The following is a 57,671-nucleotide window of genomic DNA, read 5'->3' as shown; positions in this document are numbered from 1 at the left end:
TTACGAAATGGTAAAGGAAAAAGTAATCTCGTATCTAGCAGCACTTTCGTTAGAAGAGCGATCTATTGCGTTCAATCATTTGTATCCAAAAAACAAAGACTATTCTCCTTTTTTATTAGATGAGACAGTGCCTTTTTCGTATTACGCGACGATTTCCAATGATCTAGTCACGATTACTTCTTTAGCGACACAAGAAGATGCTTGGACCTTGCCACATTATTTTCAATCACACCTTAAATCAGCGGCTAATTCGCTCTTTGAACCGATGGAGTCGCTGATTGGCGATGTCGATCCTCATTATTATCTAGATCAAGTTTGGACGATTCTCGATAAAATCCAGCAGCAGCGGCGAAGAATTCGTGAAAATATCTTTTTAACATCGTTACAGCAATTTCAACTGATTGACTACCAGGATCGATGGGTCGTCACTGTCCCTATTCAAACGTCACTGACAACATTTGGATTAAACCATGAGTTGGAAGAGGAGTTCTCATGCTTATCGTTTGCAGAACAATGCATGCTCCTTGGTGAATGCTTGCAATACTTTGGGCTTAGTCAGCTAACCGTCATTACGATGTTAAAATAGGGAAAAACCTTCTGATTCAATATTATATTTGGAAACCACGGAAAAATATTTCGGTGGTTTTTTAAGTTGTGCGAAGTTTGGTCATCTGGAATTTTTAAAGAGAACTGATTTTCGAAGAGGAATGATACATACCGGCAATCATTGCACAAAAATAAAAAGTACGATGATTGATTAAGGAATAAGCTGGATTAAACTATTGACAAAGTGAAATAATAATGATAAATTCTATTAAATCATTAATCTAATTCTAATAATGCGAACTTAAAAACGATGAAGAGAAGAGTAACTGACGAAAGCGATAAAAGAGAACCCGGATGGTGAGAAAGGGGATGGCGGCAATCGGTGAAGATGAGCTCGGAGTATTTAAGTAGTTTACGCTACTTAAACGGAAGCAACCGTTATCTTGCCAGGTTTCACTTAAAGAAGTCGAACTGTTGAGGTGGTAGGTTATCCCTATCATGAATAAGGGTGGTAACACGGAAAATATCCGTCCCTTTGTTTATCAATCATTGATAAACAAAGGGATGGGTATTTTTTTGTGTATACCTTATTATTTTTTCAATAGGAAAAAAACAGAAATTTAAAGGAGCGTGAGAATAAAATTGTCAAAACACTCAAATATCTACCAGAAGAGAGAGTTGAGCGATGGGGGATGAAGGTTCTAGATTTAAAAAGGATATCTAACAATAAAACTGCGATTTTTATTATGAGGTTACCACTTAGAATTATGGAAATCTTCGTATATGAAAAGTTGTTAGTTAAAAAAATGAAAGTAATTAAAAAAGATGGTGATGGATAAATGAGTAGTTTAGTCTGCTTTACAGATTTTGTAAAAGAATATGAGTCTAACGGTCAGAAAATAAGAGCGTTGGATGGTATTAACTTAGAAATTGAGTCAGGTGATATTTATGGAATTATTGGATATAGTGGCGCTGGTAAATCTACATTGATACGCGGAATAAATGGTATTGAAAAACCAACAGAAGGAACAATTACAGTAGGTGAACAAAAAGTTAATGAATTAAGTACAAAGTCACTTAGAGAGTTTCGAAAAAAAACAGGAATGATTTTTCAGCACTTCAATTTAATGCCTTCGCGAACAGTATTTGAAAATGTGGCCCTACCTTTAAAAAAGAGTGACTTATCTTCGGGAGAAAAAAAAAGGCGAGTGGACGAATTGTTGGATTATGTCGGTTTACTAGATAAATCCAATGTCTATCCGGCTCAATTATCCGGTGGTCAAAAGCAACGTGTTTCAATTGCTCGAGCTTTAGCGCACAATCCTGAGATTCTCCTGTGTGATGAGGCAACTTCTGCACTAGATCCGCAAACAACGCTATCGATTCTTTCTTTATTAAAACGATTAAATCAAACGTTGGGGATAACTATTGTATTAATTACACATGAAATGTCTGTCATTAAAGAAATATGTAATAAAGTCGCCATTATTGACGCTGGCAAAATACTCGAACAAGGTGATGTTTTCGATGTTTTTACTAAACCTAACTATTCTTTAACAAGAGAATTTATAGAAACAACATCAAATTTGGCGAAAGTAAAGGATGTTATCAAGGTCTACATTGCAAAGAAACAGCCAAAGATAGACGGTGTTGTGTTTTTAAGATTAAATTTTGTGGATAATCAAGTACAAGATTCGGTGATTATGTCTGTTGCAAAAACACAAAGAGTTGATATTAATATACTTTTAGCCGACATCGCTTTTCTTGATAACAAACAACTAGGAAGTTTGTTCGTAGCACTCACAGGTGAAAATAAACGAGAAGCTATCGAAGCGTTGAAGAAAAAAGGAGTACAAGTTGAGGTGGTTATTTATGAATGATTTTGTTCAGCAATATTTACCGGGAGTATATGAATTAAGATTTGAACTATTGGAGGCGATTGGTCAAACGATTATTATGGTCACGAGTTCAGCATTTATTGCCTTTATCATAGGCCTTCTGTTAGGTGTGATGTCAGTAGTCATGGGACCAAAGGGGCTTTTAGAAAATCTGTGGATATACAATATCATTGATAAGAGCATTAATTTATTCCGATCGATTCCATTCATAATCTTGATTGCAGCTTTGATACCGTTGACCAGATTAATTTCAGGAACTTCTATAGGAACAACAGGTGCAATTTTTCCATTAGTTGTCGGTATTACACCGTTTTTTACGAGACAAGTCGAAGCGGCTTTGAGTGAAGTTGATAAGGGACTTGTCGAAGCAGCTGAAGTAATGGGCTTTTCGCCTTTTGAAATTATTATTTATGTTTATTTAAGGGAAAGTCGTGCATCACTGGTGAGAGCTACAACTATCACATTGGTTAATCTAATTGGTTTGTCCGCAATCTCGGGTGTTGTCGGTGCGGGTGGACTAGGAAATTTTGCGATTCTTAGAGGTTTTCAACGAAACCGATTGGACGTAGTGTATGTGAGTATATTCTTGATTTTAATACTCGTATTGGTAATTGAATTAATTGGGAAAAAACTAATCAAAAATATTAAGTCTATTTATTAGGAGGGAATTTTTATGAAATTTATTAAACCATTATTCAGTATTTTATTGATAACAATATTATCCGCTTGTTCAACAGCGACGGCAAAAGATGATGTCAAAAAGGATGAGCCGACTATTGTGAAAGTAGGGGTTGTAGGAGATAGCACGAATTTCATTTGGGATATTGTAAACGAGAATCTGAAAGATGAGAACATCATTGTAGAATTACAATCATTTAGCGATGGAACGTATACGAATATTGCACAGTCCGAAGGTGAATTAGATTTAACATCATTTCAGCATCATGCTTTTTTGAATCAAGAGATTAACGACAAAGGGTATGATTTTACGGCAATTGCAGATACATACGTTGCACCATTGAATATTTTTTCAGAAAAAGTTGAGAGCGTATCAGAAATTAAAGAAGGAGATACTATATTAATTCCTAATAATGTAACGAACGCGGGACGGGCGTTGATTGTCTTAGATCGTGCAGGTCTAATCACAGTTGATCCAGAAAAAGGAAATCTACCGACTAGTAATGATATCTTGGAGAACCCGTTGAAATTAAAAATTGAAGAGGCTGATCCAGCAACAATCTTACAATTATTACCTGATGTAGCTGCAGGAATTACCAATGCTGGTATAGTCCAAGATAACGGGAAGGATCCGATTGAAGATGCGATATTCAATTTAGAAATCGATCCTGATGATGAAGCATTCGCCCCCTATATAAATGTAATTGTAGCTAGAACGGAAGATAAAGATAATGAAATATACGCAAAAGTAGTTGAAGCTTATCTGCAAGATAATGTAAAAGAAGCAATTACAAAAGAATATGGTAATGTATTTATCCCAGTGTGGTAAAAAGCGATGAAGCTAAAATTGACTATAAAAAAGGAGCCATGATGAGTAAAGTGTTTGAGGTAGAAATAAAAAAAATGATGAATCAGACTGTAAGATGGCGGAGATATTTCCATCAGTATCCAGAAATTTCTAACGAAGAATATCAAACAGCCGATTATCTAGAAAAAGTGATTCAATCGATGGATGCTAAGTTAACCGTGGAACGACCATTACCTACTACTGTAACAGTTTGCTTAAAAGGAAAGTTTCCTGGAAAAAGAATTATTTTCCGAGCTGATATTGATGCATTACCTATTGAAGAACAAACGGATTTTAGTTTTAAATCCGTCTATCAAAATCGGATGCATGCTTGTGGTCATGATGGTCATATGGCAATGCTTTTAACGGTATTACAAATACTTTTAGGTTATAAAGAACAGTTGCATGGTGAAATTCTATTTATCTTTCAATCCGGAGAAGAGATTGGCGGAGCGAGAGAGTTAATAAAAACCTCTATTTTAGATAATGTTGAAGCGGCGTATGCTGTTCATTTATGGCCTGATGCGAAAGTAGGTAAGTATCAATTAGCGAGTGGACCTATTATGGCAGCAGGCAGCTGGTTTCATATTGAAATCATCGGACTTGGAGGACATGCTGGACGACCACACCAAGCGATTGATCCAATTAATGCTACATTAGACATGATTCAATCTATAAAAGCTCAAATTAATAGAAAAATTGATCCGTTGGTTCCTAATGTATTATCAATCACATATATTCAGTCAGGGGACGCTACAAATGTAATTCCCGACAAATTACGTTTTGGTGGTACTATTCGCACGTTAGACCAAAGGGCGCTATTAGATTTACATCGAATAATCAATGAGACCTTGCGAATCTATAGTGCTCTTTATGAATTTTCCTATCATGCTGAATTTGAAATTGATCATTTAAAAGAAGGCGATGCACCATCCTCACCACTAGTTAATGATGAAAAACTAGTAAATGAATTGAGAGAAAATTTAATTCGAAATTACGGAGATTGTGTGGAAAAATTTCTACCAACCTTAGCAGGTGAAGATTTCTCTTTTTATAGCTTGAAAGTACCTGTTTCTTTTGCAATTGTTGGTGCCGCACCCACTAAAACATATCCACTTCATCACCCAAAATTTGACTTTGATGAGAATGCATTAGAATGGGGCGTTCGATTATTTTTAACAGTTGCAGAAGGAATGATAGGTAGAGAGAATTGAATATCAATATAAACACTTGAATCTATTAAAATATTCCTTTATAAAAATAACCATCGATTAACAAAGATGGTTATTTTTATAATCATGAAGCAGGAAAATAATTGAAACGGAGTCCGAAATTAACTGTTACTGATCCCCATGATTTAAAAAAAGCGTAACTTATATTTAGCTTAAATAATATCAGAAACAAAAAAATCATAAAATCGCTAACTGGAAATATTTTATTCTCTTTCGTTATGCTTTTTATGAGAAATGCCATTACAATCACTCATTTTATATTAAGAATGTGCTATAATATTATTAAGAATTAGTAACAAGATGATTAGATAAAAGAATCACAAGGAGGTTGTTATGAAAGAACAGTTACGAGCGGCTTTTGAGGCAGAAGAAAGATTCTTAACCGGAGAAAATTTCTATGCGCAACACTTTCTTGGCATTCAAAAAACAGGAAGTCTATTCACATTCCGTGTTTGGGCGCCAAATGCACAACAAGTATGGCTTGTCGGTGATTTTAACCAATGGGGAGACTCATTACCGATGATGCGACGAGAACGGTCAGGGGTCTGGGAAGTTGAGACTGATATTCCACAAGAAGGACAGTTGTATAAGTATAAGGTGCGTCAAGCAGACGGGCGAGAAATCATGAAAATCGATCCTTTTGCCATTCGTTTTGAAGCACGACCTGGAACGGCAGCGGTCATTCATACTGTTCCAAACAAGAAGTGGAAGGATGGATTATGGAGAGGACGCCAAAAACGTTCGAATCATTTTAAACGACCGATTAATATTTATGAAGTTCATGCGAGTTCTTGGAAACATCAAGCAGATGGGCGACCTTACACATTCAAAGAACTAAAAGAAGAACTGATTCCTTACGTAAAGAAAATGAATTACACGCATATTGAATTTATGCCTTTAATGGAACATCCGCTAGGCGCATCCTGGGGTTATCAATTAATTGGTTTTTTTGCTGTATCTTCTTACTACGGGACACCGGAGGAATTTCAAGATTTTGTCGAAGCTTGTCACTTAGCTAATATTGGGGTGTTCATTGATTGGGTTCCAGGTCATTATTGTGCAAATGAAGATACATTGCCTTATTATGACGGAACACCGACGTTTGAATATACGGATCCTAATCGCGCTAAGAATAATCGCTGGGGCACGATTTGTTTTGATTTAGGGAAACCACAAGTTCAAAGTTTTTTACTTTCGAGTGCGCTATATTGGATCGAGATGTTTCATATTGATGGCATTCGAGTGGACGCGGTTTCGAGTATGCTGTACTTAGATTATGACGACGGTCCTTGGACACCCAATCATGAAGGGGGAAATCGTAATTTCGAAGGCTATTATTTTTTACAAAAATTAAATGCAGTCTTGAAGCTTGCCCATCCGCAAGTCATTTTGATGGCGGAAGAAAGCACTTCACAAACGCAAATCACGGGTTTAATTGAAACTGGTGCTTTAGGTTTTGATTACAAATGGAATATGGGCTGGATGAATGATATTTTGCGTTTTTATGAAATGGATCCATTGTTTCGAAAAAATCATTTTGAGTTAATAACGTTTTCTTTTATGTATCGTCACAATGAAAATTATCTCCTCGCTTTGTCGCATGATGAGGTGGTACATGGGAAGAAAAGTTTGATGCACAAAATGTGGGGCGAGCGATCACAGCAATTTGCTCAACTTAGAAATTTGTATGCGTTTATGTTTGCCCACCCTGGAAAAAAATTGTTGTTTATGGGAAGTGAATGGGGACAATTTTTGGAATGGAAATATGATCATGGCTTAGAATGGCAGGATTTACACGATGAATTGAATCACAAAATGCAACAGTACACCCAACATTTAAATGATCTATACCTTCGTGAACGGGCTTTATGGGAAATCGATTATTCCCCGACAACGATAGAATGGATTGACGCGGATAACACAGAGGAATCCATTTTAACCTTTATTCGTCAAGGCTCACGCAAGAAAGACTTTTTAGTTGTTGTAGTGAACTTGGTACCAGTGGAACGACAAGATTTTGTAATTGGTGTGCCTTACGAAGGTGAATATGAAGAGGTTTTTAATACTGAAATGATCGAATTTGGTGGGACGTGGCAAGCGCATAATCCTATTCGAGTAACAAGGGAAAAAGAGACTAATGCTTTCAGTTACCAAATTAAAACCGTCGTACCCGCTTCAGGTGTCTTATATCTTCGTCCTAAAAATATCCAGATAAAAAAAGGGTTATCAAGTAAAAAGTAAGGGAGGGAAGGTGGATTTATTCACCGTGGCAATGAAGAATGAAATGATTGCGATGATTTTGGCAGGAGGACAAGGGACGAGACTTGGAAAGTTGACCAAAAGTATTGCGAAACCTGCTGTACCATTTGGTGGGAGATATCGGATTATTGATTTTACGTTAAGTAATTGTGCCAATTCGGGAATCAATCACGTAGGAGTCGTTACGCAATATGAACCGTTAGCCTTGAATACGCATGTCGGAAATGGTGCCAATTGGGGATTGAATGGGATTAATTCGGGTGTGACTATTTTACAACCCTATTCTAGTTCGGAAGGAAGCAAGTGGTTTGAAGGAACAGCGCATGCGATTTATCAAAATATTGATTATATTGATCAGTTAAACCCCCAATACGTATTAGTCTTATCAGGAGATCATATTTACAAAATGGATTACGAAGAAATGTTAATGGAGCATAAAAAGAAACAGGCGTCATTATCGGTAGCCGTTTTAGAAGTACCACTTAAAGAAGCATCTCGTTTTGGTATTATGAATACAGATGATAATAATCGTATTATAGAGTTCGAAGAAAAACCTGAAAATCCTAAAAGCAATCTTGCTTCAATGGGAATTTACATTTTCAATTGGGGACGTTTGCGTAATATCTTAACGACAAATTATGCCAAAGATAGCACGATGAATGATTTTGGGAAACATGTGATTCCGGCTTACTTGGAGAGTGGAGAGAATGTGATTGCGTATCGTTTTGATGGCTACTGGAAAGATGTCGGTACGATTGATTCGTTATGGGAAGCCAACATGGAATTTTTAAATCCTGAAATGGCTTTAGATATTCGTGATAAAGATTGGCGGATTTATTCACGTAATAATATTTCGCCACCTCATTTTATTGCAGAGACAGGATCAGCTAAACAATCATTGATTGCCGATGGTTGTTACGTTGCGGGTGAAATCAATCATAGTATTTTATCAGATGATGTCCAGATCAAAGAAGGGGCTAAAATTACCGATAGTGTCATTATGTCAGGTGCCACGATCGGCAAAAATGTGATATTAAATCGTGCAATAATTGGGGAAAATGCCATTCTAGGGGACGGAGCAATATTAGATGGAACTGATGAAATTGCAGTGGTGGGTTATTCTGAAGTGATAGGAGTGACGATTGATGAAGACTAATAAAATGTGTGCCTTGATTGGGAATATTCACCGCTATGATGAATTATTACCATTAACTGAAAATCGACCGTTAGCAACCTTACCGTTTGATTGTAAATATCGTTTAATTGATTTTAATTTATCCAATGTTGCCAATGCCAATATTAAATCGTTGTTTATGGTTTTTAATGAAGGCGAAACAAAATCAGTTTTTGACCATTTAGGTGGCGGGAAAGAATGGAACTTAGACGGCGTACAAAACCGTTTCTTCGTTCATATCTACCAAGATTATATTCGTCGTTCCGATAGTAATCGTCGTTATTATGAATTAGTGATTGACTATTTAACGAAATCAAAATCGGAATATGCGGTCTTTATGGGATCGAAGTTTCTTTGTAACATTGATTTGCGTGCACTACAACAAATTCATCAAGCACGAGAAGCGGACTTGACGGTGGTTTATAAACGAGCGACTAAAGAAAAGCTGCATTCTTCTGATATTGTGTTGAAATTAGATGATAATAATATCGTCGTAGAAAAAGCCTCTGTTAGTACGTTAGAACCGACAGAACGAGTGAATCTTTGTACGGATACGTATATTATCAAGACTGATTTGTTAATTGATTTACTTCGAAAACGGCAATCAGCAGGGATCGTAGGAAGCATTGAGAGCTTACTCCGGGATACGATTGGACCGAATACGATTGCTTATGAATATACAGGCTATTTAAATAATATTTATGATATTAAATCATATTATGATGCCAATATGGATATGCTCGACGTGAAAAAATTTAATTCTTTAATGTATTCCAGTCAAAAAGTCTATACGAAGATGAAAGATGAAGTGCCCACTTATTATTCCAGCACTTCCGTTGTTCGCAACAGTCAATTTGCAACAGGTTGTACGATTGAAGGCAAGGTCGACTATTCTCTCATTAGTCGCGGAACACATATTTATGAGGGTGCAGAAATTTCCCATTCCTTAATTTTTGCAAATAATAAAATTCATTCGAATGCTGTTGTTCGTTATGCAATTTTAGATAAAAATGTCACAGTCGATGCAGGAGTGAAAATTGAGGGGACAAAAGAAAATCCTGTCGTTGTTTCAAAAGGAACGCATGTGACACAGGATGTCATTGGAGGATAAATAGATGAAAATACTTTTCACCGCATTTGAATGTGCCCCATTTTTTAAAACAGGTGGTTTAGGTGATGTCGCAGGCGCATTACCCAAAGAGCTCGCTAAAAAAGGACTTGAAACGATTGTTGTCTTACCCTATTTTACAAAGATGGCTAGTAAGTATCAGGATCAGTGTGAGGACGTGCTCTCATTTTCTGTCAACGTTGGCTGGCGCAAGCAGTATTGCGGAATCAAAAAGTTGAAAGATGAAAACGTCACGTATTATTTTATTGATAATCTGTATTATTTTGATCGAGAACAGTTATACGGTTATGACGATGATGGCGAACGTTTTGCCTTTTTTCAACAAGCAGTAATCGAAATGATGGAAAAAATTGCGTTTATTCCAGACATTATGCATATCAACGATTACCATACAGCAATGATTCCATTCTTATTAAAAGAAAAATATCATTGGATTGAGGCTTTTCAGTCTATTCGTACGCTACTAACCATTCATAATATTGAGTTTCAAGGAAAGTACGGCGCAGATGTCCTACCGGATTTGTTTGGTGTAGGCAAAGAGCGTTTTGATGATGGAACAGCTCGTTGGGATGGCGCACTTAATTTTCTCAAAACGGGTATTCTTTATGCCAATCATGTGAATACGGTTAGTCCTTCATACGCCGAAGAAATCATGACACCCGCATTTGGTAATGGCTTAGAAACCGTCTTACAAATGGAACGTCAAAAGCTTTCGGGGATTCTAAACGGAATTGATTATGATCAAAATAATCCAGCGACGGATCCAGCGCTGATTGCGCCATATTCTGCAGAAAATAGTGCAGGTAAACAGGCTAATAAACAAGAATTGCAACGAATCATGGGACTGCCACAAGAAGCGCATACCCCAATCATTGCTGTAGTCAGTCGGTTAACGTATCAAAAAGGTTTCCATTTAGTCTTGGAAGAATTAGAAAACTTATTACAATTTGACGTACAGTTCGTATTATTAGGGACTGGCGATCCGCGTTTTGAAGCTGCTTTTTCACATATCGCACAAAAATATCCTCATAAATGTGCGGTTGATATTAATTTTGATGTTCAACTGGCTCAGAAAATTTATGCTGGTTCCGATTTATTCTTAATGCCTTCTGCCTTTGAACCGTGTGGCTTATCGCAAATGATTGCGATGCGTTATGGGACGCTACCAATTGTTCATGAAATAGGGGGATTAAAAGATACCGTCCAACCCTTTAATCCGATAACGGGAACCGGAAATGGGTTTGGTTTTGTGGAATTTACCGGTTTTCATTTGATGCAAACGATCAAACAAGGGCTCGTGTTATATGAGCAGTCACCAGAAACTTGGAATATCATACAACAAAATGCAATGAATCACGATTTTAGTTGGACAACTGCTTGTCAGGCGTACATTCATTTGTACCATCAGCTTTAAGAAATGACTACAAATGCAGACTGAAACAACGATGAATTGTTCCAGTCTGTTTTTGTCATTAAAGGGGGAAAAGGAATGATCACCAAAAAACAGTTAATCAAGGAACTACGTAAAAATGTACAGGAAATGTATGCTATTGAAATCGAAGACGCCACAGAACAAGAGTTGTTTTTTAGTTTAGGTACGACGATTAAAGGGATTTATAATAAGAATTGGCAAAAAACATGGAATAATTATTTAGCGGAAGAACAAAAACAAGTTTATTATTTTTCCATTGAATTTTTACCCGGTAAGTTATTAAAAAGCAATTTGTTAAATCTTGGTATTTTAGAAGTTGTCAGAGAAAGTTTAGCCGAGTTTTCGGTTGATTTAGAAGATTTGGCCGCAGTCGAAAAAGACATGGCTTTAGGAAATGGTGGGTTAGGACGGTTAGCTTCTTGTTTTATGGATGCCATCGCTTCTAGTGGGTTACCCGGCAACGGGAATGGTATTCGCTACGATTATGGGTTGTTTAAACAACAATTCGTCGATGGGTATCAAGTAGAATTACCCGATGAATGGTTAAGAAATGGGAATGTTTGGGAAATTCGCCGAGATAGCAAAGCGGTAAATGTTCATTTTGGTGGAGATGTTTACATGCAACCAAAATCCAATGGAAAATTAGGTGTCGTCGCGGAAAATGAAACAATTTTACGAGCAGTTCCATATGATACGGGAATGGTTGGCTTTGAAAATGGGATTGTCAATACGATGCGTCTTTGGTCTGTCGAAATACCTTCATCAGAAGAAGGAAAATATCGTAGCATTGAAGAAAGGCGCGTCTTTGAGGATTTAACAGCCGTTTTATATCCCGATGATTCGAATGCCCGTGGCCGATTGATTCGCTTAGCCCAAGAGTATTTCTTTGTTTCGGCAGGCATTCAAAGTATTATTCGTTATTTCAAAAAATTAAATCATCCGTGGCATGTCCTGAGTGAAAAAGTGGCGATTCATATTAATGATACCCATCCAGCGTTATGTATTCCAGAGTTAATGCGTATTTTAATGGATGAATATGAAGTCAGTTGGGAGCAAGCGTGGGATTTAACGAGTAAAGTCATGAGTTACACGAATCATACAATTATGGCCGAAGCATTAGAAAAGTGGCCGACCTATCTAATGAAACGAAGCTTGCCAAGAATGTATCAAATTATTAAAGAAATCGATCGACGCTATGTGGTCTCAATGAGTGGTATTCATGATGCTGCCTTAATCGAGCGAACAAGAATTATTCAAGGCGAAGACATTCACATGGCCAACTTAGCAATTATTGGCAGCCATAGCACAAACGGGGTCGCGAAACTGCATTCAGATTTATTAAAGGCAGTGGTCTTACATGATTTTTATACGATTTATCCGGAACGTTTTAATAATAAAACGAACGGTATCGCTCAACGACGCTGGTTACAATTATCCAATGAACCGTTAAGTCGCGTTTTAGATGAAACAATCGGAAAATCTTGGCGTCATGAACCAGCCGATTTAAAATTATTAATGAATTATCAAAATGATCCGATTGTCCTCGAAAAACTAGCCAAAGCGAAGCAAGAAAAGAAAGAAGAACTGGCGAAATATATCCAGGAAACAACCGGGATTATTGTGAATCCTACAGCAATATTCGACGTGCAAATTAAACGTCTGCATGCTTACAAACGTCAACTGCTTAACTTATTGCACATCTTAAAACTTTATTTTGAAATCAAAGAGAATCCGCAAGCATCTATTTATCCAAGAGTATTCATTTTTGGTGCTAAAGCCGCACCAAGTTATGCCTATGCCAAATCAATTATCAAAGTCATCAATGAAGTGGCAAATTTAGTCAATCACGATCAAACAATCGGAGATAAACTTAAAATTGTTTTTCTTCCGAATTATAACGTCAGCTTGGCCGAAAAAATTATTCCAGCAGCTGACGTCAGCGAACAAATCTCATTGGCATCAAAAGAAGCGTCCGGCACAAGTAATATGAAATTAATGTTGAATGGGGCGATTACGATTGCGACACTCGATGGGGCCAATGTTGAAATTCGTGACGCTGTGGGGGATGAAAATATCTATATATTTGGTCTCACAGAAGCGGAAGTCTATGCCTATTATGAAAATAAAAACTATTCTGCTCGAGAAGTTTACGAAACCAATCCGATTGTTCACCGCGTATTAAACGCTTTTGTTGATGGTAGTATTCCGAATATTGAACGCGAAGGACAAGAAATAGTCGATTCTTTACTACTGTATAATGATGAATATTTCTTGTTAAGAGATTTCGATGCTTATTGTGAAGCGCAGGCAAGATTGAATCAGGCTTATCAAGATGCAACACACTGGCAAAAATGTAGTTTGATTAATATTGCGAATGCAGGGACGTTTTCAGCAGATAAGACGGTGAAACAATATGCAGAAGATATTTGGCAGATTGAACCCCTATTTGCTCATACTCATCAAGGAAGATAGAAGGTGGAGAGACTGGTATTCATTCGTTTTAATCCATGGAAAAAGAGCTATAAACAACCGTTTGGGGCGGCCAGAGTCAACAGTCTCGTCCGTCTATCAATTGAAGTGATCGCGCAAGAAATTGCAGCGGTCACTTTAGTGATACATAAAGACTTTGAAGAAACAACTTTTATCCCAATGGAAAAACACGAAGGCGATTTTTACTCGTATGAGTATTTTTTAAATCAAGGTCCTGGGCTTTATTATTATCATTTTGAAGTGGAACTTCATATCGATGGACAGCGACAAAAGGTATTATTTGGTGCCAATCAAGAAGGTGGAGAAGGTCAAATTCAGCAGCTCCAAAGTGACGTCTGGGATTTTCAATTGACGTGTTATGCGCAAGATGATGCTGCGCCACAGTGGTATCAAGAAGGAATTTTTTATCAAATTTTCCCAGATCGCTTTTACAACGCCAATCCATCAGGGGTACTGAATCAACGTAAGAAAAACTCTTTTGTGTATGGCACCTTAGAAGATGAGCCACTGTACATTAAAAACGAGAAAGGTGAAATTTTGCGATGGGACTTCTTTGGTGGGAATTTAAAAGGAATTCAAGCGAAAATCCCTTATCTAAAAGAGCTCGGAGTAACGGGACTTTATCTAAATCCAATTTTTGAAGCAGCCAGCAATCATCGATATGATACTGCTGATTTTCTAGCAATTGACCCAATGTTAGGTACGGAAGCGGACTTTATAGCATTAGTCGAGTCGCTACATCGCAACGATATGCGAATCATTTTGGATGGTGTATTTAGTCATGTGGGTCAAAATAGCCGGTATTTTAATGTCGATGGGCGTTATGGCGACGATCAAGGAGCCTATCGGAATATTCGCAGTCCATATTATTCTTGGTTTCAATTTATTAACTATCCTGAGACATATCGCTCATGGTGGGGCATTGCAGATTTACCAACGATTGATAAAACGAATCGTTCTTTTCAAACGTTCATTTATGGAGGAGAAGATAGTGTCATTTCAAAATGGACACGACTTGGGGTCGATGGGTGGCGTTTGGATGTGGCAGATGAATTACCCGAGGAATTCATCAGAGGAATTCGCGAAAACTTAAATCAATTTTCAGATAAAGTATTAATCGGTGAAGTCTGGGAAGATGCTTCGAATAAAATTTCTTATAAAGAGCGACGCAACTATATTTTAGGGAATCAGCTGCACGGTGTCATGAATTATCCACTAAGAGAAGGCGTCATTGCCTTACTGACCAGTCAAGCCTCACCCGAAAAAATAGCGCGTTCCTTTACGCGATTGTATGAAAATTATCCCAAAGACATTTTTTTTAATAATTTTAATAATATTGGAACGCATGATACGGAACGTATTTTTTCGGTGTTAGGTGAACAAATAAAAAAAATGGATTTGGCAATTGGGTTGTTATTCTTATTTCCTGGAGTTCCTTGTATTTATTACGGAGATGAAGTGGGCTTAACAGGTGGGAAAGATCCTGAAAATCGTAAATTTTATCCGTGGAATCGAGAAGATAGGACCATCTATGATCTTTATAAAAAATGGATTACGATTCGTCAAACGACCCCCACGGTGATTGATGGCGAGCTCGCTTTCTTTTATACGGATCAATTATTTGGACTCTTACGATACCAGCAAGATCAATATGTGGCACTTGTTCTCAATCCGACAAGTATTCCGTGTCTTGTCTCTGAAACGCTCACTTTTTTAACGGAAGAAAATAAGGTCACAAACGAGATTGGTCAACGGTTGGCTAATCAGACGATCGCTGAAAATAGTTATTTCTTGCTTTCTTCGCAGTCATAAGAAAGCTACTAAAACTTTCTTTTTATTGGAGAGATAGTGTCAATCCTGTTTGAAAATATGGTACTATGAAGGAAATCTTGATTTAAAGGATGAGATATATGGGAAGTAACAATGAAATCAAGCGAAAACATTTTCGTTTTCCTGCTTATTCAGATGAAACAGGTGTCAAAATTAATCGGGAAGGTGATTACACGCCTTTTTCCGCGCAAGAGTCGTGGATTTTGACAGAGGATTCAACGGATACGCCTTTTTATACGCAAAAGCAACCTGTGGATGAGCCGAAAGAATTACGACGATCGCTACGTCAAACGCACTCGAAAGCAGGACATAGTCTCGCGCAAAAGGAAGAATTGAAACGCCACCGCACGAACTTACCCGATTATACGAAGCGGACGACCGTTGAAGTAACCAAAACCGGGAAGAAACAGCTCTTTGGTGACATGACGAGCAAGCCTTTATTTCGTGTAAAAGAGAAAAAATCAGAAGTTGTTCCCTCTGTTAAACGAGAGTATTCAGGACGCTCGTATTTTGTTCCCAAGTACATACCTGCGTCAATTATTCCTGAAGAAGAATCAACATCATTCTCTGAAGCAGATTTGATGCAATCGATGCGTAAGACTAAAGAGAGTTATTTATTATTTGATAATGAACAGACTCCTTATCAAGAGCGCAAAGATCATGAACCGAGTGTCAAAAAATTTCCTTCTACCGAGGGATTGCTGACAGATGAAGTTCCTCGGAAAGAAAAAAAACGTATGGCATTAAATCGTTCACTAGATGGATTAATTGCGAAAGAAACGAATGATTTAAACGAAAATAATTATTTTAAATAAGTCTTATTGACACGCTCACAATCGTTTGTAAACGAAAGAGAGCGTGTCTTTCAATCCTTAAATGCTGAAATAAAAAGTTGTCGATAACACGATCGATTCATTTTCTTAAGAGGAATGAGTCAGGCCGGTTCATCAGGGAATCCTAAAGTCTTTATTTTTTTGCAATTTTTTGTTGACAAGAACGTTATTTATCGTTAATATCTTATTATTGTCATTGCTTCACTTTTGCTATTTATCTTCATCACTGGATAGGCATCTAAAAGAGAATCAACGAATCATTTTCGTGGCCATGGCGGAATTGGCAGACGCGTACGCTTGAGGGGCGTATAAGGAAACTTGTGTGGGTTCGAGTCCCATTGGCCGCATTATGCATTAAATTAAAGAGGCGACGTTCTTCATAAGGAAGAGCGTTTTTTGTTTTTTTCGGATGAGGAATACAATCTGTTTTGAATCATCATTTTTTTTAGTAGTTTTATCCGATTCACAAAAAAGTTTGGTATAATAAGGCACGTTAAAAGATTCATAAAAGAAGCAGCGATGATATTTTTCGAAAAGAGGAATTTGGATGAAGAAATTTGAGAAATCAACGAAACTTGACGGTGTGAGCTATGATGTACGAGGACCTGTTTTAGAAGAAGCGGAACGGATGCAAGAAGAAGGCATTAGTATTTTAAAATTAAATACAGGCAATCCGGCAACGTTTGGTTTTGAAGCACCGAATGAAATTATTCGCGATTTAATTTTAAATGTTCGTGAGTCAGAAGGTTACTCTGATTCAAAAGGGATCTTTTCTGCGCGCAAAGCCGTAGAACAATATTATCAAGTCAAAGATTTTCCGAATTTATCGATTAATGATATCTATACCGGCAATGGGGTAAGTGAACTGATCACGATGTCAATGCAAGGGCTATGCAACAATGGCGATGAAATTCTAGTACCGATGCCAGATTATCCTCTATGGACAGCTTCAATCTCACTTGCAGGAGGCAAAGCCGTTCATTACATTTGCGACGAAGAAAGTGAGTGGAACCCTGACCTTGGCGATATCCGGTCAAAGATTACATCGAAAACCAAAGCCATCGTTTTGATTAATCCGAATAATCCAACGGGAGCTGTTTATCCGAAAGAAATTTTAGAGGGGATTGTCACTATTGCACGAGAATTTGATTTGATTATTTTCTCAGATGAGATTTATGACCGTTTATTAATGGATGGCCATAAACACATTCATATTGCGGCTTTAGCTCCTGATCGTCCAGTGGTTACGTTCAGTGGATTGTCAAAATCACATCGGGTTGCTGGCTTTCGTGTCGGATGGATGGCGATCAGTGGTGATAAGTCCAATATTAAAGGTTATATTGAAGGCTTAAATATGTTATCTTCTATGCGCTTATGTTCAAACGTTTTATCACAACAAATCGTTCAAACCGCTCTTGGTGGTTATCAAAGTGTCGATAAACTATTATTACCTGGGGGTCGCATTTATGAACAAAGAGAATTTATCTATAATGCCATCAATGATATTCCAGGACTTTCTGCAGTCAAACCAAAAGCTGCCTTTTATCTGTTTCCAAAAATTGATACAAAGAAATTTAATATTTTAGATGATGAAAAATTCGTTTTAGATTTCCTTCATCAACATCATGTCCTATTGGTGCATGGTGGCGGCTTTAATTGGCAAGCGCCAGATCATTTCCGCATTGTCTACTTACCGAATATGGATCAGTTAAAAATGACGGCGGATCGGATGCGGACGTTTTTAGCTACTTATCAACAAAAGTAATACTCATCATACAAAGAGAGATTCAGAAAAAAACGCAATAATTCGCTCCCTGTTTAGGGGAATGAACTTTTGCGTTTTTTTGTATCGCACGTTTTGTTAATGGTAGTCAAACGAATTCATTGACTAACGATTGTTTAATTCAATATTTTCTCACAGATTTTTTTACTAATTACCATTCTTCCATTATATTTTTCCATGATCTCTTTCGAAGGATTTTCGACTTGGACTAAAAAAGAATTTTCGTATTCTTTTTCAATGGCCCCCATAAGTCTTAAATTATCCCATTTAAAAGTGACGTCTGTTTGTAGTTCGATTGCTTGCGTTTCCATAAAAAACCACTCCTAATCTGTTAACAACATATAACAAGTATTTTAATAAATAGTATCATTTTATGTATTATGTGCTAAAATAGAACAAATGAAAAATGCATATCCGCATTTATGGAGGGCTTATGGAAAAAGAAAGACAATCAATTGGTGAAACCTTAAAACAATTGCGACAAGCACGACGATTAACCCAAAAGATGTTGGCTGCGGACATTTGTGCCCAAAGTGTGATTAGTCGGGCTGAAAATAATGAAGAACTGCCAAATGTGATGGTATTGCATCAAATCTGTGAACGACTAAATATCACGATTGATCAATTAATGCTTTCTCAACCAAAGAATGAGAGTCAAATGGGACTTCGTTTTCAGGGGATTTACCGCTATTTTGTGCAGCGTGATTATGAAAGGGTTTCCTTACTACTTGAAGAACCAGAGCTATTAGAGACCTTATATTTAGAGACAGATTTACAACTGTATTATTACTATTTAGGAAGTTGTGAATTTTTTGTCGAAAAAAATCATGTCACAGCACTTCAATCTCTACGAAAAGGATTATCCTATACCTATAATCAAGATAAACAGTTTGTCTCGACCATTGAAGTTCAAATGTTAAGTTGTATTGGGTACGTCTTAAAAGAAAGTGGTCAACGAGAGAAGGCGCTCGTAGAATTAAAAAAAAGTTATGATTTTGCTGAGAAACTACCTTATGAAAGAAAAATTTTTGAGTTAGCAAAAGTGTATTACCATTATGGTGAATTTTTATTTGAGGAAAAAGACTATAAAGAAGCCTCCATTGTGGTGGCTAGAGGCTTATCTTTCGTTCAGCAATTTTGTAGCTATTATTATTTGGCAGAATTAACTGACTTAAAGGGGAAAATTTTACAACGATTAGGAAAGAAAGAGATGGCACTACCGTTTTTTTCGCTAGCAAAAAATATGGAAACCCTAGATCTTGTCAAATCTCTCGATAGCCTTGACTTTGAAAACGAATAAGAGTACTTTATTTATAGAAAAGACGAAGAAGGGACGGGGAAAAAACGTGAGAACATTCGTATTAGCAGATAAATTTTTTTTTCATTCAGCAACTAAAGGAAAAGGGTACTTAGAAATCACAGATGGCATTATTGGAGAATATCTGACAGAAGTACCACAAGAAAGCCAAGTCATTGATTATAGTGGGAAATGGATCGGTCCTGGTTTAGTCGACACGCATATTCATGGGTATCTAAATCATGATGTGATGGATAACGACGCTCAAGGGCTACATGTCATGTCAGAATCCTTGTTGTCGTGTGGTGTGACTTCATTTTTACCAACGACGTTAACTTCAAGCCGGGAGTTACTCACTGCTGTAGCGAAGACAATTGGTGAAGTACAAAAAGAGGTTACTGGAGCAAAAATAGAAGGAATTTACTTTGAAGGTCCATTTTTTACAGAAGAATATAAAGGCGCTCAAAACCCTTCGTATTTTGGTGATCCGAGCCTTGAAATTTTTAACGAGTGGCAAGAGGCTTCAGGTGGGATTATCAAAAAAATTGCCTTAGCTCCAGAACGAGAAGGCGTGGAAGCGTTTGTTGAAGCAGTGACACAGACTGGTGTGGTTGTCGCATTAGGTCACAGTAATGCGACGTTAGAAGAAGCAACGAAGGCGGTAGAAGCAGGTGCCAGCGTCTTTGTCCATGCTTTTAACGGAATGCGCGGCTTGAATCATCGTGAACCAGGAATGGTCGGTGCTTTAATGACGTTGAATGATGTCTTTTCTGAATTGATCTGTGATGGGCACCACGTCCATCCGCAAGCAGCGAAAGTCCTAGTTGAGACAGCTGGTCACGATCATGTGGCTTTGATTACGGACTGTATGATGGCTGGCGGGATGCCGGATGGCGATTATATTTTAGGTGAGTTCCCTGTTATTGTGAAAGATGGAACAGTTCGGATGGCGGAAGGGAATTTAGCTGGCAGTATTTTGAAATTAAAAGAAGCCATTAAAAATGTGGTCGATTGGGGATTAGCCACTCCTGAACAAGCAATACTCATGGCTAGTTATGTGCCGGCAGTGAGTTGCCGGATCGATGATGTTTGTGGTGTATTAAAAGCAGGTCGTGCAGCAGACTTTATCGTTTTAAATCCTGATATGACGTTAGAAGCGACATTTTTAGATGGCGTAGAACGGTTCCATATCTAATAGAATACTAAAAGGAAGGAAGAGAATGGCGCAAACGGTCTCTTCTTTTTTATTGAATGCCAAAAAAGTAGCCAAAGACAGGTTCTTATCGTTGCTTTCCGATAGAAAAAGATTGATAATCCAATCATAGATAAGAAGAAAATGGGGGATGACAGCCGATGAGTTATATTGAAGTCATTGACGAAGTAAAAAAATATCAGATGGGTGATACGGAAATCATCGCCAACGATCATATTAATTTTAGTATTGAACAAGGAGAAGTTGCGGTTATTTTAGGGCCTAGTGGGGCAGGTAAATCGACCGTTTTAAATATTTTAGGCGGCATGGATAGTTGTGACAGCGGTCAAATTATTATTGATGGCGTGGATATTGCCAATTATAACGCACACGAACTGACAACGTATCGGCGCAATGACGTCGGCTTTGTTTTTCAATTTTATAATTTAGTTCCGAACTTGACGGCCAAAGAAAACGTCGAACTCGCTTCACAAATTGTTGAGGAAGCGCTCGATCCAGAAGAAGTCTTATTACAAGTCGGATTAGGTCGCCGAATGAATAATTTTCCAGCACAGTTATCAGGGGGAGAACAACAGCGCGTCACGATCGCGCGAGCGTTAGCAAAGCGTCCAAAGTTATTGTTATGCGATGAACCAACTGGTGCCTTAGATTATGAAACAGGCAAACAAATCTTACAAATATTGGAAGATACTGCCCGTCAAACGGGAACAACAGTAGTTATCATTACGCATAATGCGTTAATTGCGCCGATGGCTAATCGCGTGATCCGAATCAATGATGCTAAAGTCCGTAGTATTGAAGTGAATGAACATCCCACCCCAATATCGGCAATTGAATGGTAGGTGAGATTGATGCAAAAAACAGCACTACTTAAAACAAGCATTCGAGAAATTAAACAGTCACCAGCCCGTTTCTTGTCCATTTTAGGGATCATTTTTTTAGGCGTGGCATTTTTTGTGGGAATTGGTGCGACCGGACCAGATATGATCAAATCAGCCGATCATTATTATGAAAAAACGAAACTGGCGGATATGAGTATTTATTCTTCATTAGGGTTTTCGGCAGAAGATAAAGCGGTGTTGCTCGAAGAAGAAAACATTCAAACCGTCAATTTACAATATTTACTTGATTTACCGTTAAGCCAAAAAAATACGGTTTTTCGCTTTCTAAGTCTGACCGGCAAAGACGAATTGAATCAATTACATGTAGTGGAGGGTCAGCTTCCTAAAGCCAAGAATGAAATATTGTTGGATAGCAATTTATCTGATGCAAAAGATTATCAAATTGGAGACACGTTTGAAATCTTAGCAAAAGATGATCCGGAAAATCAGTTAAAAGAGCACGAGTTTAAGATTGTTGGTTTTGCTCAGAGTCCTGAATTTATTGATAATTCTAAACGAGGGAATACCAATGTTGGAAATGGCTCGATTACGGCTTTTGCTTATTTGCTGCCGGAAGCTTTTCAAATGGATGCCTACAGTCGTATGTTGATCTCATTTGATGATCTACGTACAGAAGTAGCGTATTCACAAAATTACGTCGATTTAATGAACAAAAATAAAGCGCAAATTACGTCCTTATTAGCGCCCCGTAAACAAGGGAGACTCGATGAAATTCGGGAAAAAGCGTTAAAAGAATTGAATGACAATCAACGCGAAATCGATGAAGCCAATGCGCAAATTGAAAAAGGTGCGAAACAATTAAACGACGCACTGAAAACGTTAGAAGCAGGGAAAAAAGAGCTTGAAGCCGGACAACAAACGTTCGACTCTGAGATGGCTAATGCCGAAGCACAAATTCGTTATCAACGTGATCAATTAGTGAGTGCACAAGCTGAGTTAGATCAGCAACGAGCAACGTTGGAGTCACAGCAACAAGCACTTAATCAACAGAGCAAGGAACTAACGGCCGCTGAGGAGCAATTAGAACCTCTTTTAGCCCAAAAAGCAACACTTGAAGCCAGCTTAGCCCAATTGGAAGGCGTTCAACAACAATATGGGGAGCTTGTCGTTTTACTCGATGGCTTCGTCGAGGTACCCAAAGAGGCGCAACCCAGCGCAATCGAAGCCATCAAGAGCACGGCGTCAGCATTAAGCGCCCAGTTATCCGCTTCTCCGGAGCTATCGGGTGCGTTTGCGACATTTGCCGCTGAAGTAACCGTCGAGAATATAGCGGAAACGCATACCGTAATTCGTTCAGCGGGGGATTTGATCGAACAACAACGATTAGAAGTTCAACAAAGCTTAACGACTTTAGCCACACAGCAGCAAGAATTAGCAGCTGCTCGCCAAGCATTAGTGGCTGGACAAGCTCAAATTGACGCTGGTCGCGATGCGTTAGCGCAAGGGCAAGCCGAAATCGATCGCGGTTTTGAGCAATTGAATCAAGGCGAACAGACATTGGCAGAGCAGCGTCAACAAGGTCAAAGTGAATTAGATGCTGCACGGCAAGAGTTCGAAACTGGTCAAGAAGCGTATGAAAAAGAAGCACAAGCATTTCAAAAACTCCAAGATGAGACGCTACCTGATTTAAAAGCGGCACAACGAACAATCGATCAAGAAAGAGAGAAGCTGGATGAATTAGAACCCGCGACTTTCACCTATGTGTTACGCGATGACAATCCAGGTTATTTAGAATATGAAGAAAATGCGAATCGGATTTCATCGATTGCGACAGTATTCCCGACGATTTTCTTTTTAATTGCCGCACTCGTTAGTTTGACTACGATGGGACGAATGATTGAAGAAAAACGAACAGAAATCGGAACATATAAAGCACTTGGCTACAAAAATAGCGAAGTATCACTTAAATTTATCATCTATTCGTTAACAGCCGGTTTGACCGGAACGCTGTTAGGGCTACTTGTCGGATTTTACCTATTTCCAACCATTATTATCAATGCCTATGGACAACTGTATAATATGACAGAGTTTCCAACACCATGGTACCTTTCGTATTCCTTAATTGGATTCGCTGTCGGATTATTTTGTACCGTGGGAATTTCGATGATTGTGCTTCGAGTTGATTTAATGAGTTCTCCTGCAACTTTATTACGACCAAAAGCACCTAAAGCTGGGAAAACCATTCTACTTGAACGAATTCAACCACTTTGGCGACGATTGAATTTCAATCAAAAAGTAACAATGCGTAATCTATTTCGTTACAAATCACGGATGTTTATGACCGTCTTTGGGATTGCGGGATGTACGGCGATGATCTTAACCGGTTTTGGACTAAAAAATTCCATCAGTGATATCGTACCTATTCAGTTTAATGAGGTTTGGCGTTATCAAGGAATTGTCACGTTTGACGAAGAGGCATCCACTCAAGCCATAGAAGAGTATCAAGCGGCTGTTTCACAACTTGATTTATTAAGTGCCACACTTGGAATGACTTCTGAGAACTTGACGGTCGCTCAAACAGGTAAGGCGAGTCAAGAAGTAACTGTTTATGTGCCAGAAAACCCAGCTGAATTATCTGATTTTGTCTCATTTACGGATCGTAAAACGGGAGAAGTGTATGCGCTAGGAGATAATGGCGTGATTATTAATGAGAAATTAGCAAAGCTCTTTCAATTGGCAATCGGCGATACAATTGAGCTGAAAAATGGTGATAATGAGATTTTTGAAGTGAACATTTCAGGCATTACAGAAAATTATGTGGGCCATTTTGCTTATTTTTCTTCAACTTATTATGAAGAAATTTTCGGGGAAATCCCGACGTATAACAGTGAGCTCCTCTTATTTAGTGAGGCATTAACAAAAGAGCAAGAAAATCAGATCGCGAATGATTTAATGAAGCAAGACCGTGTGCTAAACGTGACGTTCTTATCTGATTCGTCGACGGCCTTGGATGATACAACTGAAATTCTAAACATTGTCGTGTGGTTATTGATTATTTCGGCGGGATTATTAGCCTTTATTGTGTTGTATAATCTAAACAATATTAATATTTCTGAACGTATTCGTGAGTTATCGACGATTAAAGTTTTAGGATTTTATAATAAAGAAGTCACGATGTATATTTACCGTGAAAATATTTTTCTGACGCTTTTTGGCATTATCGCTGGGTTATTCCTAGGGCAGATTTTACACGGATATGTCTTAGCGACCGTAGAACTGGATATGTTGATGTTCTCACCAGAAATCCATCTTCTTAGTTACCTTTATTCAAGCCTGATTACGCTTTTCTTTACGATTATTGTTGGGTTTGTGATGTATCAAAAACTTAAACATGTCGACATGATTGAGGCGTTAAAATCGAATGATTAAAAAAATAGTCAGACTTCCTAAAAATTATAGGAGGTTCTGACTATTTTCATCTTTTTTAGGCGTGGGTAAATAATTCAAGCCAACAGCGATTAACGTTCCAATAAAGGTATCTAAAACGCGCTGTAGAGCAAACGAAAGGGGTTGATCACCTGAAGAAGTACTTAAAGCGATAAGTAATAACGTTGCCACGCCAGAAATAATGCCAGCGTGATTATTAATGCCATCGGATAATACGATAACAAAAGCAACAGCAAGAGGAACTAGCAACAATTCAGCGATAAAGGAATGATTGAGCTGATCTTGGATGACGAAATAAGCGATGGCGGTACTACCACCAATAATATTCCCCATAATACGTGATTTACCAAAACTTAAAGTAGTTGGTAAATCTTGTCTTAAGGAAAAGACAGCAGCCAAAGCCGCAATCATTGCTTCCCCACGATTGAAAAAGTGAAACAATAAAATACACAGCATAACAGCCAAAGAAGACTTTATGGTTCGCATGCCGATTCGAAAACGACCGAAATTCATCTTATTCACTTCCTTTTTTTTATTCTAACGAAAATATATCAGAAAGGCTAGTGAAATTTTCTAAAAACTAGCTTAAAATGAAAGAGAAGGAGGCGAACAAATGAAATTTGGAATGCGTACAATGAAAACCGTGCTAGCCTGCTTTTTGTCGATGGTGATTGCCCAGCAAGTGGGACTGCTTTATGCACCGGCGGCTGGGATTATCGCGATCTTAAGTGTCGGAAATACCAAAAAGAAATCATTGGATACAGGGATTGCGCGCTTAGTTTCGCTAGGAATTGCGACGGTCTTGGCATTCTTTGCTTTTCAGTTATTAGGTTATGGTGCTTTAGGTTTTTCGCTATATCTCATTTTTTTTATTCCAATTACGGTCAAATATGATTTAACAGATGGGATCGTCGTGACGTCTGTTCTAGTGACGCACTATATGTTGGAACAAAGTTTTGCGCTATCATTGATATTAAATGAATTTTTATTAATGGGATTAGGGGTTGGTTTTGCTCTTATGCTAAATTTGTATATGCCAAATTTAGAGTCGAAAATTAATGAGGAGCAAGAAAAAATTGAAGAAGGTTTTCGTGAAATCTTTTTATCAATGGCAGCTTCTTTGAATCAGAAAGAGGCGAGCGGTCTCCTTAGCTTTTGTGATAACTTGCTAGAAAGAATTAACCAAGGCCGTAAACATGCTCAACATTACGATGAGAATCAGTTGCTTTCGAATAATTGGTATTACGAAGAGTATTTTGCGATGCGTCGCTCACAAGTTAAATTGATCAAAGAAATGATCTTTTTAATTGGACAAATTCAAGTTGAAGAAGTGTTGGTGGAAGATTTGCGAATTTTACTAACCAATACAGGAATGACGTTGTCAGAGGAAAATGATGGGCAAAGCATCCTTAAGCAAATTGACTTGGTCAGTGAAAGTTACCGCTTAAAACCCTTACCCCGTGATCGACAAGAATTTGAAAATCGAGCTCGCTTGTTTCAATATCTACAAACATTTAAGAACTTTATTGAATTAAAAGCTGTTTTTTATAGCGAGCAAAAGGATGAATCGAGTAAGTCAGTTGAAAGGATTTATTGATGCTGTTCGTTGGTTGAAGCCTTGAAAATAATCCTAGTTATATTGATGCCAATCTCTTTTAAGGAAAAATCATTTTTCAATGATTTTGAATCATGATATTTTGCCATAACGCAACTTGCTAGGGTATAATGTTTAAAGGAGAACCTTTGTTAAATTTTGTTCAATTAATACGTTCTCGTATTTCATTTCTTCAGTAATAAAAGTAGAATAATCATTAGGAGGCCAAAGAAAATGCATGAAATATATATAGAATTAGTGTTAAGCGGAATTTTTGAAAAATATGACTCTGAAGTGGCATTTTATAAACATCATCTAGGGTTATCCCAAGAACATTGGGAGCAATGGAAACAAGGGAAAATAAGTTTGAATCCTGAAGAAAGTCAAAAAATCAAAAATATCTTTAGTGATTACGAATGGATGTTATTGCAAAAAATCTTAAGACAAACGATTATTTATCCCGAAAAACGCCAAGTTGCAGTGGAAGAATATAAAAAATTAAAGATTAAGATTGCACAAAAATGGTTGAATTCTAATTGTGGAATCGTTGAGTTCCAACAAATTAAAGAAGAAGATAAAAAAGAGCACTTAATTGACTTGCGTGTGAGTTTGCAATACGGCGAGTGGGGTTTTGACGATGTGTTGAATTTCCGTTTACCTGCGGCGATTCAACATCAAGTTGTGAGTCAAAAAGTGGCCTTGTTAGATTGGGTCAACCAGGAATTAGAAAGTGCATATGTATGATCGTAAGGTTAGAGGGTTAAAGAGTGAAAATTAAAAAAATACTTAGTATGAGCTTTCTTTTCGTTGTGGGTGTCGTCGTCATTTATGGCTTGAACCGGTTTGTGACGAGACCATATACGTCAAATGCAGCGGAAGAAATCGCTGAGTCACAAATAAAAGCGACTATTGAGAAAAATAAAACGCAGGAAAGTTCTACAAAAGAACAACAAGCAAATAAACAAGAAGAACAAGAGAAACAAAAGGACGTGAAATTGCCAACAGGTGAAGCGACGGATTGGAATCTTCTGCTAGTTAGTCCAACGCATCCTTTGGAAGTTGATTTTTCTGAAGAAAATTTTTCGACGTTAGCCAATGGGATGCAAGTTGATAAACGCATCGTATCCTCTTTAGAGCAACTTCAAACAGCAGCTGCAGATGCTGGCTATCCGTTAGTAATCGTTTCGGCATATCGTTCGATTTCGTATCAGGAACAAATTTTTCAGGATTATTTGAATAATTGGGCTGCCCAAGGATACACGGATGAAGAAGCGTTAGAAAAAGTGAAAGAAACATCAACAGAACCAGGATTTAGTGAACATCATACGGGTTTAGCAATTGATCTCGTTGATGAAGATTGGTCCAATAATTACCCGCAAGAAATATTAGAAGCAGGTTTTGCAGAAACGGCTGGTGGCAAATGGTTAGCTGAACATGCATGCGAATATGGGTTTATTTTACGCTACCCTAATGGGAAAGAAGCCCTCACGAGTATTAATTTTGAACCTTGGCATTTTCGTTATGTTGGAGTAGAACACGCGAAATACATTGAAGCGCATGAGTTAACGTTAGAAGAATACTTAGATTTATTAAATGCAAAGTAGTGATGGAATGAAAAAAAAGAGAAATAAAAAAAAGAATACGTTACGCTTCCCAGCAATTTTAGCCGGTATATTATTGATTTTCATTGCCTTTATTTTTTCACTTAAAAGTCTTTTTGAAATGCCTAACGTGATGGGCGATGAAAGTGCGCAAGTCGAAGTCGAATTATCAAAAGAAGATTTTATCCAGCAACTCTTGCCACATGCTAAAACGTTGCAAGAAGGTTATGGGGTCTTACCGAGCATTATCATCGGACAGGCAATTTTAGAATCCAATTGGGGTGCTAGTCAACTATCGAGTCAGTATAATAATCTTTTCGGGATCAAATCATTTGGCCATTCTGATTCTGTGACGTTAGATACGCAAGAATATGTCAATGGTCAATGGATTGTGATTCAAGGTGATTTTCGCGTGTATCAAAGTTGGGAAGAATCGATGACTGCTCACACGATGTTGTTTGTGAACGGAGTAGATTGGAGCCCGACAAAGTATGAAAAAGTGCTATCCGCGACGAATTATCGGGAGGCAGCATTGGCGCTACAAGAAGCCGGTTATGCAACCGATCCTGATTACGCAAATAAAGTGATTCAAGTGATTGAAACATATGAGTTGGATCAATTTGATTAGATTGGAGGAGAAGGAATGGGAGAGAAATTTATACCGAACATTACAACCGAGTTACGCAAAGATATTGTTCGAGTTCCCGAAGTGATTAATGAAGCAAGCGGAATTATTATTTTTGGTAAGAAAATCCGCTCGATTATTTTTACAACAGATATTGCGATTATTCGCAATACGAATGCCAATGCAGTGATTGCAGTCTATCCTTTTACTCCGCATCCCGCCATTACAAAGAGCATTATTGAAGCCGCAGATATTCCTGTTTTTTCTGGAGTTGGGGGTGGATTAACGCATGGGACACGGGCGAATTATATGAGCCTTTTTGCAGAAGCACAAGGATCAATTGGCGTTGTATTAAATGGTCCGACTCCGATTGAGACGATTCGAGCCGTTTGTAAAGTTGTTGATATTCCCGTCGTTAGTACGGTGACGAGCCAGTACACACCGATTGATGAAAAAATTCAAGCAGGTATAAAAATAATAAATATTAGTGCAGGTAAAAAAACACCTGAAGTTGTTCGCCATTTTCGTGATCTTTATCCAGAATTACCAATTATTGCGACAGGTGGACCAACAGATGAGAGTATCCGCGCCGTCATTGAAGCAGGTGCTAACGCAATAACCTATACTCCTCCTTCAAATGGCAAGTTATTTAGTAAAAAAATGGAAATTTATCGCGAAAAAGAGCGATTAGAATATGAAGATTAAAAAGTAATGAAAAAGAGGAGAAACCAATGAGACTCTGTGGTTAAAGCTTGTTTTTTTCGTCGATTCAGGAGATAATAATCTTTGTGTTTTTCATAATTAGAAATTACTTATATATCGTCGTAATTGGTCGACAGTTTCTACCCAGTACCGCAAATACTGGACTATAAGTAAAAAAAGTGTTTCGTGACACCTTTTTTGCTCTGGATGCAAATAAGGTGTCTTTTATTTTGACTATAAAAGGAGTTAATTATCATGCAAGAATTAGTGAAACGAATTCAACAAGATGGAAATGTCCTAGGCGATGGCGTTTTGAAAGTTGATAGTATTATTAACCATCAAGTCGATCCTCTTTTAATGAAACAAATGGGTGAACTTTTTGCCAAGGTGTTTGCTAAACGGAATATCACAAAAGTAGTCACGATTGAATCTTCTGGTATTGCACCCGCTATTTTTTGCGCATTAGAACTAGGTGTACCGATGATTTTTGCCCGCAAATCAAAAAGTCTAACAATGAACGAAGAGTTATTAACTTCTTCCGTCTATTCTTTTACAAAGCAAGTCACAAGTACCATTTCGATTTCACGTAAATTTTTAACGGAATCCGATAACGTCTTAATTATTGATGATTTTTTAGCGAATGGTCAAGCAGCGAAAGGGTTAATTGAACTCTGTCAACAAGCCGGCGCCTCTGTTGAAGGAATTGGCATTTTAATTGAAAAATCATTCCAAGATGGTCGTCAACTACTCGAAGATATGGGAATTGATGTGGTTTCACTTGCGCGTATTTCTTCGTTAGAAAATGGGGAAGTAACGTTTATCGAAGCAGATGCATAAGAAAAAGAACTAGAAAGGTCATTCCTTCTAGTTCTTTTTTTTTTCAAATATAAAAAGAGAAATACACGGAATACAAGATACGATTCTAGTTAAAAACGAACAATGTTAATTGATGTATGTTTAAATATTCGATATTATTTTGACTTTAAAGGATAGGGTTGGTAAAATAAAAGTAAAGTTAAGTGCAAAAGGGGAAAATGACATGAAACCACAAGTAGCTGTGATTATGGGAAGTATCTCAGATTGGGAAACAATGCAAGAAGCATGTATTCAATTAGAACATTTTGGAATTGCTTACGAAAAAAAAGTCATCTCGGCACATCGAACGCCTGATTTAATGTTTGCCTTTGCTGAAGAGGCGCGCGATCGAGGGATTAAAGTAATCATTGCGGGTGCAGGCGGTGCGGCTCATTTACCAGGAATGGTAGCCGCTAAAACAACGTTACCGGTGATTGGCGTTCCTGTTCAGTCTCGAGCGTTAAGTGGTTGGGATTCGTTACTGTCAATTGTTCAAATGCCGGCTGGAATTCCGGTCGCGACAACAGCCATTGGAAAAGCTGGGGCAAGTAATGCGGGAATCCTTGCAGCCCAGATGCTTTCGATGTATGATTTAGATATTGCTAAAAAAATTGCAAAAAAAAGAGAGCAAATGAAAGAAATTGTGATAGAAAGTAGTGATCAACTTGGTTAAAGAACTAAGACCAGGAGCAACCATTGGGATTATCGGTGGTGGTCAATTAGGAAAAATGTTAACAATGAGTGCCAAAAAAATGGGTTTTCAAGTTGGCGTTTTGGATCCTGCAGAGAACTGTCCGACAGCTCAAATTGCGGATTGGCATATTATTGCCGATTATGATGATGTCCTTGCGCTAGAGGAAATGGCGAGACGCAGTGACGTGGTGACGTATGAGTTTGAAAATGTTAACGTCGATGCTCTTAGTACCATTACGGGCTTAGTCCCTGTTCCACAAGGGACGGATTTATTAGCGATTACTCAAGATCGTTTAATGGAAAAATCATTTTTAGAAGCAAATAATATTGTCATTGCGCCGTACGCGACGATTATTAGCCCAACGGATATTCAAGATGCAATTGAAAGTATTGGCTATCCCTGTGTGTTAAAAACGACCCGTGGAGGCTACGATGGTAAAGGTCAATACGTCTTAAAAGACAGGTCAGATCTAGCTCCGGCAATGAATTTACTAAGAGAAGGTACCTGTGAATTAGAAGCTTGGATTCCATTTGAAAAAGAACTATCGATTATGGTTGCCGGCAATGGTCGAGAATATATGACGTTCCCAATTGTGGAGAATATCCATCGCAATAATATTCTTCACCAAACCATTGCACCTGCTAATATTTCGCCTGATGTTGCGAGTGAAGTAACACGGATCGCTAAAGTTATTGCCAAAGCAGTCGACCTGCATGGCGTATTAGCAATCGAAATCTTTTTGACATCATCGGGTAGTATTTACGTAAATGAGCTTGCGCCGCGTCCGCATAATTCAGGGCACTATTCAATTGAAGCGTGTAATACGAGTCAATTTGATGCTCATATTCGAGGGATATGTGGATGGCCTTTAGGGGAAGTCACGTTATTGTCGCCAGCCGTAATGGTCAATATTTTAGGTGAAGACTTAGAAAAAACCTATCAACAAATTCAACGACAACCTGATTGGCAATTCCATTACTATGGTAAAAAAGAAAGTAAAAAAGGCCGAAAAATGGGTCATATTACAATCGTTACAAATGACGTAGAAGCAACAAAAGAACAAATTAAGCAAACAAACATTTGGTTGCGCTAACCTTCTTATCCAATGTTTGAAGAATAAAATCCTTCACTAGAGAATTTCTTTAGTGGAGGATTTTTTTCTCTTGGTTAAACACGAACGATTAAAAGGTTAATCGTCATTAATGTAAATAATTCGTTGACGAGAGAATGTTTGGCTTGCTACAATGAACACGTGAATGAGAGATATTTCAATACGATTTTTGATTAAAATCAGTGGATAGTATGGTTTATTCGTCTGTTTCTTTCTTTTTTTATCGTAAATTAAAAAAAGAAAGAGGGAAATAGATCTTAAGGTCATTATCCACAGGAAACATCACGCGAGCAAAACACGAACATTTTAATGAAAAATGTCAACGAGTACTCTATTCATGGTTTTCCTCGTTGAGAAAATTTTCAGTGTAAAAACAAAATAATAATGTTATCAAAGGAGAAGAATGCTATGTATTTCGTTAAAGTTTATGTTACTTACAAAGAATCTGTTTTAGACCCTCAAGGAGAGGCTGTTAAAGGAGCCGTTCATCGTTTAGGATTTACTGAAATTGAAGAAATTCGAATTGGAAAATATTTTGAAATAAAAGTTGAAAAATCAGACCGTCCAATTGAAGAAATGATCGAAGAAGTCTGCGATAAATTATTGGCAAATGTCAATATGGAAACGTATCGCTATGAAATTTTAACAACGGAGGAAGTTTAACATGAAATTTGCGGTCGTTGTGTTTCCAGGTTCGAACTGTGACCTTGATTTACTATGGGCGATAAAGGATATCTCGGGAGCAGAAGCTGAGTATGTGCGTCACGATGCAACAAGTTTAGCCGGTTTCGATGGTGTGTTATTGCCTGGTGGATTTTCGTACGGGGATTATTTAAGATGCGGGGCGATTGCGCGTTTTTCGAATATCATGAAGGAAGTTGTCCGTTTTGCAAACGAAGGAAAACCAGTATTTGGCACGTGTAATGGCTTCCAAGTGTTGACAGAAGCTGGCCTTCTCCCTGGTGTGTTAAAACGTAATGAATCGCTCCATTTTGTTTGTAAAACGACGCCCATTACTGTTGTAAATAATCAGACGAAATTCACTTCAGAATACGAGGATCAGCAAGTATTACAATTGCCGATTGCGCATGGTGAAGGTAATTATTATTGTGATGAAACAACCCTTAAAGAACTCGAAGAAAACAATCAAATTGTGTTTAAATACGTTGAAAATGTGAATGGTAGTTTAGAAAATATTGCGGGAATTACGAATAAGGCAGGAAATGTTTTAGGGATGATGCCCCATCCTGAAAGAGCGATGGAAGCCTTACTTGGTTCAGAAGACGGCAAAAAATTCTTCGCTTCAATTTTAAAGAACTTTGGAAAGGTGACAGTTTAAATGACAAAAATGATGGAACCAACCCCTCAAGAAATTAAAGAACAAAAAATTTATGCACAGTGGGGTTTAACAGACGAAGAATACCGTATGATTTCACAAGATATTCTTAAACGATTGCCTAACTATACGGAGACAGGATTATTTTCCGTGATGTGGAGTGAACATTGTTCTTATAAAAATTCGAAGCCAGTCTTAAGAAAATTCCCGACTGAAGCGCCACACGTGTTACAAGGACCAGGTGAAGGTGCTGGAATTATTGATATTGGCGATAACCAAGCAGTTGTTTTTAAGGCGGAAAGTCATAATCATCCATCTGCAGTAGAGCCTTATGAAGGTGCCGCAACAGGAGTGGGTGGGATTATTCGAGATATTTTCAGTATGGGTGCACGCCCGATTGCGATGTTAAATTCATTGCGGTTTGGTGAGCTGGATAACGATCGTACGAAATATCTTTTTGAAGAAATCGTCGCAGGGATTGGTGGATATGGAAACTGTATCGGTATTCCGACTATTGGTGGCGAAATCCAATTTGATGCTTGCTACGAAAAAAATCCTCTTGTAAACGCGATGTGCGTAGGCCTAATCGATCATAAAGATATTCAAAAAGGACAAGCCAAAGGGATTGGCAACTCCATTATGTATGTCGGTGCGAAAACAGGGCGTGACGGGATCCACGGGGCGACCTTCTCTTCTGAAGAGTTCACTGAAGACGGCGAACAACAACGTTCGGCTGTTCAAGTGGGCGATCCTTTCTTAGAAAAATTATTAATGGAAGCTTGTTTAGAATTGATTTTAGAGCATCATGACATTTTAGTCGGCATTCAAGATATGGGGGCGGCTGGACTTGTTTCTTCTAGTTCAGAAATGGCGTCAAAAGCCGGTTCTGGTTTAAAACTGTATCTAGATGAAGTTCCTCAACGTGAAACGAATATGACGCCTTATGAAATGATGTTATCTGAATCGCAAGAGCGCATGTTACTTTGTATTAAAAAAGGCGAAGAACAACAAGTGATTGATCTTTTCCATAAATATGAATTAGACGCGGTGACGATCGGTGAAGTAACGGATGACGGGCTCTATCGTTTATTCCATCAAGATCAAGAAGTCGCGAATTTACCGGTCGATGCTTTAGCAGAAGATGCACCGACTTATTACAAAGAATATACCCAACCGGCACGCATCGAAGAATTTGCCGCATTGGCTGATTTTGTACCAGAAGTTGAAAATGCAACGGAAACATTATTGGCGTTATTACAACAAGCAACGATTGCGTCAAAAAAATTAGTCTATCAAACCTTTGATTCGCAAGTTCGGACCAATACAGTGGTTGGACCAGGCAGTGATGCGGCTGTCCTTCGAGTCCGTGGCACGAACAAAGCATTAGCAATGACGATGGATTGTAATAGCCGTTATTTATATTTAAATCCAGAAGTGGGTGGGCAGATTGCAGTCGCAGAAGCTGCGCGTAATATTGTCGCATCAGGTGGTAAACCCTTAGCGATTACCGATTGTTTAAACTTTGGCTCTCCTGACAAACCAGAAGGATTCTGGGAATTATGGACGTCGGCAGATGGGATTTCTGAAGCGTGTCGCGTATTAGAAACGCCTGTCATTTCAGGGAATGTTTCGTTATACAATGAAACCGATGGACAAGCGATTTATCCAACACCCGTGATTGGGATGGTGGGGTTAATTGAAGATTTAGCGCATGTGACTACCCAACACTTCACAACTGTCGGAGATGGCATTTATGTTGTTGGTCAAACAGGAAAAGACTTTAATGGTAGTGAAATTCAAAAAATGCAACTCGGACGGATTGAAGGGAAATTGATGACCTTTGATTTGGTGGCGGAAAAAGCCAATCAAGAACTCGTATTAGCAGCGATTAAAGCAGGATTCGTTGCAAGTGCGCATGATTGTGCAGAAGGAGGACTTGCAGTCGCAATTGCAGAGTCAACTTTTAAAAATGAATTGGGTGTTTCAATCGAGATGCCACTTTCGAAAGAAGCGCTATTTTCTGAAACGCAGTCGCGCTTTATTTTAAGTGTGACACCAGAAAATCAAGCAGCATTTGAAGCACTAGCTGGAACGCGTGCGGTGAAGGTTGGAACGATAACAGATACAGGTCGTTTAGTAATTAAGGCTGAAAACGATCAAATTGATGTCGCAACAACAGAAGCGAAACAACTATGGGAGGACGCATTGACATGTCTGATGAAATAAAAAGTTTGAATGAAGAATGCGGAATTTTTGGCGTTTGGGGGCATGAATCTGCTGCTCGCGTCACGTACTTTGGCTTACACAATTTACAACATCGTGGGCAAGAAGGTGCTGGAATTGTTTCGAATGAAGAAGGATACTTACATGGTTATCGTGGTCTTGGGCTATTATCAGAAGTATTTTCAAATGAAAAACGATTAGATAAGCTACGCGGTGACGGGGCGATTGGTCACGTGCGTTACGCCACTTCTGGTAATGGACACGTCGATAATATTCAACCTTTCTTATTTCGCTTTTATGATAGTCAAGTTAGTCTGGCTCATAACGGGAATTTAACGAATGCGAAAACGTTGCGAAGAGAATTAGAAGAAGAAGGAGCCATTTTCCATTCGAGTTCCGACACCGAAATTTTGATGCACTTAATTCGTAAAAGTACGAAAGAGACGTTTTTGGATCGGCTTAAAGAAAGTCTGAATCAAGTCAAAGGTGGGTTTGCTTATATTTTAATGACGGAAGATGCGATTTACGCGGCACTTGATCCCAATGGATTTCGCCCGCTTTCGATTGGCCAAATGAAAAACAAGGCTTACGTCGTTGCCTCGGAAACATGTGCTTTAGAAGCAATCGGCGCAACCTTTGTTAGAGACGTTCAACCTGGTGAAGTAGTCATTATTAATGATAAAGGGTTAACAATTGATGTTTTTACGACGCAAACGCAACCAGCAATTTGTTCAATGGAGTACATTTATTTTGCGCGTCCAGATTCCAATATCGCTGGTGTGAATGTGCATACCGCTCGTAAAAATATGGGCCGGAATTTAGCAAAAGAAGCCCCAATTGAAGCAGATATGGTCATTGGGGTGCCGAATTCTTCGCTGTCGGCCGCAAGTGGTTATGCGGAATATTCGGGTATTCCCTATGAGCTTGGCTTAGTCAAAAATCAATATGTCGGTCGGACATTTATCCAACCAACGCAAGAATTACGTGAACAAGGCGTTCGAATGAAATTGTCAGCTGTTCGTGGTGTCGTTGAAGGAAAACGAGTGATTCTTGTTGATGATTCAATCGTTCGCGGCACAACTAGCCGCCGTATTGTTCAATTATTAAAAGAAGCAGGAGCGAAAGAAGTTCATTTACGAATTGCCTCGCCGCCGTTAAAATTCCCATGTTTTTATGGGATTGATATTAAGACCCGTAAAGAATTAATTGCCGCTGATTTAAGTATTGACGAGATGAATGCACGCTTTGGTTCTGATTCATTAGCCTTTTTAAGTGAAGATGGTTTAATTCGCGCTATTGGGTTAACATTTGATGCGCCATATACGGGATTGTGTATGTCGTATTTCAATGGGGATTATCCAACACCTTTATATGATTATGAAGACGAATATCAAGCATCTTTAAAAGATCGAAAATCAAACTTTTAATTGGAGGAATGACAAGTGCCAAATGCATATGCACGCGCGGGTGTCGACGTAGAGGCCGGCTATGAAGTGGTTGAACGGATTAAAAAACACGTTAAAAAAACCGAACGACTAGGTGTTATGGGAGCGTTAGGTGGTTTTGGTGGTTGCTTCGACCTCAGCGTATTAAATATTAAAGAACCTGTTTTAGTTTCTGGGACAGATGGTGTCGGAACCAAATTAATGGTGGCCATCCAAGAAGACAAACATGATACAATTGGAATCGACTGTGTCGCGATGTGTGTCAATGATATCGTCGCACAAGGTGCTCAACCACTTTACTTTTTAGATTATATTGCGACTGGGAAAAATATCCCTGCCCGTCTTGAAGCCGTTGTGGCAGGTGTGGCTCAAGGATGTCTAGAAGCGCAAGCAGCCTTAATTGGAGGCGAAACGGCTGAAATGCCGGGGATGTATGGTGAAAATGACTATGATCTCGCTGGTTTTGCAGTTGGGGTTGCAGAAAAAAGCCAATTGATCACTGGAGAAAAGATTGCGGAAGGTGATATTCTCTTAGGTCTGCCTTCATCTGGTATTCATTCTAACGGGTATTCGTTAGTTCGAAAAGTCTTCTTTGATCAAAAGGGAATGACAGGCGACACGATTTTAACGAAGAGCCAACAAGCATTGAGTGAAGCATTATTAACGCCAACTAAAATTTATGTCAAAGCGGTTATGCCACTCGTAAAAGCAGGTTTAGTGAACGGAATGGCTCATATTACGGGTGGAGGCTTTGTTGAAAATGTGCCGCGAATGCTCTCAAAAGACCTTGCCGCGGTGATTGAACTAGGTTCATGGCCGATCTTACCGATTTTTGAGGATTTGCAAACGGAGGGAGAAATTCCTGCGATGGAAATGTATGAAATCTTCAATATGGGAATCGGGATGGTGCTAGCTATTTCACCAGATAAAGTCGAAGCTGTCAAAGAAGAATTAGCGAGTATTGGCGAAAAATCTTATACCATCGGCTCGGTAAAACAGAAAGAAACGGCCGAAATTGAATGGACTGAGGCACACGCATGAAAATAGCCATTTTTGCTTCTGGAAATGGGAGTAATTTTGAAGCCATTGTCCAAGCAGTGAAAAACGGAAAGATTCCGGGGGGAGTTGCCGTCCTTTTTTGTGATAAAAAAGACGCTTTTGTCCTTGAACGGGCAAAAAAACATGGAATTCCTTTCATCACGTTTTCACCCAAAGAATTTCAGTCAAAAAACGCATACGAAGAAGCGATAAAGGAACGACTCGCCGAATATGCCATTGATTTGGTTGTATTAGCTGGTTATATGCGGATTGTCGGAGAGACGTTACTGAAAGCCTATCCGAATAAAATCATTAATCTTCATCCTTCGTTATTGCCAAGTTTTCCTGGACTACATGGGATTCAAGAGGCATTCGAGTATGGGGTAAAAGTTACGGGTATTACAATTCATTACATCGATGCGGGAGTCGATACCGGACCTATTATTGCGCAAGCGACAACGGAAGTGTTACCAACGGACACGTTAGAAGCGTTGGAAGAAAAAATCCATCGTCTTGAACATTACTGGTACCCGAAAGTGCTAGCAGAAATTATGCAAAAAGGAGCTTCAATTACATGTTAAAAAGAGCGTTAATTAGTGTTTCAGATAAAGCAGGCATTGTTGATTTTAGTACCGAATTAGTCAAATTGGGTTTTGAAATTATTTCAACCGGTGGAACGAAAGCTGCGCTAGAAGCGGCAGGAATTCCAACGATTGGAATTGAAGAGGTAACGGATTTTCCTGAAATGATGGACGGACGTGTCAAAACGTTGCATCCTAAAATTCATGGTGGGTTACTCGGTCGACGCGACCTGGTCAGTCACACTGAAGCGATGAAAGAACATCAGATTTATCCGATTGATTTAGTCGTGGTGAATTTATATCCATTTAAGGAAACCATTTCCCGCGAAGACGTGACCGAAGCAGAAGCCATTGAAAATATCGATATTGGTGGTCCAAGTATGTTACGTTCGGCCGCTAAAAATCATCAATTTGTAACGGTCGTTGTTGATCCAAGTGATTATCAAGTTATTTTAGAGGAATTAAAAGAAAGCGGCGAAACGACTTTTGCGACACGTCAACGATTCGCAGCAAAAGTATTCCGTCATACAGCGGCCTATGATGCCCTTATTGCATCCTACCTAACAGAAGTAGTCGGTGAAGCAGAGCCGGAGAAATTAACGTTGACTTATGATTTAAAGCAATCGTTACGTTATGGCGAAAACGGTCATCAAGCAGCCGCTTTTTATCAAGATGCCTTACCGATCGCATTTTCGATTGCGCAAGCGAAACAATTGCACGGAAAAGAGCTTTCTTACAATAATATTCGTGATGCTGACGCTGCGATTCGAATTGCCAAAGAATATGATCAGCCAGTAGCAGTCGCCGTCAAACACATGAATCCATGTGGGATTGGAACGGGTGCGGATGTCTATGAAGCATATATGAATGCTTTTGAAGCGGATCCAGTCTCGATTTTTGGAGGGATTGTCGTCGTCAACCGACCAATCGATCTAGCAACTGCGAATGAAATGAAGAAACTATTCTTAGAAATTATTATTGCGCCAGCCTTTGAAGAAGCGGCTTTTGCTGAACTGGCGAAAAAGAAAAACTTACGCTTAATGACGTTAGACTTTGCAGTTAATGCAAAATTCAAATCAGAAGTCGTTTCCGTTTTAGGTGGCTTACTTGTACAAAGTCCCGACCATCAAGTCGAAATGCCAACAGATTGGAAAGTCGTGACGAAACGACAACCGACTGCGACAGAACTTGCAACGTTAGCTTTTGCTTGGAAAGCAGTCAAACATGTGAAATCCAATGCGATATTGCTCGCAAACGAAGCGGGAACGGTTGGGATTGGTGCCGGACAAATGAATCGTGTCGGGTCTGTTAAGATCGCGATCGAACAAGCAAAAGAAAACGGGAAACTTGCAGGAGCAGTACTCGCCAGCGATGCCTTTTTCCCAATGAGTGATAGTGTGGAATATGCCGCAAAAAATGGCATTCAAGCAATTATTCAACCAGGTGGTAGCATCAAAGACCAAGAGTCAATTGATATGGCAGATGAATATGGCGTGACAATGATCTTTACGGATCTTCGTCACTTTAAACATTAAACGATTTTTTTAAGTGAAGGAGATTGAAATGAAACTTTTAGTAATTGGTAGCGGCGGTCGGGAGCACGCGTTGGCAAAAAAAATGTTAGCAGATGATAAAGTGACGACCGTATTTTGTGCGAAAGGCAATCCAGGGATGAAACAAGATGGGATTGAAATCGTCGATATTGCAGAAGATGATCATGAGTCCTTAATTCAATTTGCCAAAGACCAAGCCGTCGCTTGGACATTTGTTGGTCCGGAAATCCCATTGTTAAATGGAATCGTAGATGATTTTGAAGCAGCCGGATTAGCTATTTTTGGGCCGAACAAAGCAGCCGCTTTAATTGAAGGTTCAAAAGAATTCGCCAAGGAACTGATGACGACAATGAAGATTCCGACAGCGAGTTATGCTACTTTTTCTGACTTTGAAGCGGCCAAAGCTTATTGCATTGAACAAGGAGCGCCGATTGTCATTAAAGCAGATGGGTTAGCAGCTGGTAAAGGTGTCGTAGTTGCACAAACCGAAGAAGAAGCAATTGAGGCTTTATATGAAATGCTTGAAGAACAAAAGTTTGGTGCGAGCAGTGCCCGAGTTGTGATTGAAGAGTTTTTAGGAGGAGAAGAGTTTTCGTTGTTGGCCTTTGTTGACGGAGAAAATGTCTATCCAATGGTGATTGCGCAAGATCATAAACGTGCGTACGATGGCGATGCTGGACCAAATACTGGTGGGATGGGCGCTTATTCACCAGTCCCACAAATTCCTGATTCGATGGTGGCCCAAGCAGTTGAGGAAGTCCTTCATCCGACAGTACAAGGAATGATTCAACGAGGAACACCTTACCGAGGCATTCTATATGCCGGCTTAATTGCAACGGTTGAGGGTCCTAAGGTTATCGAATTTAACGCTCGTTTTGGCGATCCAGAAACACAAGTTGTGTTAGCGCGCTTAGAAAGTAGCTTAGTCGATATTATTACGGCGTTGTTAGTTCATGAAACACCGGAAATTAAATGGAATGAACAAGCATCAGTTGGTGTCGTTGTCGCAGCTCAAGGGTATCCAGGGGATTATGTCAAAGGAGCAGTTATACCTGACTTTTCGAATGAAGAGACGTCGGTCTTTTATGCAGGTGTTGCTGAAGAAAATCAAAAACTTGTTTCGCAAGGGGGCCGAGTGTTACTCGTTGAAGCACATGCACCATCGATTGCGCAAGCGCAAGAAAAAGTGTATCAAACGCTTGCGAATCTTGATACCGATCAGTTATTTTATCGAAGTGATATCGGCCATAAAGCACTAAAATAAACAGATATAAGAGGAAGCCTGATAAAAAGGAACTTCCTCTTTTTTATGCACAGAATCGCCACGATATTGAACATCACTTTTTTAACATGAAGAGAACGGCAATTGAATGGTAGCGTTTTTAACTTCATATGGTAAAATACGAAGTAGAGGATTTTGTTGTGGTTCAAAAAACAATCCTTTGAAGGAAACAAGAGAACGATGAACCAAAAAAATGGATGGAGATGAAAAGAATGAAACAATTAACATTTGGACAAACAGATTTAAAAGTTCCTGCAGTCATCTTAGGCTGTATGCGTTTATTAGCAGCAGATAATCCGGTGGCCGTATTAGAAACAGCCGTCGAAGAAGGAATCACTTTTTTTGATCATGCGGATATTTATGGGAATGGCGAATGTGAAAGTGTTTTTGGACAAGCTTTAAAAGAAAGTTCACTAAAGCGTGAGGACTTATTCATCCAATCAAAATGTGGTATTGTGCCGGGTGTCATGTTTGATTTTTCGAAAGAACATATTATCTCATCAGTAGAGGGAAGTTTAAAACGTCTACAAATTGAACAATTAGATGCGCTATTATTACACCGTCCAGATACATTATTTGAACCAGAAGAAGTGGCAGCTGCCTTTGATCAATTAGAAACGCAAGGGAAAGTAAAATATTTTGGTGTAAGTAATCAAAAGCCAGGACAAATCGAACTGCTGAAAAAAACAGTTCGTCAACCACTCGTGGCCAATCAATTACAATTTGGGATTAAGCATACCGAAATGATTGATCAAGGGTTTCATGTCAATATGAGTGACGCGCCAGCTGTGGATCGTGATGGTGAAATTTTAGAGTATTCACGGTTAAATGACATGACGATTCAAGCTTGGTCACCTTATCAATATGGCTTTTTTGAAGGTGTCTTCATCGGTCATGTTAAATTTCCAGAGCTAAATAAAACATTACATGAACTGGCACTTAAATATGATACGACGCCTACGGGAATTGCTTCCGCATGGATTTTACGTCATCCAGCCAATATGCAAGTCATTGTCGGTACGATGAATTTAAAACGAATTCGTGAGATTTCACAAGCATCAACGATTGTATTATCACGCAAAGATTGGTATGCCATTTATTTAGCTGCAGGAAACATTTTACCTTAAACACGAACATTCATCCGATAGATTTCAAAAGAAAGAGTAATCTTAGTTGCATTTTCTTACTAAATCGGCTAAAGTAGCTAGGGCGTTAGTAAAAGCCCAATAAATTTTTAAATGAAGAAATTTTGAGAGGATGTTTTCGATGTTTGATATGCAAGTCTTTGATTATGAGGATATTCAATTAATTCCGAATAAGTGTATTGTGAATAGTCGTTCAGAGTGTGATACTACAGTGACATTGGGGAAACACACGTTTAAAATGCCTGTTGTTCCGGCGAACATGCAAACCATTGTAGATGAGACGATTGCTGAATTTTTAGCAGAAAAAGGCTATTTCTATATTATGCACCGTTTTGATGAGGAAGGTCGAATTCCTTTTATCAAAAAAATGCGTGAAAAAGGATTAATTGCTTCCATTAGTGTTGGGGTAAAAGAGTATGAGTATGCCTTTGTTGAGCGCTTAGCATCAGAAAATGTCGTTCCTGATTATATTACTATTGATATTGCGCACGGTCATTCCGCTGCTGTCATTAATATGATTCAACATATTAAAAAAGTGATGCCTGAAACGTTTGTTATTGCAGGTAATGTTGGAACACCTGAAGCAGTCCGTGAATTAGAAAATGCGGGGGCAGATGCGACAAAAGTTGGAATTGGTCCTGGTAAAGTCTGCATCACAAAAATCAAAACTGGTTTTGGTACAGGAGGATGGCAATTAGCTGCCCTTCGTTGGTGTGCCAAAGCGGCGCGTAAACCGATTATTGCAGACGGTGGAATCCGCACACATGGCGATATTGCCAAATCTGTTCGTTTTGGAGCGTCAATGGTGATGATTGGTTCATTATTTGCCGGTCATGATGAATCACCAGGTGAAACAAAAGTAGAAGATGGCGTAGTCTTAAAAGAGTACTTCGGTTCTGCTTCTGAGTTTCAAAAAGGCGAAAAGAAAAACGTTGAAGGAAAGAAAATTTGGGTTAAACACAAAGGCTCTTTAGCAGATACGTTAGTTGAAATGCAACAAGATTTACAATCATCCATTTCATATGCAGGTGGGAAAGATTTAGAATCAATCCGCAAAGTGGATTATGTGATTGTGAAAAACTCCATCTTTAACGGAGACACGATTTAATCATCAATTGAACAGTCGATCACCACTTTTATCCTAGGGTAGAGGTGGTGTTTTTTTAGTCTGGAGAAATGTTAAAACTTTGTTATACTAAACATAGTAGAGGAATAGGAGTGATGAAATGGCATTCAAAGTATTTTCTGTATTCGGCACAAGACCGGAAGCAATCAAAATGGCGCCATTAGTAAAAGCGTTAGAAGCCGATCCGAGATTTGAATCAAAAGTCATCGTGACAGGACAGCATCGTGAAATGCTCGATCAAGTCCTGCGAATTTTTGATATCCATCCAGATTACGATATCAACATTATGTCAACAAATCAAAGTTTAACAGAGATCACAACCAAAATATTACAGGCTTTACAGCCCATCCTAAGCCAAGAAAAGCCCGATTTATTATTGGTTCACGGGGATACAACCACGACATTTGCGGCTTCTTTAGCGGCTTTCTATCAACAAGTGAAAATTGGACATGTCGAAGCGGGGTTGCGCACGTGGAATAAATATTCACCATTTCCGGAAGAAGCCAATCGCCAGATGACGGATGTGTTAGCCGACATCTATTTTGCTCCGACGGCGATTAGTCGTCAGAACTTGATAGACGAAAATCATCCAGCAGAAAAAATTTATGTTACGGGGAATACCGCAGTGGATGCGATGAAATATACGATTTCAAACACGTATGTTTCCAACGCATTTGAGATCACAAACGATAAAAATATTGTGTTAACAATGCATCGTCGGGAGAATATTGGGGAGCCGATGAGACGGGTGTTTTCAGCAATCAAACGTATTGCAAAAGAGCATCCTGATTACACCATTGTTTTTCCAATGCACAAAAATCCTCAAGTTCGTGAACTAGCACAAGCAGAATTTGCAAACTTTGCCAATATCCAATTAATTGAACCGTTAGATGTTGTTGATTTCCATAATTTAATGGCACGTAGTTATTTCATTTTAAGCGATTCTGGTGGCGTGCAAGAAGAAGCACCTTCACTGGGTGTACCGGTTTTGGTTTTACGTGACACCACTGAAAGACCAGAAGGGGTGACGGCTGGAACGTTAAAATTGATTGGAACAACGGAAGAAGTCGTCTATCGAGAAATGAAGCAATTATTGACGGATTCAGATTGTTATCAAAAAATGGCTCATGCGAAAAATCCTTATGGTGATGGTCAAGCAAGTGCCAATATCATTACGGCCATTACTGATTATTTTTCACTATAAAGAAATGAAACGTTCAACGTGAGTGGAGGATGAGAAATAAAAATCACGCAAGTTGTTCTATGGTTATTCATTGACAATGAGAAAATGGACGTCTATAGTTAGAAGTGAATAAAATAATTGTTAGGTGAGGCTCCTATAAAGAAATAAGCTGCTGCCGCGAAAGTATCGAGAGATTCTTAGTTGGTTGAACAGGGATGGTCGCGAAGGTCATCCATAATGTAGCTGGTAAGTATCGTTTACTTATCTACGCTTTATAGTGCTAAAGCTCAACGATGACTATGGTGGAATAACGAACGCATACTCATTGTTGAGTGTGCGTTTTTTTCGTCACCAGCAAGAAAGGCGGTAAATACAAATGGATCACCCAAGTCCCCAGAGTATCAAACGAGCAACTCAATCTTTAGGAGGCTCAGATAGAGAATCCTACTAAACAATAGGAGGTCTAGGACATGTTAAAAAAACCAGAGACAAAAGAACAAGAATTAAAGAAAATGGCATTCTTGACGGAACGAGAACTTTACACTGAGTTACGCTCTGCTCCGCAAGGGTTAACTCAAGAGGATGCGAAAGAACGATTAGAAGAGTACGGTCCTAATAAAGTAGATGCAGAAAAACCAAGTTCTGCTTGGCGCATTTTTTTATCGGCCTTCAAAGATGCGTTCGTTTTAGTTTTAAGCGGCTTAATGGTTGTTTCTTATTTAGCACGCGACTATGAAGCAGCGATTGTGATGGCAGTGATGATTTTTGCGAGTGTCACGATTAGCTTTATTCAAAATTACCGTTCTCAAAAAGCGAGCGAAGCCCTAAAAGAATTAATTGAAAATACGTGTGCGGTGATTCGAGATAACGAGGTCAAAGAAATACCGATGGATGAAGTCGTGCCGGGCGATATCGTCTCGCTGGCAACAGGTGATATGATTCCGGCTGATGCGGTTTTAATTTGGACGAATGATTTATTTGTCAATCAATCTTCTTTAACCGGTGAATCGATGCCAGTTGAAAAATTTGTAGATTCAGGTATCGACAAAAATGAGCGCGAAATCTCTGCGTTAGACATGCAAGATTTAGTCTTTATGGGAACTGACGTCTTAAGTGGTCAGGGAAAAGCCATTATTTTAAAAACAGGACAACATACGTTTTTTGGCGACATTGCTAAAAATGCTACGAAAAAAAGAGGGAAAACGACTTTCGATGATGGGTTAGTACGCGTCAGTAAGCTCTTATTACGAATGGTCTTAGTGTTATTTCCAGTTGTCTTTTTACTAAATGGTTTTACAAAAGGTGATTGGAGTGAAGCCTTCTTCTTTGCTATCGCCGTGGCGGTTGGTTTAACGCCTGAAATGTTACCAATGATTGTCACGAGTAACTTGGCAAAAGGGGCGTTAACGTTATCGAAAGAAAAAGTGATTGTCAAAGAACTTCCTTCGATTCAAAACCTAGGAAGTATGGATGTGCTTTGTACGGATAAGACGGGTACCATTACAGAAGATCGCGTGGTATTAGTGCAACACTTAAACCCGCTCGGTGAAGCGAATGAAGAGGTTCTAAATATTGCCTATCTTAATTCTTCTTATCAAACCGGATGGAAAAACTTAATGGATATTGCTGTCATTAATTATTTTGAAGAAAATAACTTACAACTTCCGTACCATGAACTAAAGAAAATTGATGAAATTCCGTTTGATTTTTCTCGTCGTCGTTTAACTGTTGTGATGGAAGCGGATGGGCACCAGTTGATGATTACCAAAGGTGCTGTTGAGGAAATGGAAGCTGTTTGTTCTCACGTTAACATTAATGGCGAAGTGATGGAAATTACAGAAGATTTACGTCAGCAAATGCGTAAAGTCAACCGTCGTTTAAATGAACAAGGAATGCGAGTTTTGACCGTTGCGACTCGCCAAGATGCGCATAGTGACGCGGTTTATTCCGTGGCTGATGAAAAAGAAATGACAATCATTGGCTTTATGGGCTTTTTAGATCCTGCGAAGAAAAGCGCAGCGACTGCTATCCATTCTTTACAAGGTCACGGCGTCAATGTCAAAGTATTGACCGGCGACAATGAAATTGTGGCGCAAAAAGTTTGTAGCGATGTCGGGATTGATGCGCAACGTTTCTTATTAGGAACAGATATCGATCAAATGTCGAATGAAGAATTAGCGAGTGTGACCGAAGAAGTGAATTTATTTGCGAAACTTCATCCGATGCAAAAATCACGAATTATTGCGGCAATCCAAAGTAAAGGGCATACGGTTGGTTTCATGGGTGATGGGATTAATGATGCGCCGGCGTTAAGAATGGCGGATGTCGGAATCTCAGTTGATACCGCAGCGGATATTACCAAAGATGCTAGCTCAATTATTTTATTAGAAAAAAGTTTAGATGTCCTCGATTATGGAGTGGGGGAAGGTCGCCGCGTCTTTAGTAATATTATGAAGTATATTAAAATTACCATTAGTTCAAACTTCGGGAATGTCTTCTCTATTTTAACGGCTAGTGCTTTTTTACCCTTTTTACCGATGCTCTCGATGCAACTTCTCGTTCAAAACTTAATTTACGGGATTGCCCAACTGACCATACCTTGGGACAATGTTGATGAAGAAGAATTAGAGAAACCCGTAAAATGGCAAATTGGAGGATTATTGAAATTCACTCTGTGTATCGGACCGGTGAGTAGTCTGTTTGATATTTTAACGTTTGTCGTCTTGTGGTTCGTTTTTTCTGCCAATACTGTCGCCGATCAAGCGCTCTTCCAAGCAGGATGGTTTATGATTGGATTAGTCACACAAATCTTAGTGGTTCATGTGGTGCGAACCAAAAAACTACCTTTTATCCAAAGTATTGCCTCTTGGCCAGTCATCGTCTCCAGTTTAGCGGCGATTGGTGTGGCTTTTGTAATTATCCTAACACCACTACGTCAGACGTTTGATTTTGCAAAACTACCAGATAATTACTGGATTTGGTTTGTCGGAATTGTCGTGGCCTACCTAATAACATTAGAAGGGGCCAAAAAGATTTACATTCGTCTAACAAATGAATGGTTATAAAAGAATAAAAAATCACCAAAATAGAAAATAAATGAAAAAGAAACGGTTTCTTTGAATAGTCAAAGAGAAACTGTTTCTTTTTTTAACGGTTCTGTCATATGATTTGTGCTCAAAAATGGATAGAAAAATGTATCGTTTGGAGATTCACAATTCAAAAAATCATCCAAATCGATGGTAAGATTCGAAAAACTGTTACTACTGATAAGATTACTGTATTATTTTTTGATGAAAAACGATTTGAACACAAAACAATGTGAGAGAATTCACCAATGAATCTTTTCAGAATAAGGATTTTCATCCTAAAAATAGCATTAAATTAAAACTTAATACTTGTCTTTCTGTCATAAAAGTGATAGTTTATTAATGTAATTGATAATAACAGTGGTACAGAAAAAGACTGCTGTTGCAATTTAACAATAGAAAGAACTTATTTAAGAGAGGAAAGTGTGACAAGATGGCAAAGAAAAAAACAATTGACTTCCAAACGTTACTTGACAAGGTACAGTCGGATTTCCCGATGTATCAAGCATTAGACAAAGATGGGAACGTTGTAAACGAAGCGTTAGTTCCAGATTTAACAGATGAAGAATTAGTAGAGTTAATGACTCGTATGGTATGGTCTCGCGTTCTTGATCAACGTTCAACAGCCTTAAACCGTCAAGGTCGTTTAGGATTCTTCGCGCCAACAGCTGGTCAAGAAGCAAGTCAATTAGCAAGTCATTTTGCTTTTGAAAAAGAAGATGTATTATTACCAGGTTACCGTGATGTTCCACAATTAATTCAACATGGTTTACCTTTATCGCAAGCATTCCTATGGTCACGTGGACATGCTGCAGGTAACTTCTACCCAGAAGATTTAAAAGCCCTACCCCCACAAATTATTATCGGAGCACAATACGTGCAAGCGGCAGGTGTAGCACTTGGCTTAAAAATGCGTAAAAAACCAAACGTAGCGTTCACTTACACAGGTGATGGTGGTTCTTCTCAAGGAGATTTCTATGAAGGAATTAACTTTGCTGGCGCATACAAAGCCAACGCAGTCTTCTTCATTCAAAATAACGGTTTTGCAATCTCTACTCCACGCGACAAACAAACAGCAGCTGTTACATTAGCTCAAAAAGCAGTCGCAGCTGGAATTCCTGGTATTCAAGTAGATGGAATGGATCCACTTGCAATGTATACTGTCACAAAAATGGCTCGTGATTGGTCAATCGCAGGAAATGGTCCTGTTTTAATTGAAGCAATGACTTACCGTTATGGTGCACATACGTTATCAGGAGATGATCCAACTCGTTACCGTTCAAAAGACATGGATGATGAGTGGGTAGCAAAAGATCCATTGATTCGTTTCCGTAACTACTTAGAAGCAAAAGGCTTATGGAACGAAGAAAAAGAGAACGAAGTCATTGAACAAACAAAAGAAGAAATCAAAGTAGCGATTGCTGAAGCAGACAAGCAACCAAAACAAAAAGTTTCAGATTTCTTAAAATCAATGTTTGAAGTTCAACCGCAAAGCATTAAAGAGCAAATCGAAATATTTGAAGCGAAGGAGTCGAAATAAACATGGCACAAAAAACAATGATTCAAGCAATCACAGATGCACTTGCTTGTGAGTTAGCCGCTGATGAAAACGTAGTGATGTTCGGTGAAGACGTTGGTAAAAACGGAGGAGTTTTCCGTGCAACTGAAGGCCTACAAGAAAAATTTGGTGAAGATCGCGTATTTGATACACCTTTAGCTGAATCAGGAATCGCAGGTCTTGCATTTGGTTTAGCATTAGAAGGTTACCGTCCAGTACCTGAATTACAATTCTTTGGTTTTGTCTTTGAAGCAATGGATGAAGTTGTCGCTCAAATGGCTCGTACACGTTACCGTATGGGTGGTACGCGTCAATTACCAATCACAATCCGTTCACCATTTGGCGGAGGCGTTCATACGCCAGAATTACACTCAGATAACTTGGAAGGCTTAATCGCGCAATCTCCTGGTATCCGTGTCGTGATTCCATCAAATCCATATGATGCAAAAGGATTATTAATCGCTTCTATTAGAAGTAACGATCCCGTTGTATTCTTAGAGCACATGAAATTATACCGCTCTTTCCGTGAAGAAGTTCCAGAAGAGTCTTATGAAGTGCCACTTGATAAAGCAGGAATCACACGTGAAGGTAAAGATGTTTCAATCATTACTTACGGCGCAATGGTTCGTGAATCAATCAAAGCAGCTGAAGTATTAGAAAAAGAAAACATTGATGTTGAAATCATTGATTTACGTACGGTTGCTCCTTTAGATATCGCAACAATTATTGCTTCTGTTGAAAAAACAGGTCGCGTTGTTGTTGTACAAGAAGCACAAAAACAAGCAGGTGTTGGCGCTCAAGTTGCTGCTGAAATTGCGGAACGTTCAATTCTTTCATTAGAAGCACCAATTGGTCGTGTAGCTGCTCCAGATACCGTATTCCCATTTGGACAAGCAGAAGGCGCATGGTTACCTAACGCAAAAGATATTGAAGATAAAGTAAGAGAAATCGCAAACTTCTAGTAGCGAGGACGAGAAAGGGAGATATCAAACATGGCATTTCAATTTAAATTACCAGACATTGGTGAAGGAATCGCAGAAGGCGAAATCGTAAAATGGTTTGTTAAAGTCGGCGATACAATCAATGAAGACGATACGTTATTAGAAGTACAAAATGATAAATCAGTGGAAGAAATTCCATCTCCAGTAACTGGAACAGTCACAAACATTGTTGTAGCAGAAGGCGTTGTTGCAAACGTCGGTGATGTGTTAGTTGAAATCGATGCACCTGGTCACGAAAGTGCGGAAGCAACACCAGCTCCAGCAGTTGCACAAACTCCTGCATCACCTGCAGCAATCCCAACATCAGAAAGCGTTGGCGTTTTCCAATTCAAATTACCAGACATCGGTGAAGGAATTGCAGAAGGCGAAATCGTAAAATGGTTTGTTAAAGTTGGCGATACAGTCAATGAAGACGACACACTATTAGAAGTACAAAATGATAAATCAGTGGAAGAAATTCCATCTCCAGTAACTGGAACAGTCACAAATATTGTTGTAGCAGAAGGCGTTGTTGCGAACGTCGGTGATGTGTTAGTTGAAATTGACGCACCTGGTCATAACACTGCAGCATCTGTTGCAGAACCAACAGCAGCACCTAAAGCAGAAACAGCGTCTGCTGGAAGCGCACCGGTTGTGGCTGCAGCGAATCCAAATGCAACTGTTTTAGCAATGCCATCTGTTCGTCAATTTGCACGTAAAAATGACGTGGATATTACCCAAGTGACACCAACTGGTAAAGGTGGACGTGTGACAAAAGAAGATATCCAAGCATTCTTAGCTGGCGGTTCTGCAGTCGCAGCTCCTGCAGCCCAAGAAAGTGTGGCATCTACTGCAACGACACAAGCTCCAGCAGAAGCAGCAGCTCCTAAAGAAGCACCAAAAGCATTCAGCTCAAACTTAGTTGAAATGGAAACACGTGAAAAATTAACACCAATGCGTAAAGCAATTTCTAAAGCAATGGTGAATAGCAAACACACAGCTCCACATGTAACCTTACATGATGAAGTAGAAGTTTCAAACCTATGGGATCAACGTAAGAAATTTAAAGATGTTGCCGCAGCGCAAAATACGAAATTAACATTCTTACCATATGTTGTAAAAGCATTAACGGCAACGATGAAAAAATTCCCAATTATGAATGCATCAATTGATGATGCAACACAAGAAATTGTTTACAAAAACTATTACAATATCGGAATCGCAACAGATACTGCGAACGGCTTATACGTACCAAACGTAAAAGACGCTGACCGCAAAGGTTTATTTGCCATTGCAGATGAAATCAACGGTAAAGCAGCTTTAGCGCACGAAGGTAAATTAGCAGCAGATGATATGCGTAATGGTACAGTGACAATTAGTAACATTGGTTCAGTAGGCGGAGCATTCTTCACACCAGTTATTAACTACCCAGAAGTAGCCATTTTAGGTGTTGGTACAATTGCTCAACAACCTGTTGTGAATGCAGAAGGCGAAATTGTCGTTGGTCGCGTAATGAAATTATCATTAAGTTTTGACCACCGAATTGTTGATGGTGCAACAGCACAACAAGCAATGAACAATATTAAACGTCTGTTAGCAGATCCAGAGTTACTATTAATGGAAGGATGATAAACACATGGTAGTTGGAGATTTCGCTTTAGAATTAGATACAGTTGTAATCGGTTCGGGACCTGGTGGCTATGTAGCTGCCATCCGTGCCGCTCAAATGGGCCAAAAAGTAGCGATTATTGAAAGAGAATATATCGGAGGCGTTTGTTTAAACGTTGGATGTATCCCTTCCAAAGCATTAATTGCTGCAGGTCATCATTACCAAGAGGCATTAAACTCTCAAATGTTTGGCGTAAGTGCAAAAGAAGTTGCTTTAGACTTTACTCAAACACAAGATTGGAAAGATAATGGCGTAGTAAATAAATTAACTTCTGGTATTGGTTTCTTATTAAAGAAAAACAAAGTAGAAATCATTGAAGGAGAAGCATTCTTCGTTGACGATAAAACATTACGTGTTATCACAGAAGATGCCGCTCAAACATATGAATTCAAAAATGCAATTGTGGCAACTGGTTCTCGCCCAATTGAAATTCCTGGATTTAAATTCAAAGGTCGTGTCATTGATTCGACTGGCGGATTAAACTTAAAAGAAGTTCCTAAAAAATTAGTAATCATCGGTGGCGGTGTTATCGGTGCTGAGTTAGGTGGCGCATACGCGAACTTAGGCGCAGAAGTCACGATTTTAGAAGGTTCACCACAAATTTTACCAACTTACGAAAAAGATATGGTGAAAATTGTTGAAGATGACTTCAAGAAAAAAGGCGTTAAAATCGTTACAAAAGCGATGGCAAAAGAAGCCGTTGATAATGGTTCTGACGTGACTGTTTCTTACGAAGTCGATGGAAAACAAGAAACAATTACTGCTGACTATGTCATGGTCACTGTTGGTCGTCGTCCAAACACTGACGATATGGGCTTAGAATTAGCGGGTGTGACAATTGGTGAACGTGGATTAATTCCAGTTGACAAACAAGGTCGCACAAACATTCCAAACATCTACGCAATTGGGGATATCGTTCCTGGTGCAGCACTTGCGCATAAAGCAAGTTATGAAGCGAAAATCGCTGCTGAAGCCATTTCAGGTGAAAAAGTAGAAGTTGATTACAAAGCAATGCCTGCAGTTGCTTTTACAGATCCTGAATTAGCCTCTGTTGGTTTAACAATCGCAGAAGCAAAAGAAAAAGGAATTGAAGCAAAAGCAATTAAATTCCCATTTGCTGGTAACGGCCGTGCGTTATCACTTGGTAAATCAGAAGGATTCATCCGTTTAGTAACAACTATCGAAGATCACGTTATCATTGGCGCACAAATCGCTGGTGTTGGTGCTTCAGATATGATCTCTGAACTCGCATTAGCGATCGAATCTGGCATGAATGCAGAAGATATTGCCTTAACGATTCATCCACATCCATCATTAGGAGAAATCGTAATGGATGCTGCTGAATTAGCTTTAGGATTACCAATCCACGCATAAAAGCCAATAAACCCTTTAGAAGCTGTGCTTCTAGAGGGTTTATTTTTTATTTTCATCAAAAAGAGGCAAACAAGGAATTCTTCGCCAAATGGTGTGGATGGAATCGCGCTACTCTAAGAAAAATCGCTTTGTAAGGGGTAGATGAGAGACCGCATCGAGCCTACGGATACAGTAACAGGCTTTTGTGTAACACTTAGCTAGAAAGCTTCAAACGCTAGGAATACTAAAAATGATCTATCCAGAAAAAAGTGTTGAAGGATGATACGAATATCACTCGTCAACACTAAAAGTTGTAGAACAACTATTTCTTTTTAAACGCAAAGATTGTTTTTTTCGTATCATACTGCAACTTTCCAACTAAAATAAATAAACAAATGCCACTAAATGAGATTAAATAAATAATCGCTTGTAACCAAGTGGGTTGGAAATCGCCAAATTCACTCTTAGAAAAGAGGAGTTCGGGTAAATTTAAATAGCCAAAAGGTAAATAAGCCATGAATGTTGCTGGAATGACGGCCAAAACTTGAGGCATCATCGCTGGTAGAATAAAGGCTAGGCTTAATGCAAGTGTCGCAATCGTGCTCTTAGTGAGCGAACTAATCAAATAAATAACTGTTACAAGGAACAAGGTTAACACTACTAATGAGACGCCAAGTTTGAATGTGTACTCGCCAGTAGTAATCGACTGCACTTCTTTTTGATAGTTTAAATAGAAAAAAGGGAATTTCCAAGAGCCGAAACCGTACCTAGGTGCAGTTAACAAGGTCAAGATTACTGCTATAGTGGTCCAACTTGCTAAAACCCAGAGATAGGCTGCCGTTATTTTATTAAAGGCAGTCGTTGTTGTTTTTTGTGGAAGTGTTGCTAAGAAAGCACTCGTCTTGTCGCGGTGTTCCATTGTTAAATAAAAGGCGAGGATGACAGTAATGAGTAGCAATAAAGTAATAATTGGTGTGAAGCCAAATAAGCGTGTAAAATAATAACTTGTAGGGAGCTTCGAAAAATAGGAAGCATGGATATATTCAATATCAGGATTTTTTCTGAAGAAATCAAGTTCTGCTAGTTTTAAATTTAAGTAATCAAAACCCAGACCAGATATTTTCCCCTGTTGAAGCAATTCAAGATCGATTTTAGTTGAGCGATAGTCTGCTTCTAAGGTTGCCTGGATATTGTTTTCTTCAAGAGCGTTTAATTGTTGTGTTTTTAATTGTTGTTGTTCACTAAGGGTAGCAATAAAATCAGCAGGGAAATCTTTGCGTTTCATATCCGCTACGACTTCCTTAATACCACTAACTTCGAAGCGTGTCATAGAAAGATGCGCTTCAGGATTCGTGTGAAGTGTTTTGCTGTAAGGGATAAATGAAAACAGCACAATTGCTAAAAGACAAATTGGTAAAATAAAGAGATAGTTCGAGCGGTAAATTTTTAATCCTTCAATCTTCATCTACAATACCTCCCGTGTAAAAAAGAGTTGTCGGTAAGTAGCATCAAGGTCTTTTCCGGTATTAATTGAAATATCCTCAGTAATAATTCCTTGTTTTAGAAACAAAACACGCGTACAAATTTCTGAAATGTTTGTTAAGTTGTGAGAAGACATTAGAATGCAGCAACCTTTATTTTTAGCGTGTGTAATCAGTTGATTGAATAAATAAACGTTTGTCGGATCTAGACCAGTTAACGGTTCATCCATTAGCCAAATTGGGCAGTTGCTTATCAAATACATCGTTAAGATTAGTTGTTGTTTCATCCCGAGAGAGAGCGCTTTAACTTTCTTTTTTCGAAACGATTGAATATTAAAAAATAAAATGGCTTCTTCCAAGGCTATTGGAGAATTCCAAGCTTTCTTGACCAGTAACAAGTGTTCTTCAACGGTTAAATAATCATACAAATTAGCGCTGCTTTCAATAAAGAAGAGTTGTTGCAAAATAGCCTCTCTCGTTCGAAGCGGTAAGCTGGTATCAGAAAGGATGAGTGCTCCTTGGTCTATTTTTTGCAAACCAATCATCGCATTTAGCAAGGTCGTCTTGCCGGTACCATTTGGTGCGATCAGTCCAACGACTTCTCCGGATTGTAGTTCAAAAGAACACTGGTTTAAGACTGATTGTTGCTTGAATCTAACACTGATATTCTCAACTTTTAATTCAATAATTAGAATCACCACTTTTTATTTATTTTTTTTAAAACCTTAAAATTATTTTACCACGTATTTTCTATTTTGTAAAAATATATTCATAGTTGATGTTTTTTTTTAAAACGTGATACTCTTTATTTGTTACAAAAAACAAAAAAGAAGGAGTGTTTTTAAATGAAGTTATTCAGTAAAGTTCTACTTGGTTTTTGTTTGTTAGGTACGCTAGGTACGGGATTAGCACAAACCACTGCAAAAGCAGAGGAAATCAATCCAGAAGTAACACCAAGGATTCAAAAAGCAGAGGTTGTCGATCGCTTTAAAAAGAGAAGAGACTTATCAACCGGCTTAATGAGCGGGCAATACGATCAAACGTATAAAATCATCTCGTTTCATAGTTCTTTTACAGTGAATGACCGCTACTTAAGTGAGTATGTGTCATCAGATGGAAAATATCGGATTTTTCAATATGAGAAGGTTTATTACTTAAATTAACTAAAAACAAGCGCTATGAATCCTTTTGAATAGAGGATTTATAGCGTTTTTTTCCGTTTTTATCATTCTCATAAATTCTTCGTATAGTCCAATCATTCAATCCTCATCTATTTTTGGTTTTCTTTGAAGTTATGTTAAAATAGAAGCAGTAAATATAAAAATGATCGAGGTTTTAAAAAATGAAAGATTATGAATACCCAATTGACATTCAGTGGACCACCAATCAAATGATTACCGTCATGGATTTATGGGAAGCGTTAGAACAAGCCTATGAAAAGGGCATTTCGAATCAAGTGTTTTTAGAGAAATATCAAGCATTTAAAACGGTAGTGAAAAGTATTGGAGAAGAAAGAAGACTAGGCAAAGATTTTGAACTGATTTCAGGTTACTCGCTCTATCACACTGTAAAATTCGCGAAAGAAAATAAAAAAGCCCTGCTCAAAATGAAAGGATGATTGCATGCAAATCTTAATTAATGAAGTGAAATATTGGATGACGGAAGCCGGTGAAATGTTAAAAAGTGCGTTATTAGAAAATCAGCTCGTCGTGGATACAAAATCGAGTCGAACAGATCTTGTGACGAATTTGGATAAAGCGATTCAAGATTTTATAGTGTCGAAAATTGCTACGTTTGATCCGACAGCTAAAATCCTAGCGGAGGAAAATGATCGAGATCGCTTAGAAGACGTCACTGGCCGCGTGTATATTATTGATCCCATCGATGGGACGATGAATTTTGTGCTAGAAGGCGAGAATTTTTGTATCATGGTAGCGGTGTATGAAGACGGAAAAGGAATCCTTGGATTCGTCTATGATGTTATGAAAAATGAATTTCTTTGGGGTGGACCGAGTGTCGGTGTCTTTCGTGACGAAGAACGCCTTGCTCAGCCGCTAGACTTAGGGTTAGAAGATGGTTTACTAGGTGTAAATACGAAAATGTATCGCGAGAATGTACGAGATATTCAACAGGTAACCCAACAAGCGATGGGCGTTCGCATGTCTGGTTGTGCCGGTGTTGAACTAAATCACATGGTCATGGGACGGCGCGTGGGTTATATTTCAAACCTTGCTCCTTGGGATTATGCAGCGGGTGGTGTCTTGATTGAAGCAATGGGAATGAAAATGTCTCGCATCGACGGGAAGCCACTTGATCTTCAAGATCGTCAACATTTTTTAGCAGCTACCCCAACGGCTTATCAGCAGATTTTAACAATTACCCAAGGGAATGAAGAATAATCCGCAAATAGAACGTTAGAACTTTTTTTTAGTTCGTATTTGTTGTATAATCAAGGGTTGAAGAGTACAATGCGGTGCTCTTTGATTTTTTCATTAAAGGAGAAAATATGTTTTCAAAATA

At 38.7% G+C, this 57,671-nt stretch carries 48 protein-coding genes, 1 tRNA gene, 1 pseudogene, 2 riboswitches and 1 other annotated feature (2 of these 53 cut by a window edge); of the genes and pseudogenes, 46 read left to right on the top strand and 4 right to left on the bottom strand.

The genetic code is table 11. The annotated features are described in order from the left end of the window. From IGI68_RS11705 to IGI68_RS11640, 14 genes are all read left to right on the top strand, one after another. On the top strand, window positions 1–586 hold the 3' portion of the coding sequence (locus IGI68_RS11705) for a DUF1803 domain-containing protein (RefSeq protein WP_438733003.1). 245 nt of this gene lie to the left of the window's left edge; 586 of the gene's 831 nt are visible here — the last part of the coding sequence; the start codon falls outside the window, past its left edge; it ends in the stop codon at window positions 584–586. Window positions 587–847: 261 nt separating this feature from the next. Further along, window positions 848–1,084 (top strand) — a binding site (T-box leader). Between the two features lie 301 nt (window positions 1,085–1,385). Beyond that, entirely contained in the window at window positions 1,386–2,426 is a 1,041-nt protein-coding gene (locus IGI68_RS11700; protein WP_438733001.1) for a methionine ABC transporter ATP-binding protein, read from the top strand. Beyond that, window positions 2,404–3,105, top strand: a complete 702-nt coding sequence (locus IGI68_RS11695) for a methionine ABC transporter permease (protein ID WP_438732999.1) — start codon at window positions 2,404–2,406, stop codon at window positions 3,103–3,105. Before IGI68_RS11700 ends, IGI68_RS11695 begins: the two co-directional genes overlap by 23 nt. A 12-nt stretch (window positions 3,106–3,117) precedes the next feature. Next, window positions 3,118–3,951, top strand: coding sequence for a MetQ/NlpA family ABC transporter substrate-binding protein (locus IGI68_RS11690; protein ID WP_438732997.1), 834 nt, complete (start codon window positions 3,118–3,120; stop codon window positions 3,949–3,951). A 41-nt stretch (window positions 3,952–3,992) separates the two neighbouring features. Further along, entirely contained in the window at window positions 3,993–5,183 is a 1,191-nt protein-coding gene (locus IGI68_RS11685; RefSeq protein WP_438732995.1) for a M20 metallopeptidase family protein, read from the top strand. A gap of 351 nt (window positions 5,184–5,534) precedes the next feature. After that, a complete protein-coding gene (glgB, locus tag IGI68_RS11680; protein ID WP_438732993.1) occupies window positions 5,535–7,442 on the top strand; it encodes a 1,4-alpha-glucan branching protein GlgB in 1,908 nt (635 codons plus the stop codon). A 31-nt stretch (window positions 7,443–7,473) separates the two neighbouring features. Further along, window positions 7,474–8,616: a glucose-1-phosphate adenylyltransferase gene (locus tag IGI68_RS11675; RefSeq protein WP_438733304.1), complete on the top strand. Its 1,143-nt coding sequence runs from the start codon at window positions 7,474–7,476 to the stop codon at window positions 8,614–8,616. Then, window positions 8,606–9,745 carry a glucose-1-phosphate adenylyltransferase subunit GlgD gene (gene glgD, locus IGI68_RS11670; RefSeq protein WP_071875149.1) on the top strand — a complete coding sequence of 380 codons (1,140 nt, stop codon included), beginning with the start codon at window positions 8,606–8,608 and terminating at the stop codon, window positions 9,743–9,745. Before IGI68_RS11675 ends, glgD begins: the two co-directional genes overlap by 11 nt. A 4-nt stretch (window positions 9,746–9,749) precedes the next feature. After that, entirely contained in the window at window positions 9,750–11,177 is a 1,428-nt protein-coding gene (glgA, locus tag IGI68_RS11665; protein ID WP_071875150.1) for a glycogen synthase GlgA, read from the top strand. Window positions 11,178–11,255: 78 nt separating this feature from the next. Beyond that, window positions 11,256–13,667 carry a glycogen/starch/alpha-glucan phosphorylase gene (locus IGI68_RS11660; protein WP_438733302.1) on the top strand — a complete coding sequence of 804 codons (2,412 nt, stop codon included), beginning with the start codon at window positions 11,256–11,258 and terminating at the stop codon, window positions 13,665–13,667. A 3-nt stretch (window positions 13,668–13,670) separates the two neighbouring features. Further along, window positions 13,671–15,497, top strand: a complete 1,827-nt coding sequence (locus tag IGI68_RS11655; RefSeq protein WP_438732991.1) for a glycoside hydrolase family 13 protein — start codon at window positions 13,671–13,673, stop codon at window positions 15,495–15,497. Between the two features lie 98 nt (window positions 15,498–15,595). After that, window positions 15,596–16,330 carry a hypothetical protein gene (locus IGI68_RS11650; protein ID WP_071875152.1) on the top strand — a complete coding sequence of 245 codons (735 nt, stop codon included), beginning with the start codon at window positions 15,596–15,598 and terminating at the stop codon, window positions 16,328–16,330. 283 nt (window positions 16,331–16,613) lie between these two features. Continuing rightward, window positions 16,614–16,695, top strand: a tRNA-Leu gene (locus tag IGI68_RS11645). 200 nt (window positions 16,696–16,895) lie between these two features. Continuing rightward, window positions 16,896–18,113: a pyridoxal phosphate-dependent aminotransferase gene (locus IGI68_RS11640; RefSeq protein WP_071875153.1), complete on the top strand. Its 1,218-nt coding sequence runs from the start codon at window positions 16,896–16,898 to the stop codon at window positions 18,111–18,113. A gap of 134 nt (window positions 18,114–18,247) precedes the next feature. On the opposite strand, the gene IGI68_RS11635 is transcribed toward IGI68_RS11640, so the two are convergent. Beyond that, complete coding sequence (locus tag IGI68_RS11635; protein ID WP_071875183.1) at window positions 18,248–18,427, bottom strand: DUF2187 domain-containing protein; 180 nt, start codon at window positions 18,425–18,427, stop codon at window positions 18,248–18,250. A gap of 137 nt (window positions 18,428–18,564) precedes the next feature. Here IGI68_RS11635 and IGI68_RS11630 point away from each other — a divergent pair, with 137 nt between their 5' ends. The 4 genes from IGI68_RS11630 (at window position 18,565) to IGI68_RS11615 (ending at window position 24,912) form a co-directional block, all read left to right on the top strand. Further along, a complete protein-coding gene (locus tag IGI68_RS11630; RefSeq protein WP_438732988.1) occupies window positions 18,565–19,431 on the top strand; it encodes a helix-turn-helix domain-containing protein in 867 nt (288 codons plus the stop codon). 46 nt (window positions 19,432–19,477) lie between these two features. Then, on the top strand, window positions 19,478–20,623 hold the full coding sequence (nagA, locus tag IGI68_RS11625; protein WP_071875155.1) for an N-acetylglucosamine-6-phosphate deacetylase: 1,146 nt from the start codon (window positions 19,478–19,480) through the stop codon (window positions 20,621–20,623). Window positions 20,624–20,781: 158 nt separating this feature from the next. Further along, entirely contained in the window at window positions 20,782–21,483 is a 702-nt protein-coding gene (locus tag IGI68_RS11620; protein WP_071875156.1) for an ABC transporter ATP-binding protein, read from the top strand. Window positions 21,484–21,492: 9 nt separating this feature from the next. Continuing rightward, window positions 21,493–24,912: an FtsX-like permease family protein gene (locus tag IGI68_RS11615; RefSeq protein ID WP_438732986.1), complete on the top strand. Its 3,420-nt coding sequence runs from the start codon at window positions 21,493–21,495 to the stop codon at window positions 24,910–24,912. Window positions 24,913–24,939: 27 nt separating this feature from the next. Here the strand turns inward: IGI68_RS11615 and IGI68_RS11610 are convergent. Next, a pseudogene (locus IGI68_RS11610) lies at window positions 24,940–25,443 on the bottom strand (FUSC family protein); the annotation flags it as partial. Window positions 25,444–25,543: 100 nt separating this feature from the next. On the opposite strand from IGI68_RS11610, the gene IGI68_RS11605 reads away from it, so the two are divergent. From IGI68_RS11605 to lpdA, 24 genes are all read left to right on the top strand, one after another. Then, window positions 25,544–26,527, top strand: a complete 984-nt coding sequence (locus tag IGI68_RS11605; protein WP_071875159.1) for an aromatic acid exporter family protein — start codon at window positions 25,544–25,546, stop codon at window positions 26,525–26,527. 231 nt (window positions 26,528–26,758) lie between these two features. Then, entirely contained in the window at window positions 26,759–27,268 is a 510-nt protein-coding gene (locus IGI68_RS11600; protein WP_071875160.1) for a hypothetical protein, read from the top strand. 23 nt (window positions 27,269–27,291) lie between these two features. Beyond that, complete coding sequence (locus IGI68_RS11595) at window positions 27,292–28,128, top strand: D-alanyl-D-alanine carboxypeptidase family protein (protein WP_438732983.1); 837 nt, start codon at window positions 27,292–27,294, stop codon at window positions 28,126–28,128. 7 nt (window positions 28,129–28,135) lie between these two features. Further along, complete coding sequence (locus IGI68_RS11590) at window positions 28,136–28,753, top strand: glycoside hydrolase family 73 protein (protein WP_071875185.1); 618 nt, start codon at window positions 28,136–28,138, stop codon at window positions 28,751–28,753. Between the two features lie 15 nt (window positions 28,754–28,768). Further along, window positions 28,769–29,455 carry a hydrolase gene (locus tag IGI68_RS11585; RefSeq protein ID WP_071875161.1) on the top strand — a complete coding sequence of 229 codons (687 nt, stop codon included), beginning with the start codon at window positions 28,769–28,771 and terminating at the stop codon, window positions 29,453–29,455. A gap of 87 nt (window positions 29,456–29,542) precedes the next feature. Next, window positions 29,543–29,639, top strand: a riboswitch (purine riboswitch). 68 nt (window positions 29,640–29,707) lie between these two features. Next, a complete protein-coding gene (locus IGI68_RS11580) occupies window positions 29,708–30,289 on the top strand; it encodes a xanthine phosphoribosyltransferase (RefSeq protein ID WP_071875162.1) in 582 nt (193 codons plus the stop codon). A gap of 202 nt (window positions 30,290–30,491) precedes the next feature. Then, window positions 30,492–30,980: a 5-(carboxyamino)imidazole ribonucleotide mutase gene (gene purE / locus IGI68_RS11575; protein ID WP_438732980.1), complete on the top strand. Its 489-nt coding sequence runs from the start codon at window positions 30,492–30,494 to the stop codon at window positions 30,978–30,980. Then, on the top strand, window positions 30,973–32,094 hold the full coding sequence (gene purK / locus IGI68_RS11570) for a 5-(carboxyamino)imidazole ribonucleotide synthase (protein WP_273231311.1): 1,122 nt from the start codon (window positions 30,973–30,975) through the stop codon (window positions 32,092–32,094). Before purE ends, purK begins: the two co-directional genes overlap by 8 nt. A 426-nt stretch (window positions 32,095–32,520) precedes the next feature. Next, window positions 32,521–32,775, top strand: coding sequence for a phosphoribosylformylglycinamidine synthase subunit PurS (gene purS / locus IGI68_RS11565; RefSeq protein WP_273231313.1), 255 nt, complete (start codon window positions 32,521–32,523; stop codon window positions 32,773–32,775). Between the two features lies 1 nt (window position 32,776). Next, on the top strand, window positions 32,777–33,451 hold the full coding sequence (gene purQ / locus IGI68_RS11560; protein ID WP_071875166.1) for a phosphoribosylformylglycinamidine synthase subunit PurQ: 675 nt from the start codon (window positions 32,777–32,779) through the stop codon (window positions 33,449–33,451). Further along, entirely contained in the window at window positions 33,452–35,674 is a 2,223-nt protein-coding gene (gene purL / locus IGI68_RS11555) for a phosphoribosylformylglycinamidine synthase subunit PurL (RefSeq protein WP_438732977.1), read from the top strand. Continuing rightward, complete coding sequence (purF, locus tag IGI68_RS11550; RefSeq protein WP_438732975.1) at window positions 35,659–37,098, top strand: amidophosphoribosyltransferase; 1,440 nt, start codon at window positions 35,659–35,661, stop codon at window positions 37,096–37,098. Before purL ends, purF begins: the two co-directional genes overlap by 16 nt. A gap of 15 nt (window positions 37,099–37,113) precedes the next feature. Beyond that, window positions 37,114–38,157 carry a phosphoribosylformylglycinamidine cyclo-ligase gene (purM, locus tag IGI68_RS11545; protein WP_438732973.1) on the top strand — a complete coding sequence of 348 codons (1,044 nt, stop codon included), beginning with the start codon at window positions 37,114–37,116 and terminating at the stop codon, window positions 38,155–38,157. Beyond that, entirely contained in the window at window positions 38,154–38,735 is a 582-nt protein-coding gene (purN, locus tag IGI68_RS11540; protein WP_071875170.1) for a phosphoribosylglycinamide formyltransferase, read from the top strand. The genes purM and purN overlap by 4 nt, the downstream gene beginning before the upstream one ends. After that, window positions 38,729–40,270, top strand: coding sequence for a bifunctional phosphoribosylaminoimidazolecarboxamide formyltransferase/IMP cyclohydrolase (gene purH / locus IGI68_RS11535; protein WP_438732971.1), 1,542 nt, complete (start codon window positions 38,729–38,731; stop codon window positions 40,268–40,270). Before purN ends, purH begins: the two co-directional genes overlap by 7 nt. Window positions 40,271–40,298: 28 nt before the next feature. Then, a complete protein-coding gene (purD, locus tag IGI68_RS11530; protein ID WP_438732969.1) occupies window positions 40,299–41,552 on the top strand; it encodes a phosphoribosylamine--glycine ligase in 1,254 nt (417 codons plus the stop codon). A 230-nt stretch (window positions 41,553–41,782) separates the two neighbouring features. Then, complete coding sequence (locus IGI68_RS11525; RefSeq protein ID WP_438732967.1) at window positions 41,783–42,697, top strand: aldo/keto reductase; 915 nt, start codon at window positions 41,783–41,785, stop codon at window positions 42,695–42,697. 148 nt (window positions 42,698–42,845) lie between these two features. Next, on the top strand, window positions 42,846–43,823 hold the full coding sequence (gene guaC, locus IGI68_RS11520) for a GMP reductase (protein ID WP_084131327.1): 978 nt from the start codon (window positions 42,846–42,848) through the stop codon (window positions 43,821–43,823). Between the two features lie 118 nt (window positions 43,824–43,941). Beyond that, the gene (wecB, locus tag IGI68_RS11515; protein WP_438732965.1) at window positions 43,942–45,045 is read left to right on the top strand and encodes a non-hydrolyzing UDP-N-acetylglucosamine 2-epimerase; all 1,104 of its coding nucleotides are present in this window, start codon (window positions 43,942–43,944) and stop codon (window positions 45,043–45,045) included. Between the two features lie 109 nt (window positions 45,046–45,154). Further along, window positions 45,155–45,329: riboswitch (M-box (ykoK) riboswitch) on the top strand. Window positions 45,330–45,494: 165 nt separating this feature from the next. Then, on the top strand, window positions 45,495–48,089 hold the full coding sequence (gene mgtA / locus IGI68_RS11510) for a magnesium-translocating P-type ATPase (protein WP_438732963.1): 2,595 nt from the start codon (window positions 45,495–45,497) through the stop codon (window positions 48,087–48,089). A gap of 454 nt (window positions 48,090–48,543) precedes the next feature. Beyond that, window positions 48,544–49,650, top strand: coding sequence for a pyruvate dehydrogenase (acetyl-transferring) E1 component subunit alpha (gene pdhA / locus IGI68_RS11505; RefSeq protein ID WP_071875176.1), 1,107 nt, complete (start codon window positions 48,544–48,546; stop codon window positions 49,648–49,650). 2 nt (window positions 49,651–49,652) lie between these two features. After that, a complete protein-coding gene (locus IGI68_RS11500) occupies window positions 49,653–50,630 on the top strand; it encodes an alpha-ketoacid dehydrogenase subunit beta (RefSeq protein WP_071875177.1) in 978 nt (325 codons plus the stop codon). Window positions 50,631–50,660: 30 nt separating this feature from the next. Next, window positions 50,661–52,277, top strand: coding sequence for a dihydrolipoyllysine-residue acetyltransferase (locus IGI68_RS11495; RefSeq protein WP_438732961.1), 1,617 nt, complete (start codon window positions 50,661–50,663; stop codon window positions 52,275–52,277). A 7-nt stretch (window positions 52,278–52,284) separates the two neighbouring features. After that, window positions 52,285–53,691 (top strand): dihydrolipoyl dehydrogenase, encoded by a 1,407-nt coding sequence (gene lpdA / locus IGI68_RS11490; RefSeq protein WP_373748222.1) that lies wholly within the window; start codon window positions 52,285–52,287, stop codon window positions 53,689–53,691. A gap of 301 nt (window positions 53,692–53,992) precedes the next feature. Here the strand turns inward: lpdA and IGI68_RS11485 are convergent, their stop codons facing one another. Together IGI68_RS11485 and IGI68_RS11480 are read right to left on the bottom strand one after the other, a co-directional pair. Then, on the bottom strand, window positions 53,993–55,135 hold the full coding sequence (locus IGI68_RS11485) for a hypothetical protein (protein ID WP_373815956.1): 1,143 nt from the start codon (window positions 55,133–55,135) through the stop codon (window positions 53,993–53,995). Further along, entirely contained in the window at window positions 55,136–55,849 is a 714-nt protein-coding gene (locus tag IGI68_RS11480; protein WP_438732958.1) for an ATP-binding cassette domain-containing protein, read from the bottom strand. Window positions 55,850–55,996: 147 nt separating this feature from the next. On the opposite strand from IGI68_RS11480, the gene IGI68_RS11475 reads away from it, so the two are divergent. From IGI68_RS11475 to IGI68_RS11460, 4 genes are all read left to right on the top strand, one after another. Then, on the top strand, window positions 55,997–56,314 hold the full coding sequence (locus IGI68_RS11475; protein WP_373815958.1) for a hypothetical protein: 318 nt from the start codon (window positions 55,997–55,999) through the stop codon (window positions 56,312–56,314). A gap of 179 nt (window positions 56,315–56,493) precedes the next feature. After that, window positions 56,494–56,769, top strand: a complete 276-nt coding sequence (locus tag IGI68_RS11470) for a UPF0223 family protein (protein ID WP_071875623.1) — start codon at window positions 56,494–56,496, stop codon at window positions 56,767–56,769. Between the two features lie 4 nt (window positions 56,770–56,773). Beyond that, window positions 56,774–57,550 carry an inositol monophosphatase family protein gene (locus tag IGI68_RS11465; protein WP_071875622.1) on the top strand — a complete coding sequence of 259 codons (777 nt, stop codon included), beginning with the start codon at window positions 56,774–56,776 and terminating at the stop codon, window positions 57,548–57,550. A gap of 107 nt (window positions 57,551–57,657) precedes the next feature. Beyond that, window positions 57,658–57,671, top strand: partial view of a YqeG family HAD IIIA-type phosphatase gene (locus IGI68_RS11460; protein ID WP_273233491.1) — the 5' portion only. It continues 514 nt past the right edge of the window; the window shows 14 of its 528 coding nt (coding positions 1–14); its start codon is at window positions 57,658–57,660; its stop codon lies off the right edge, out of view.

It is taken from the genome of Enterococcus sp. DIV1314a (assembly GCF_051713805.1).
In the GTDB taxonomy this organism is placed as follows: domain Bacteria; phylum Bacillota; class Bacilli; order Lactobacillales; family Enterococcaceae; genus Enterococcus_I; species Enterococcus_I aquimarinus.
This window is presented reverse-complemented; position numbering and strand designations above follow the sequence as displayed.

Excerpts from the sequence above, each read along its gene's own strand:
- IGI68_RS11470 (WP_071875623.1), top strand. The coding sequence starts at position 56,494 with ATGAAAGATTATGAATACCCAATTGACATTCAGTGGACCACCAATCAA.
- lpdA (WP_373748222.1), top strand. The coding sequence starts at position 52,285 with ATGGTAGTTGGAGATTTCGCTTTAGAATTAGATACAGTTGTAATCGGT.
- IGI68_RS11475 (WP_373815958.1), top strand. The coding sequence starts at position 55,997 with ATGAAGTTATTCAGTAAAGTTCTACTTGGTTTTTGTTTGTTAGGTACG.
- IGI68_RS11585 (WP_071875161.1), top strand. The coding sequence starts at position 28,769 with ATGGGAGAGAAATTTATACCGAACATTACAACCGAGTTACGCAAAGAT.
- IGI68_RS11465 (WP_071875622.1), top strand. The coding sequence starts at position 56,774 with ATGCAAATCTTAATTAATGAAGTGAAATATTGGATGACGGAAGCCGGT.
- purD (WP_438732969.1), top strand. The coding sequence starts at position 40,299 with ATGAAACTTTTAGTAATTGGTAGCGGCGGTCGGGAGCACGCGTTGGCA.
- pdhA (WP_071875176.1), top strand. The coding sequence starts at position 48,544 with ATGGCAAAGAAAAAAACAATTGACTTCCAAACGTTACTTGACAAGGTA.
- IGI68_RS11500 (WP_071875177.1), top strand. The coding sequence starts at position 49,653 with ATGGCACAAAAAACAATGATTCAAGCAATCACAGATGCACTTGCTTGT.
- wecB (WP_438732965.1), top strand. The coding sequence starts at position 43,942 with ATGGCATTCAAAGTATTTTCTGTATTCGGCACAAGACCGGAAGCAATC.
- purQ (WP_071875166.1), top strand. The coding sequence starts at position 32,777 with ATGAAATTTGCGGTCGTTGTGTTTCCAGGTTCGAACTGTGACCTTGAT.
- glgA (WP_071875150.1), top strand. The coding sequence starts at position 9,750 with ATGAAAATACTTTTCACCGCATTTGAATGTGCCCCATTTTTTAAAACA.
- IGI68_RS11485 (WP_373815956.1), bottom strand. The coding sequence starts at position 55,135 with ATGAAGATTGAAGGATTAAAAATTTACCGCTCGAACTATCTCTTTATT.
- IGI68_RS11675 (WP_438733304.1), top strand. The coding sequence starts at position 7,474 with ATGAAGAATGAAATGATTGCGATGATTTTGGCAGGAGGACAAGGGACG.
- glgB (WP_438732993.1), top strand. The coding sequence starts at position 5,535 with ATGAAAGAACAGTTACGAGCGGCTTTTGAGGCAGAAGAAAGATTCTTA.
- purS (WP_273231313.1), top strand. The coding sequence starts at position 32,521 with ATGTATTTCGTTAAAGTTTATGTTACTTACAAAGAATCTGTTTTAGAC.
- purF (WP_438732975.1), top strand. The coding sequence starts at position 35,659 with ATGTCTGATGAAATAAAAAGTTTGAATGAAGAATGCGGAATTTTTGGC.
- purH (WP_438732971.1), top strand. The coding sequence starts at position 38,729 with ATGTTAAAAAGAGCGTTAATTAGTGTTTCAGATAAAGCAGGCATTGTT.
- purL (WP_438732977.1), top strand. The coding sequence starts at position 33,452 with ATGACAAAAATGATGGAACCAACCCCTCAAGAAATTAAAGAACAAAAA.
- IGI68_RS11700 (WP_438733001.1), top strand. The coding sequence starts at position 1,386 with ATGAGTAGTTTAGTCTGCTTTACAGATTTTGTAAAAGAATATGAGTCT.
- IGI68_RS11620 (WP_071875156.1), top strand. The coding sequence starts at position 20,782 with ATGAGTTATATTGAAGTCATTGACGAAGTAAAAAAATATCAGATGGGT.
- glgD (WP_071875149.1), top strand. The coding sequence starts at position 8,606 with ATGAAGACTAATAAAATGTGTGCCTTGATTGGGAATATTCACCGCTAT.
- IGI68_RS11630 (WP_438732988.1), top strand. The coding sequence starts at position 18,565 with ATGGAAAAAGAAAGACAATCAATTGGTGAAACCTTAAAACAATTGCGA.
- IGI68_RS11615 (WP_438732986.1), top strand. The coding sequence starts at position 21,493 with ATGCAAAAAACAGCACTACTTAAAACAAGCATTCGAGAAATTAAACAG.
- IGI68_RS11495 (WP_438732961.1), top strand. The coding sequence starts at position 50,661 with ATGGCATTTCAATTTAAATTACCAGACATTGGTGAAGGAATCGCAGAA.
- IGI68_RS11580 (WP_071875162.1), top strand. The coding sequence starts at position 29,708 with ATGCAAGAATTAGTGAAACGAATTCAACAAGATGGAAATGTCCTAGGC.
- IGI68_RS11600 (WP_071875160.1), top strand. The coding sequence starts at position 26,759 with ATGCATGAAATATATATAGAATTAGTGTTAAGCGGAATTTTTGAAAAA.
- IGI68_RS11640 (WP_071875153.1), top strand. The coding sequence starts at position 16,896 with ATGAAGAAATTTGAGAAATCAACGAAACTTGACGGTGTGAGCTATGAT.
- purE (WP_438732980.1), top strand. The coding sequence starts at position 30,492 with ATGAAACCACAAGTAGCTGTGATTATGGGAAGTATCTCAGATTGGGAA.
- purN (WP_071875170.1), top strand. The coding sequence starts at position 38,154 with ATGAAAATAGCCATTTTTGCTTCTGGAAATGGGAGTAATTTTGAAGCC.
- IGI68_RS11650 (WP_071875152.1), top strand. The coding sequence starts at position 15,596 with ATGGGAAGTAACAATGAAATCAAGCGAAAACATTTTCGTTTTCCTGCT.
- guaC (WP_084131327.1), top strand. The coding sequence starts at position 42,846 with ATGCAAGTCTTTGATTATGAGGATATTCAATTAATTCCGAATAAGTGT.
- IGI68_RS11525 (WP_438732967.1), top strand. The coding sequence starts at position 41,783 with ATGAAACAATTAACATTTGGACAAACAGATTTAAAAGTTCCTGCAGTC.
- IGI68_RS11605 (WP_071875159.1), top strand. The coding sequence starts at position 25,544 with ATGAAATTTGGAATGCGTACAATGAAAACCGTGCTAGCCTGCTTTTTG.
- mgtA (WP_438732963.1), top strand. The coding sequence starts at position 45,495 with ATGTTAAAAAAACCAGAGACAAAAGAACAAGAATTAAAGAAAATGGCA.
- IGI68_RS11685 (WP_438732995.1), top strand. The coding sequence starts at position 3,993 with ATGAGTAAAGTGTTTGAGGTAGAAATAAAAAAAATGATGAATCAGACT.
- IGI68_RS11690 (WP_438732997.1), top strand. The coding sequence starts at position 3,118 with ATGAAATTTATTAAACCATTATTCAGTATTTTATTGATAACAATATTA.
- IGI68_RS11590 (WP_071875185.1), top strand. The coding sequence starts at position 28,136 with ATGAAAAAAAAGAGAAATAAAAAAAAGAATACGTTACGCTTCCCAGCA.